General features: G+C 70.5%; 54 protein-coding genes, 1 tRNA gene and 1 other RNA gene (1 of these 56 cut by a window edge). 27 read left to right on the top strand and 29 right to left on the bottom strand.

From position 1 onward, the window contains the following. A partial coding sequence (locus tag AIIKEEIJ_RS30130; RefSeq protein WP_161997222.1) for a class I SAM-dependent methyltransferase occupies positions 1-1,048 on the top strand: 1,048 nt, incomplete at its 5' end. A 38-nt stretch (positions 1,049-1,086) separates the two neighbouring features. On the opposite strand, the gene AIIKEEIJ_RS30135 is transcribed toward AIIKEEIJ_RS30130, so the two are convergent. The 7 genes from AIIKEEIJ_RS30135 to AIIKEEIJ_RS30165 all read right to left on the bottom strand — a co-directional run bounded on the left by AIIKEEIJ_RS30135 (position 1,087) and on the right by AIIKEEIJ_RS30165 (position 10,879). Beyond that, positions 1,087-2,124: a type IV toxin-antitoxin system AbiEi family antitoxin domain-containing protein gene (locus tag AIIKEEIJ_RS30135; protein WP_065923560.1), complete on the bottom strand. Its 1,038-nt coding sequence runs from the start codon at positions 2,122-2,124 to the stop codon at positions 1,087-1,089. A 123-nt stretch (positions 2,125-2,247) separates the two neighbouring features. After that, entirely contained in the window at positions 2,248-4,398 is a 2,151-nt protein-coding gene (locus AIIKEEIJ_RS30140; RefSeq protein WP_161997223.1) for a 3-hydroxyacyl-CoA dehydrogenase NAD-binding domain-containing protein, read from the bottom strand. 28 nt (positions 4,399-4,426) lie between these two features. Further along, positions 4,427-5,641, bottom strand: a complete 1,215-nt coding sequence (locus AIIKEEIJ_RS30145) for an acetyl-CoA C-acetyltransferase (RefSeq protein WP_006947448.1) — start codon at positions 5,639-5,641, stop codon at positions 4,427-4,429. A 148-nt stretch (positions 5,642-5,789) separates the two neighbouring features. Continuing rightward, positions 5,790-6,452 (bottom strand): response regulator transcription factor, encoded by a 663-nt coding sequence (locus AIIKEEIJ_RS30150; protein WP_065923126.1) that lies wholly within the window; start codon positions 6,450-6,452, stop codon positions 5,790-5,792. Next, positions 6,437-8,371, bottom strand: a complete 1,935-nt coding sequence (locus tag AIIKEEIJ_RS30155) for a sensor histidine kinase (protein ID WP_006947446.1) — start codon at positions 8,369-8,371, stop codon at positions 6,437-6,439. The genes AIIKEEIJ_RS30150 and AIIKEEIJ_RS30155 overlap by 16 nt, the downstream gene beginning before the upstream one ends. A 44-nt stretch (positions 8,372-8,415) precedes the next feature. Beyond that, the gene (locus AIIKEEIJ_RS30160) at positions 8,416-9,102 is read right to left on the bottom strand and encodes a hypothetical protein (protein WP_029547129.1); all 687 of its coding nucleotides are present in this window, start codon (positions 9,100-9,102) and stop codon (positions 8,416-8,418) included. 217 nt (positions 9,103-9,319) lie between these two features. Further along, entirely contained in the window at positions 9,320-10,879 is a 1,560-nt protein-coding gene (locus AIIKEEIJ_RS30165; RefSeq protein ID WP_161997224.1) for a hypothetical protein, read from the bottom strand. A gap of 352 nt (positions 10,880-11,231) precedes the next feature. Between AIIKEEIJ_RS30165 and AIIKEEIJ_RS30170 the strand changes: the two genes are divergently transcribed. Beyond that, positions 11,232-12,608, top strand: coding sequence for an MFS transporter (locus AIIKEEIJ_RS30170; RefSeq protein WP_161997225.1), 1,377 nt, complete (start codon positions 11,232-11,234; stop codon positions 12,606-12,608). A 7-nt stretch (positions 12,609-12,615) separates the two neighbouring features. Here the strand turns inward: AIIKEEIJ_RS30170 and AIIKEEIJ_RS30175 are convergent, their stop codons facing one another. Then, positions 12,616-14,289 carry a helix-turn-helix domain-containing protein gene (locus tag AIIKEEIJ_RS30175; protein ID WP_161997226.1) on the bottom strand — a complete coding sequence of 558 codons (1,674 nt, stop codon included), beginning with the start codon at positions 14,287-14,289 and terminating at the stop codon, positions 12,616-12,618. A 254-nt stretch (positions 14,290-14,543) separates the two neighbouring features. On the opposite strand from AIIKEEIJ_RS30175, the gene AIIKEEIJ_RS30180 reads away from it, so the two are divergent. From AIIKEEIJ_RS30180 to AIIKEEIJ_RS30215, 8 genes are all read left to right on the top strand, one after another. Next, positions 14,544-14,993 carry a GlcG/HbpS family heme-binding protein gene (locus AIIKEEIJ_RS30180; RefSeq protein WP_006943161.1) on the top strand — a complete coding sequence of 150 codons (450 nt, stop codon included), beginning with the start codon at positions 14,544-14,546 and terminating at the stop codon, positions 14,991-14,993. Positions 14,994-15,178: 185 nt separating this feature from the next. After that, positions 15,179-15,898 carry a TenA family transcriptional regulator gene (locus tag AIIKEEIJ_RS30185; protein ID WP_006943160.1) on the top strand — a complete coding sequence of 240 codons (720 nt, stop codon included), beginning with the start codon at positions 15,179-15,181 and terminating at the stop codon, positions 15,896-15,898. 83 nt (positions 15,899-15,981) lie between these two features. Continuing rightward, complete coding sequence (locus tag AIIKEEIJ_RS30190; RefSeq protein WP_006943159.1) at positions 15,982-16,365, top strand: Rieske (2Fe-2S) protein; 384 nt, start codon at positions 15,982-15,984, stop codon at positions 16,363-16,365. After that, on the top strand, positions 16,362-17,585 hold the full coding sequence (locus AIIKEEIJ_RS30195; RefSeq protein ID WP_161997227.1) for an FAD-dependent oxidoreductase: 1,224 nt from the start codon (positions 16,362-16,364) through the stop codon (positions 17,583-17,585). The genes AIIKEEIJ_RS30190 and AIIKEEIJ_RS30195 overlap by 4 nt, the downstream gene beginning before the upstream one ends. Before the next feature lies 1 nt (position 17,586). After that, the gene (locus AIIKEEIJ_RS30200) at positions 17,587-19,041 is read left to right on the top strand and encodes an aldehyde dehydrogenase family protein (protein WP_029547124.1); all 1,455 of its coding nucleotides are present in this window, start codon (positions 17,587-17,589) and stop codon (positions 19,039-19,041) included. A gap of 42 nt (positions 19,042-19,083) precedes the next feature. Then, on the top strand, positions 19,084-19,440 hold the full coding sequence (locus tag AIIKEEIJ_RS30205) for a Rieske (2Fe-2S) protein (RefSeq protein WP_006943156.1): 357 nt from the start codon (positions 19,084-19,086) through the stop codon (positions 19,438-19,440). After that, complete coding sequence (locus tag AIIKEEIJ_RS30210; RefSeq protein WP_161997228.1) at positions 19,437-21,035, top strand: gamma-glutamyltransferase family protein; 1,599 nt, start codon at positions 19,437-19,439, stop codon at positions 21,033-21,035. Before AIIKEEIJ_RS30205 ends, AIIKEEIJ_RS30210 begins: the two co-directional genes overlap by 4 nt. Continuing rightward, positions 21,025-21,495, top strand: coding sequence for a RidA family protein (locus AIIKEEIJ_RS30215; RefSeq protein ID WP_082120182.1), 471 nt, complete (start codon positions 21,025-21,027; stop codon positions 21,493-21,495). Before AIIKEEIJ_RS30210 ends, AIIKEEIJ_RS30215 begins: the two co-directional genes overlap by 11 nt. Positions 21,496-21,505: 10 nt before the next feature. Here the strand turns inward: AIIKEEIJ_RS30215 and AIIKEEIJ_RS32755 are convergent, their stop codons facing one another. The 8 genes from AIIKEEIJ_RS32755 to AIIKEEIJ_RS30250 all read right to left on the bottom strand — a co-directional run bounded on the left by AIIKEEIJ_RS32755 (position 21,506) and on the right by AIIKEEIJ_RS30250 (position 30,258). Further along, positions 21,506-21,643 (bottom strand): hypothetical protein, encoded by a 138-nt coding sequence (locus AIIKEEIJ_RS32755; RefSeq protein WP_006943148.1) that lies wholly within the window; start codon positions 21,641-21,643, stop codon positions 21,506-21,508. Positions 21,644-21,732: 89 nt separating this feature from the next. Next, positions 21,733-22,950: a site-2 protease family protein gene (locus AIIKEEIJ_RS30220; RefSeq protein WP_161997229.1), complete on the bottom strand. Its 1,218-nt coding sequence runs from the start codon at positions 22,948-22,950 to the stop codon at positions 21,733-21,735. Then, complete coding sequence (locus AIIKEEIJ_RS30225; RefSeq protein ID WP_006943145.1) at positions 22,947-23,633, bottom strand: cutinase family protein; 687 nt, start codon at positions 23,631-23,633, stop codon at positions 22,947-22,949. The genes AIIKEEIJ_RS30220 and AIIKEEIJ_RS30225 overlap by 4 nt, the downstream gene beginning before the upstream one ends. Positions 23,634-23,750: 117 nt before the next feature. Continuing rightward, complete coding sequence (locus tag AIIKEEIJ_RS30230) at positions 23,751-24,623, bottom strand: polysaccharide deacetylase family protein (protein WP_006943143.1); 873 nt, start codon at positions 24,621-24,623, stop codon at positions 23,751-23,753. Further along, positions 24,620-25,114: a hypothetical protein gene (locus tag AIIKEEIJ_RS30235; protein WP_161997230.1), complete on the bottom strand. Its 495-nt coding sequence runs from the start codon at positions 25,112-25,114 to the stop codon at positions 24,620-24,622. Before AIIKEEIJ_RS30235 ends, AIIKEEIJ_RS30230 begins: the two co-directional genes overlap by 4 nt. Positions 25,115-25,119: 5 nt before the next feature. Beyond that, positions 25,120-27,066, bottom strand: a complete 1,947-nt coding sequence (locus AIIKEEIJ_RS30240; RefSeq protein ID WP_006943139.1) for a primary-amine oxidase — start codon at positions 27,064-27,066, stop codon at positions 25,120-25,122. Beyond that, on the bottom strand, positions 27,063-28,544 hold the full coding sequence (locus AIIKEEIJ_RS30245; protein ID WP_161997231.1) for an APC family permease: 1,482 nt from the start codon (positions 28,542-28,544) through the stop codon (positions 27,063-27,065). Before AIIKEEIJ_RS30245 ends, AIIKEEIJ_RS30240 begins: the two co-directional genes overlap by 4 nt. 208 nt (positions 28,545-28,752) lie before the next feature. Further along, positions 28,753-30,258 carry an aldehyde dehydrogenase family protein gene (locus AIIKEEIJ_RS30250; protein WP_006943134.1) on the bottom strand — a complete coding sequence of 502 codons (1,506 nt, stop codon included), beginning with the start codon at positions 30,256-30,258 and terminating at the stop codon, positions 28,753-28,755. A gap of 446 nt (positions 30,259-30,704) precedes the next feature. Between AIIKEEIJ_RS30250 and AIIKEEIJ_RS30255 the strand changes: the two genes are divergently transcribed. Both AIIKEEIJ_RS30255 and AIIKEEIJ_RS30260 read left to right on the top strand, forming a co-directional pair. Then, a complete protein-coding gene (locus AIIKEEIJ_RS30255) occupies positions 30,705-32,126 on the top strand; it encodes an APC family permease (protein ID WP_044476308.1) in 1,422 nt (473 codons plus the stop codon). Continuing rightward, positions 32,123-32,878 (top strand): IclR family transcriptional regulator, encoded by a 756-nt coding sequence (locus AIIKEEIJ_RS30260; RefSeq protein ID WP_029547119.1) that lies wholly within the window; start codon positions 32,123-32,125, stop codon positions 32,876-32,878. The genes AIIKEEIJ_RS30255 and AIIKEEIJ_RS30260 overlap by 4 nt, the downstream gene beginning before the upstream one ends. A 46-nt stretch (positions 32,879-32,924) precedes the next feature. On the opposite strand, the gene AIIKEEIJ_RS30265 is transcribed toward AIIKEEIJ_RS30260, so the two are convergent. From AIIKEEIJ_RS30265 to AIIKEEIJ_RS30275, 3 genes are all read right to left on the bottom strand, one after another. Beyond that, entirely contained in the window at positions 32,925-33,638 is a 714-nt protein-coding gene (locus AIIKEEIJ_RS30265) for a response regulator transcription factor (RefSeq protein ID WP_029547118.1), read from the bottom strand. Positions 33,639-33,730: 92 nt separating this feature from the next. Then, positions 33,731-35,146, bottom strand: a complete 1,416-nt coding sequence (locus AIIKEEIJ_RS30270; RefSeq protein WP_065923136.1) for an amidase — start codon at positions 35,144-35,146, stop codon at positions 33,731-33,733. A 98-nt stretch (positions 35,147-35,244) separates the two neighbouring features. After that, positions 35,245-37,452, bottom strand: a complete 2,208-nt coding sequence (locus tag AIIKEEIJ_RS30275) for a DNA polymerase III subunit gamma and tau (RefSeq protein ID WP_161997232.1) — start codon at positions 37,450-37,452, stop codon at positions 35,245-35,247. A 73-nt stretch (positions 37,453-37,525) separates the two neighbouring features. On the opposite strand from AIIKEEIJ_RS30275, the gene AIIKEEIJ_RS30280 reads away from it, so the two are divergent. Further along, positions 37,526-38,320: an SDR family NAD(P)-dependent oxidoreductase gene (locus AIIKEEIJ_RS30280; protein ID WP_161997233.1), complete on the top strand. Its 795-nt coding sequence runs from the start codon at positions 37,526-37,528 to the stop codon at positions 38,318-38,320. 14 nt (positions 38,321-38,334) lie between these two features. Here AIIKEEIJ_RS30280 and AIIKEEIJ_RS30285 read toward each other — a convergent pair whose 3' ends face one another. Further along, on the bottom strand, positions 38,335-38,664 hold the full coding sequence (locus AIIKEEIJ_RS30285; RefSeq protein ID WP_161997234.1) for a hypothetical protein: 330 nt from the start codon (positions 38,662-38,664) through the stop codon (positions 38,335-38,337). Between the two features lie 294 nt (positions 38,665-38,958). Here AIIKEEIJ_RS30285 and AIIKEEIJ_RS30290 point away from each other — a divergent pair, with 294 nt between their 5' ends. The 5 genes from AIIKEEIJ_RS30290 (at position 38,959) to AIIKEEIJ_RS30310 (ending at position 42,983) form a co-directional block, all read left to right on the top strand. Beyond that, positions 38,959-40,107, top strand: coding sequence for a beta-mannosidase (locus AIIKEEIJ_RS30290; RefSeq protein ID WP_161997235.1), 1,149 nt, complete (start codon positions 38,959-38,961; stop codon positions 40,105-40,107). 222 nt (positions 40,108-40,329) lie between these two features. Continuing rightward, on the top strand, positions 40,330-40,605 hold the full coding sequence (locus tag AIIKEEIJ_RS30295) for a DUF4193 family protein (RefSeq protein WP_006943118.1): 276 nt from the start codon (positions 40,330-40,332) through the stop codon (positions 40,603-40,605). A gap of 151 nt (positions 40,606-40,756) precedes the next feature. Then, on the top strand, positions 40,757-41,035 hold the full coding sequence (locus tag AIIKEEIJ_RS30300) for a GlsB/YeaQ/YmgE family stress response membrane protein (protein WP_006943117.1): 279 nt from the start codon (positions 40,757-40,759) through the stop codon (positions 41,033-41,035). Between the two features lie 217 nt (positions 41,036-41,252). Beyond that, the gene (locus AIIKEEIJ_RS30305; protein ID WP_006943116.1) at positions 41,253-41,435 is read left to right on the top strand and encodes a hypothetical protein; all 183 of its coding nucleotides are present in this window, start codon (positions 41,253-41,255) and stop codon (positions 41,433-41,435) included. 222 nt (positions 41,436-41,657) lie between these two features. Continuing rightward, positions 41,658-42,983, top strand: coding sequence for an ammonium transporter (locus AIIKEEIJ_RS30310; protein WP_161997236.1), 1,326 nt, complete (start codon positions 41,658-41,660; stop codon positions 42,981-42,983). Positions 42,984-42,989: 6 nt separating this feature from the next. On the opposite strand, the gene AIIKEEIJ_RS30315 is transcribed toward AIIKEEIJ_RS30310, so the two are convergent. Beyond that, positions 42,990-43,565 (bottom strand): HhH-GPD-type base excision DNA repair protein, encoded by a 576-nt coding sequence (locus AIIKEEIJ_RS30315; RefSeq protein WP_161997237.1) that lies wholly within the window; start codon positions 43,563-43,565, stop codon positions 42,990-42,992. A 240-nt stretch (positions 43,566-43,805) separates the two neighbouring features. Between AIIKEEIJ_RS30315 and AIIKEEIJ_RS30320 the strand changes: the two genes are divergently transcribed. After that, complete coding sequence (locus tag AIIKEEIJ_RS30320; protein WP_044476304.1) at positions 43,806-44,984, top strand: carboxymuconolactone decarboxylase family protein; 1,179 nt, start codon at positions 43,806-43,808, stop codon at positions 44,982-44,984. Between the two features lie 24 nt (positions 44,985-45,008). Here AIIKEEIJ_RS30320 and AIIKEEIJ_RS30325 read toward each other — a convergent pair whose 3' ends face one another. The 4 genes from AIIKEEIJ_RS30325 to AIIKEEIJ_RS30340 all read right to left on the bottom strand — a co-directional run bounded on the left by AIIKEEIJ_RS30325 (position 45,009) and on the right by AIIKEEIJ_RS30340 (position 48,552). Next, positions 45,009-45,161 carry a hypothetical protein gene (locus AIIKEEIJ_RS30325; protein WP_161997238.1) on the bottom strand — a complete coding sequence of 51 codons (153 nt, stop codon included), beginning with the start codon at positions 45,159-45,161 and terminating at the stop codon, positions 45,009-45,011. A 60-nt stretch (positions 45,162-45,221) separates the two neighbouring features. Next, positions 45,222-45,911, bottom strand: a complete 690-nt coding sequence (locus AIIKEEIJ_RS30330; RefSeq protein WP_161997239.1) for a ZIP family metal transporter — start codon at positions 45,909-45,911, stop codon at positions 45,222-45,224. Between the two features lie 112 nt (positions 45,912-46,023). Further along, the gene (locus AIIKEEIJ_RS30335; RefSeq protein ID WP_161997240.1) at positions 46,024-47,640 is read right to left on the bottom strand and encodes an MFS transporter; all 1,617 of its coding nucleotides are present in this window, start codon (positions 47,638-47,640) and stop codon (positions 46,024-46,026) included. A gap of 420 nt (positions 47,641-48,060) precedes the next feature. Next, on the bottom strand, positions 48,061-48,552 hold the full coding sequence (locus AIIKEEIJ_RS30340; RefSeq protein ID WP_006943095.1) for a DUF2231 domain-containing protein: 492 nt from the start codon (positions 48,550-48,552) through the stop codon (positions 48,061-48,063). Between the two features lie 81 nt (positions 48,553-48,633). On the opposite strand from AIIKEEIJ_RS30340, the gene AIIKEEIJ_RS30345 reads away from it, so the two are divergent. Then, entirely contained in the window at positions 48,634-49,026 is a 393-nt protein-coding gene (locus tag AIIKEEIJ_RS30345) for a BlaI/MecI/CopY family transcriptional regulator (protein WP_029547104.1), read from the top strand. A 2-nt stretch (positions 49,027-49,028) separates the two neighbouring features. Continuing rightward, positions 49,029-49,907, top strand: coding sequence for a M48 family metalloprotease (locus tag AIIKEEIJ_RS30350; RefSeq protein WP_238406654.1), 879 nt, complete (start codon positions 49,029-49,031; stop codon positions 49,905-49,907). A gap of 45 nt (positions 49,908-49,952) precedes the next feature. Here the strand turns inward: AIIKEEIJ_RS30350 and AIIKEEIJ_RS30355 are convergent, their stop codons facing one another. Next, positions 49,953-50,408: a DUF6098 family protein gene (locus AIIKEEIJ_RS30355; protein WP_161997242.1), complete on the bottom strand. Its 456-nt coding sequence runs from the start codon at positions 50,406-50,408 to the stop codon at positions 49,953-49,955. A gap of 408 nt (positions 50,409-50,816) precedes the next feature. On the opposite strand from AIIKEEIJ_RS30355, the gene AIIKEEIJ_RS30360 reads away from it, so the two are divergent. Then, positions 50,817-50,975: a hypothetical protein gene (locus tag AIIKEEIJ_RS30360; protein ID WP_006943091.1), complete on the top strand. Its 159-nt coding sequence runs from the start codon at positions 50,817-50,819 to the stop codon at positions 50,973-50,975. 191 nt (positions 50,976-51,166) lie between these two features. Here the strand turns inward: AIIKEEIJ_RS30360 and AIIKEEIJ_RS30365 are convergent, their stop codons facing one another. Continuing rightward, positions 51,167-52,456 (bottom strand): aminotransferase class I/II-fold pyridoxal phosphate-dependent enzyme, encoded by a 1,290-nt coding sequence (locus tag AIIKEEIJ_RS30365; RefSeq protein WP_006943089.1) that lies wholly within the window; start codon positions 52,454-52,456, stop codon positions 51,167-51,169. Positions 52,457-52,505: 49 nt separating this feature from the next. Continuing rightward, positions 52,506-52,600, bottom strand: an RNA gene (gene ffs, locus AIIKEEIJ_RS30370) — signal recognition particle sRNA small type. 117 nt (positions 52,601-52,717) lie between these two features. Here ffs and AIIKEEIJ_RS30375 point away from each other — a divergent pair. Both AIIKEEIJ_RS30375 and AIIKEEIJ_RS30380 read left to right on the top strand, forming a co-directional pair. After that, positions 52,718-52,805, top strand: a tRNA-Ser gene (locus tag AIIKEEIJ_RS30375). A gap of 89 nt (positions 52,806-52,894) precedes the next feature. Then, a complete protein-coding gene (locus tag AIIKEEIJ_RS30380; RefSeq protein WP_006943087.1) occupies positions 52,895-53,161 on the top strand; it encodes a DUF1905 domain-containing protein in 267 nt (88 codons plus the stop codon). A gap of 13 nt (positions 53,162-53,174) precedes the next feature. On the opposite strand, the gene AIIKEEIJ_RS30385 is transcribed toward AIIKEEIJ_RS30380, so the two are convergent. Further along, a complete protein-coding gene (locus tag AIIKEEIJ_RS30385; protein WP_006943081.1) occupies positions 53,175-54,167 on the bottom strand; it encodes a GmrSD restriction endonuclease domain-containing protein in 993 nt (330 codons plus the stop codon). Positions 54,168-54,301: 134 nt separating this feature from the next. On the opposite strand from AIIKEEIJ_RS30385, the gene AIIKEEIJ_RS30390 reads away from it, so the two are divergent. The 3 genes in view from AIIKEEIJ_RS30390 to AIIKEEIJ_RS30400 are tightly spaced (at most 60 nt apart) and all read left to right on the top strand, a layout consistent with a single transcriptional unit that may run on beyond the window. Then, entirely contained in the window at positions 54,302-54,952 is a 651-nt protein-coding gene (locus AIIKEEIJ_RS30390; RefSeq protein ID WP_029547091.1) for a YoaK family protein, read from the top strand. 60 nt (positions 54,953-55,012) lie between these two features. Next, positions 55,013-55,825 (top strand): helix-turn-helix domain-containing protein, encoded by an 813-nt coding sequence (locus AIIKEEIJ_RS30395; RefSeq protein WP_185113670.1) that lies wholly within the window; start codon positions 55,013-55,015, stop codon positions 55,823-55,825. Further along, on the top strand, positions 55,822-56,218 hold the 5' portion of the coding sequence (locus AIIKEEIJ_RS30400; RefSeq protein WP_006943075.1) for a TIGR03086 family metal-binding protein. 161 nt of this gene lie beyond the right edge of the window; only the first 397 of its 558 coding nucleotides appear in the window; its start codon is at positions 55,822-55,824; its stop codon lies beyond the right edge, outside the window. Before AIIKEEIJ_RS30395 ends, AIIKEEIJ_RS30400 begins: the two co-directional genes overlap by 4 nt.

A 56,218-nucleotide genomic window follows, 5' to 3' on the forward strand; every position in this document is an offset into this window, starting at 1 on the left:
CGGCAACCCGTACGAGCTCCTGAAGGCCCTGGGCGACCTGCACTTCCAGCGCCCGCCGGCGCTGACGCTCGCCCAGATCGCGCGCTCGCTGGGGTTGGAGACGCTCAAGCCCATCGCGCCGCCCCCGCAGGAGCACCTGCCGCGCTGGCGCCGGTTCGCCGAGGGCCTGCGGCACTCGCGCAGCCGCGACGCCGAGGTGATCCACCACCACTACGACGTCTCCAACGCGTTCTACGAGCGCGTCCTCGGGCCCTCCATGACGTACACGTGCGCCCTGTTCGACTCGGAGACGCAGAGCCTCGAGGACGCGCAGGAGAACAAGTATCGCCTCGTCTTCGAGAAGCTGCGGCTGCAGCCCGGGGACCGGCTTCTCGACATCGGCTGCGGCTGGGGCGGGATGGTCCGGTACGCGGCGCGGCGCGGCGTCAAGGCGCTCGGCGTCACCCTGTCGCGTGAGCAGGCCGAGTGGGCGCAGAAGGCCATCGTCGAGGAGGGACTCACCGACCTCGCCGAGGTCCGCTTCTCCGATTACCGCGACGTGCCCGAGACCGGCTTCGACGCGATCTCGTCGATCGGGCTGACCGAGCACATCGGCGTGCAGAACTACCCGGCGTACTTCCGGCGGCTGCACGAGAAGCTGCGCGAGGGTGGGCTGCTGCTCAACCACTGCATCACCCGCCCGGTCAACCGCGGTCCCGTGAAGGCCGGGGGCTTCATCGACCGGTACGTCTTCCCCGACGGCGAGCTCACCGGCTCGGGCCGCATCATCACCGAGGTCCAGGACGTGGGCTTCGAGGTGCTGCACGAGGAGAATCTGCGCCAGCACTACGCGCTGACCCTGAAGGGCTGGTGCGAGAACCTCGTCGCCGACTGGGACGCCTGCGTCGCCGAGGTCGGCGAGGGCACCGCCCGCGTCTGGGGCCTGTACATGGCCGGCTCCCGCCTCGGCTTCGAACGCAACGTCGTTCAACTGCACCACGTCCTGGCCGTCAAGCTGGGCCCGGACCAGGAGCCGAACGTCCCGCTGCGCCCTTGGTGGGTGGCCTAGGCGGCTCCGCCGCCCGTGCGTGGTTCTGGTAGTGCCCGCTACCAGAACCGCGCACGGCAGCTGCAGGGGTTCGGCTCGTCCCGGACCCAGCCCAGCCGGGTCAGTACCGTCTCGACCTCCCGCGCGACGTCGCACGGTGACGACGCCACCTCCCGATATCCGAAGACCAGTCGCGACCGGCCGGCCAGCTCGGCGGCGTTGTCGCGGCGCCGGTCACGGAAGGCGACTTCGCGCATCGAATGGACCCACCTGCCGTCCAACCGCACCGTGAGCGGGCATCCGGCGCCGTCGTACGTGCAGTCCTCGTACAGGGTCCTGCCGTCCACGACGACCGGACTCTGCCGGCGCGCCACGGGCAGAGCGTGTGCACGCTCGACGTCGATCGCGTAGTGGTACTCGAGCACGGACTGCACCCCGTCTGCGAGCAACGTCACCGCCTCTGCCAGCGAACTCCGATACCGATACGGCGGTCGTTCCTCGAGTCGCAGACGCACATCGGCCAGTCTGATGCCGGCGTTCGTCACGGTGGCGATCAGCGACAGGTACGCCTCCCGCGGCGACGGTTGCGCGGTGGCCAGATCCAGTGCGGTGTCGACCTTGGTCGTGCGCGGCAAGTACCGATCGACGCCGATGTGTGCGTGTGCCCGTGACCGGTGCACGACTACCCCCGGATGGAGAACGGCAGTCGGCTTCGACACCGGCAGCTTCGCTTTCCGTCCTGGTGCCCGCACCGTGGCTCGCTGCGGCAGCGCAGACTTCCCCACGGGAACGGTGAGGTGTACCGGTGCGGTGTCGTCGACCGGAAGCATGCCCCACACCTCGGCCGCGGTCCGGTGACTGAGCATCGCCGCTCCGCCCCCATACAGCAGGGCCGCCTCGAGCACCATGGTCCGCGTCAACGGTCCGCTGCTGACGGCATACACGCCCTGCAGGACACGTTGCCACCGTCCCGTATCGAGCAGATGCCGGACCGCTCCACGGCCCACCCCCAGTGCAGTCAGCTCCGCCTGTGTGACCAAGCCGGCCCGATCGTCGACCAGCTTCTGAATCTCGCTCTTCCCGAAGTCGTCCCCCATGCCGTCGATGATGGCCGACCCGGCGACGGGCAAGGGCTCCCGACCGTGGTCGGGAGCCCTTGCCTGTGGACAACTCGTGTGTGGTTCTGGCAGCGATTGCTACCAAAACCACGCACGGGCGCGTCAGCGCAGGGACGCCGGCGGGGTGAAGCGCTCGCCGTACTTGGCGGCGAGTTCCTCGGCGCGCTTGACGAAGCCCTCCTTACCGCCCGGGTAGCCGGCGATGTACTGCGCGACGCCACCGGTCCAGGCCGGGAAGCCGATGCCGAGGATCGAGCCGATGTTGGCGTCGGCGGTGGTACGCAGCACGCCCTCGTCGAAGCACTTCTGGGTCTCGATGGCCTCGATGAACAGCATCCGCTCGATCAGGTCCTGGATCGGGATGTCGGTGGGCGCGCTGCTGAACTTCTCGCGCAGGCCCGGCCAGATGCGGGTGCGCTTGCCGTCGGCGTACTCGTAGAAGCCGCCGCCACCGGCGCGGCCCGGGCGGCCCTCGTCGACGAGGAAGTCGACGACGGTGGTCGAATCGTCCTGCGGCACCTTCAGACCCGACGCCTCGGCGGCAGCCTCGGTCTCCTTGCGGATCTTCTGCATCAGCGTCAGGTTCAGCTCGTCCGACAGCTGCAGCGGCGGAGCCGGGTAGCCGGCCTGCGAACCGGCCTGCTCGATCGTGGCCGGCTCGATGCCCTCGCCGACCATGCGGATCGCCTCGTTGACGAACGTGCCGATGACGCGGGAGGTGAAGAATCCCCGCGAGTCGTTGACGACGATCGGGGTCTTGCGGATCTGCTGGGCGAGATCGAACGCCTTGGCCAGCGTCGCGTCGGAGGTCTTCTCCCCCGCGATGATCTCGAGCAGCGGCATCTTGTCGACCGGGGAGAAGAAGTGCAGGCCGATGAAGTCCTCCTGGCGCTTCACTCCCTCGGCGAGGCCGGTGATCGGCAGGGTCGAGGTGTTCGACCCGAGCACCGCGTCCGGCGCGACGACGTCCTCGATCTCCTGGAACACCTTGTGCTTGAGGCCGGTGTTCTCGAACACGGCCTCGATGACCAGGTCCGCGCCGGCCAGGTCGGCGGCGTCGGCCGTCGGCGTGATGCGGGCGAGCAGCGCCGCGGACTTCTCCTCCGTGGTCTTGCCGCGGGCGAGCGCCTTGGCCTCGAGGCCCTCCGAGTAGGCCTTGCCCTTCTGCGCCGACTCGATCGAGACGTCCTTGAGGATCACGTCCATACCGGCCTTGGCGCACACGTAGGCGATGCCCGCGCCCATCATGCCGGCGCCGAGCACGGCGACCTTCCGGAAGGTGGTCTTCGGGAACGGCGTGCCGTCGGCCTGCTTGGGGCGCGACGCCCCGGAGTTGATGGCCTGCATGTCGAAGAAGAACGCCTGGATCATGTTCTTCGCGACCTGGCCGGTGACCAGCTCGGTGAAGTAGCGGCCCTCGATCTTCGACGCGTTGTCGAAGTCGACCTGCGAGCCCTCGACGGCGGCGGCCATGATGGCCCGCGGGGCGGGCATCGGGGCGCCCTTGAGCTGCTTGCGCAGGTTCGCGGGGAACGCCGGCAGGTTCGCCGCGAACGACGGCGACGCGGGGGTGCCGCCGGGGATCTTGAAGCCCTTCTTGTCCCAGGGCTGCACGCCGCCTTCGGGATTGGCCTTGATCCACGCCTTCGCGGCGGGGACGAGTTCGTCGATCGAGCCGACGACCTCGTCGATCAGGCCGAGTTCCTTGGCCTTGACCGGGTTGTACTTGTTGCCCTGCAGCAGCACCTGCATCAGCGCGGTCTGGATGCCGAGCATGCGCACGGTGCGGGTGACGCCGCCGCCGCCGGGCAGCAGGCCCAGGCTGGCCTCGGGCAGGCCGATCTGCACACCCTTGACGTCGGCCGCGATGCGGTGGTGGGTGGCCAGGGCGATCTCGAGACCGCCGCCGAGGGCCGCGCCGTTGATCGCGGCGACGACGGGCTTGCCGAGGGTTTCGAGCCGGCGCAGGTCCGCCTTGATGCCCTCGACCTCGTCGAAGATCCGCTGCGAGTCCTCGGGGCCGACCTTGATCATGTTCTTCAGGTCGCCGCCGGCGAAGAAGGTCTTCTTCGCGGAGGTGATCACGACACCGGTGATGTCGTCCTTCTCGGCGACCAGGCGGTCGACGGTGGCCTTCATCGACGCCTTGTAGAGCTCGTTCATGGTGTTCGCGCCCTGGTTCGGGTCGTCGAGGGTCAGCACCACGATGCCGTCGGCGTCGCGCTCCCAGCCGATCATGTTGTTCTCAGTCACTGTGAATTCCCCAGTCCCTTCCGAAGTTTCAGACACGCTCGATGATCGTGGCCACGCCCATGCCGCCACCGATGCAGAGGGTGACGAGGGCGCGGCGGGCACCGCGGCGCTCGAGCTCGTCGACCATCGTTCCCGTGATCATGGCGCCGGTGGCGCCGAGCGGGTGCCCCATCGCGATGGCGCCGCCGTTGACGTTGAGCTTCTCGTCCGGGATCTTCAGGTCCTTCTGGAACTTGAGCACGACCGACGCGAACGCCTCGTTGATCTCGAACAGGTCGATGTCGTCCACGGTCAGGCCGGCGGCGGCGAGGACCTTGTGCGCGGCCGGGGTGGGGCCGGTGAGCATGATCGTCGAGTCCGCACCCGAGGTGGCGGTGGCGACGATGCGGGCGCGCGGGGTCAGGCCCATGTCCTTGCCGGCCTGCTCGGAGCCGACGAGCACCAGCGCGGCGCCGTCGACGATGCCGGAGCTGTTGCCGCCGTGGTGGACGTGGTCGATCTTCTCGACGAAGTGGAACTTCTGCAGCGCGACGGCGTCGAAACCGCCCATCTCGCCGACCATCGCGAACGACGGCTGCAACCCGGCCAGGCCCGCGAGGGTGGTGTCGGGACGCATGTGTTCGTCGTGGTCGAGGACGGTCAGGCCGTTCTGGTCCTTGACCGGCACCACGGACTTGGCGAAGTACCCGCCGGACCACGCCGCCGCGGCCAGCTGCTGCGAACGCAGCGCGTACGCGTCGACGTCCTCGCGGCTGAAGCCTTCCATGGTGGCGATCAGGTCGGCGCTCACACCCTGCGGCACGAAGTAGGTGTCGTAGTTGGTGGCCGGGTCGAGGGCCCACGGGCCGCCGTCCGAGCCCATCGGCACCCGCGACATCGACTCGACGCCACCGGCGACGACGAGCTCGTCCCAGCCGGAGCGGACCTTCTGCGCGGCCATGTTCACGGCCTCGAGGCCGGAGGCGCAGAAGCGGTTGATCTGCACGCCGCCCACGGTGTCGGGCATGCCCGCCGCGGTGACGGCGGTGCGGGCGATGTCGGCACCCTGGTCGCCCACCGGTCCGACGACGCCGAGGATCAGGTCCGAGATGCGGTTCTCGTCCAGGTCCGGGAACCGCACGCGCAGTTCGTCGATCAGGCCGGTGACCAGGGAGATCGGCTTGACCGAATGCAGCGACCCGGTCTTCTTGCCGCGGCCGCGCGGAGTTCGGATGGCTTCGTAGATGAATGCCTCGGAGGTCACAGTGCAGGGTTCCTTCCCGTGCTTTGCGGATGCGAGGGGCGGCGGCTCGTGACAGCCGTCACGCCCGACCTCGTTCACCCTAGGAGCCGGGGCCCCCCGGACTGAAGGACCGAACCGAGCGGAGTCCGTGACCGAACCGAGCGGACGTTCACGCCCCGAGACCGGCCTCGCGGGCCCGCACGATCGCGGTCGACCGGTCGGCCGCGCCGAGCTTGCCGAGCACGTTCGACACGTGGTTGCGCACCGTTTTCGGGCTCAGCACCAGCCGGCGGGCGATGGTCGCGTTGTCGTGCCCGCGCGCCATCAGGTCCAGCACCTCGCGTTCGCGATCGGTGAGTTCCGGGAACACCGCCGGCGCCAGGGTGCGGGAGGCGGCCATCGCCCCGATGGCCTTGGCGGCGACGGCGGCACCGACGATGACCTCGCCGTCCGCGACGGCGCGGATCGCCCGCTCGACACCCGACGGGTCGGCACCCTTGACGAGGTAGCCGCGCGCCCCGGCGCGCACCGAGGCGACGAGCGACTCCTCGTCCTCGTGCATCGTCACCACCAGCACCCGCAGCTCGGGGAACCGCCCGAGCAGCTGCCGGGTCGCCTCGATGCCCGAGCCGTCCCCGAGTTCGAGGTCCATGAGCACGACGTCGACGTCCGCGGTGATCACCTCGAGCGCCTCGGCGACCGAACTGGCCTGGGCCACCACCTCGATGCCGTCGAGGGTGCCCAGCAGCGCGACGAGCCCGAGCCGGAACACCGGATGGTCGTCGACGACGGCGACGGCGATCGCCGCGGGGGCGTTCACGACGGCCCCCACGGGAGGTCCGCCGTGACGACGGTGCCGTGCGGCTGCGCCGCCGTGATCTCGACGGTGCCGCCGACGTCCTCGGCGCGTTCGCGCATGCTGTGCGTCCCCACGCCCCGTCGCGCGTTCCGGTCCAGCCCGCGGCCCGCGTCGCGTACCTCGAGGGTGAGCCGGTCCGCCGCCGCCCGCACGAGCACCCGGCACCCGTCGGCACCGCTGTGCCGCCGCGCATTGGTGACCGCCTCGGCGGCGATGCCGTACGCCGCGGCGACGACCGCCCCGCCCCGGCCCGGTGGCACATCGGCGTCCACGTCGACGCGGAATCCACTGCGCGAGTGGACCGCCGACATCTCCTCCAGCGCGGCGGCAAGACCCAGCTCGTCCAGGACGGGCGGCAGCAGCCCCCGGGAGAGTTCGCGCACGCCCTCGACCTGGTGGTCGAGTTCGCGCAGCAGCGAGTCGATCAGCGGAGCGGCGCCGGCGGAGTCGCTGTCGATGAGGTTGCGGGCGCCCTGCAGCCCGAGCCGGATACCGGCGAGGGACGGACCGAGCCCGTCGTGCAGTTCCCGGCGGATGGTGCGGCGCTCGGCGAGCCGGGCCTCGGTGAGCCGGTCGCGCGCCGCGTCGAGCTCCTCCGAGGACCGCAGCACCACGAGCCCGGCCTCCACCACGGAGGCGAGTTCGCCGAGCGCGCGGAAGCTGCGGGGCCCCAGCGTCTCACCGGGCGGGGCGGTCACCTCGAGCCGGCCGTCGCGCAGGACGACCTGCTCGGTGGGCCCGGTGGGGGTGCCCCATCGGGCGAGCGCCTCGTCGCCGCGGCGCACCGTCACCGACTCGAGGCGCAGCGCCACACCGACTCCGGCGGCGAGGTCCTCGAGCAGCCGCCGCGGCGTCTGCGCCCCCGCGAAGTGCCGGCCGAGCCGGCGCACCGCGCTCGCCGGGTCGTCGCCCTCGCCGTAGACGAGGGTGTGCACGCGCCGGGTCAGCCAGGCCCGCACCGGTTGCACGGCCAGGGCCACCGCGACCGCGGCGATGGCCTGGGCGACGACGGATCCGTCCGTCGGCAGGATCAGGGCGACGGTGGCGGTCACGGCGAGGTAGCCGGTGGCGAGTACCGCGACGAGGCTGCCGGCGACGGCGGCGCGGCCGACCGCGAGGTCGAGCCCCCACAGCCGTTGCCGCAGCACCACCACGAGGATCGCGACCGGGTAGAACGCCTGCGTGGCCAGGTGCAGCAGCGGCGTGAGCATCCACGGCAGGCCGGGCACCGCCAGCGGGATGTAGGACACCGCCATCAGGGCGGTGCCGAGCGCGAGCCAGCCCAGGCCGATGCGATCGGAGACCGGGCCGCACCGCCACCGGTAGGTGATGTCCGCGGCGGCGAGCAGGCCGAGCGTGACGACGGGCAGCACGAGCCAGCCGACGGCGGTGCCGGTGAAGGTGCGGGCCCAGAAGAACCACGCGGTGACCACGGCACCGGCGAGCACGCCGAGGCGGGCGCGCCGGTCGAGCGGCGTGTCGCGGACCAGCCAGGGCACCACCAGGAACAACGCCAGGGTGCCGGGGATCCACGCGGTGCTCTGCAGCGGCGCGAGGACCCCGGCGAACGGCAGCCCGGGCCGCACCTCCGCGAGCTTCGTCCAGGCGTAGCTCAGGGCCGAGAGCCCGACGCCGATCGATGCGAGCGACAGCAGGATCGGCACCGGATGCACCCGGCGCGCCAGCACCACGCCGGCGACGGTGCCGTACACCGCGGCACCCACGGCGTCGACGAGGAAGAACAGCTGATCGGAGTCGAGGTCCGGGCGGGCGGTGGCGAAGACCACGAGGGCCGCGACGGCCAGGCCCCCCGAGAGCACGGCGACGACGGCGGCGGGCACCGGTGCGCCACCGGTGCCCGCCGCCGTCTCGGATGCGTCCGCAACAGCCATGATGCGGTGAGTATGCCCCGCGGCCGGATCCGTCGCGCGGCAGCCTATCGGCGCGCCCTGTCGGAGACGGCGAATCCGATGCCGGCGACGAGCACCCACACGGGACCGACGAAGCCGGCCATGTATTGCAGCGGGGAGATCCCGAGCAGCACGGTCAGGCCGCCGAGCACCACGCTCGCCCAGCCCAGCCACCGCGGCGTCGCGCCGTGGCGCAGCGACGCGGCCGCCACCGCCAGGCCGCTGACCCCCGCGCCGACCCACAGCCACGGGATCGTGCCGACCCAGTGCGCGCCGACGACGGCGAACTCGGCGACCATCTGTCCCGGCTCGCCCAGCCCGAACAACAGCTCGGTGTCCAGGCCGGCGCCGAGCAGTCCGGCGGTCGCCGTGAGCAGCAGACCGAACGCCGCGACCGACGGCAGCAGGCTGTCCTCGGGCAGGGCGATCCGCAGGCGGCGCTGCAGGCCGGCGGCGAAGATCAGCAGCAGCACCGTCGACACCATGAGCGACAGGTGCATCACCAGCAGTGGGGTTCGTTCGCCCGCGAACGCCTCGGCGATCGCGGGCGCGTTGCCGGCCGTGGATTCGTCGTAGGCGGCGCCCATACCCATGCTCGCCTGGATGGCGACGACCCCGGCGAGCCCGGCAACGGCCCCCGACCATGCCCAGGCGCTCGACGACGCGCGCCGTGCGGCCGTGCGTCCGTCCTCCGTCACGCTCACTGTGCTCATCGGTTCGGTGTCCCTCCCGTCGTACCGGCGCGCTCTGCGCCTGACGGAGAGGCTGCTGCGCCCGGCGTCCCGGTCGCCAGGGACACCCGTCCCGTCCCGGTGGGATTCCTCCGGCGGGATGCCGGACCGGTCCTCGCGCGCGTCGGTGCTTGCCGCGCGCGTGAGGACGCGCGCGACAAGCACCGTTCCGCGCGAGAGTGACCGCGCTGCAGGCGAATCAGTAGACCAGGACGGCGAACAGCGTGCTGAGCACGAGCCCCGCCATCACCGGCAGGAAGCACTTGCGGGCCAGGTCGAGGACGGGGACGCGGGCGAATCCGGCCACGGCGACGAGCGACGACCACGCGACGATCACCCCGCCGCCGGACCAGATGTTGCCCATCTGCCCGATCGCGGCGAGGGTCGACGGATCCATGCCGACCGCCGGGCCCAGCGCGCCGGACAGCGAACCGGTCAGCGGCAGACCGCTGAAGCCGGACCCGTCCAGCCCGGCCACCACGCCGATGAGCAGGATGCCGAACGACGTGACGAACGGGTTCTGCGGCAGGTGCGACTGTGCCGCGTTGACGAGATCGAACAGGATTCCCGGACCCGTCTCGCCGTCCGCGTAGCCGAGGATGGCACCGGAGAAGTCGGGGTTGCCGATGAGGAAGAAGCCGGCGATCGGCAGCACGACGCCCATCGCCTTGAAGGCGAACACCAGACCGTCGACGAGGTGCTCGGAGGTGGTCTCGAGGAAGCCGCCCCTGTCGTTGGACGCGGCGGCCGCGAACAGGATGAGCGCCGCGATTCCACCGACGATGGCCGCGGCGTCCCCACCCTGCAGGGGCGGCACCACCTGGGTGAACTTGCCCAGCAGCAGATACACGATGAAGGCGAGGTAGGCGAGCGGAACGAGCATCGCGAACGCCTTCGCGGTGCCCCTGCTCTCGGCGAGTTCGTAGCTGCCGGGGTCGCGCTCGGCGACGATCACGGCCGTCGCCGTGCTCGCGGCACCGTCGGGGCCACCGGCGGGGCCGCCGCCCACGGGCTCGGGCCGCACCGGCTGCCGGCTCGGGGCGGATCCGCCGCCGGCCGGGCCGTCGACGCCGCGGTCGGCCTCGGCCTCCCACTCGACGAGCAGGTCCGGCGACGGCGCCCGCCACGTCCGGCGCTGCGCGACGAACGTGATCGCCAGCGCGGTCACGCCGACGACGAGCGACAGCACGAGCGACTTGTCCGCCACGGCGTCGACGTCGGCACCGGCCGCCGTGGCGGAGATGCCCGGTGCGACCTTGATGATGTAGTCCGACGACAGGGCCATGCCCTGGCCACAGATGGCGATGACCATGCCGACCGACAGCGGCGACAGGCCGGCCCGGATGGCGACGGGGATCAGCACGGCACCGACGAGTGGGACGGCCGGGGTGGGCCAGAAGAACAGGGAGATCACGTACGTCACGACGGCCAGCACGACGAAGCTGCTGGTGCCGGTACGCATGACCCTGCGGAACGGCGCGACCATCAGCCGGTCGGCGCCGAGTTGCCGCAGCGCGCCGAGCATCGCGGTCACCAGCGCGATGATCAGGAAGATGTTGAACAGCTCCTTCGCGGCCACGAGGCTGGCGTTGAAGATCGAGGACAGTCCGGTGACGATGCTGCCGGAGAACACGAAGGCGGTCAGGAACGTTCCGATGACTGCGGGAACCACGATGTTCTTCCGCAGGGCCATGGTGGCCAGGATGACGACGATGCCGGCCACGTAGACCCAGTGGGCGGCTGTGAGTTGTACGTCCAATTCGAGTCCTAAGTCAGGAGCAGAACGAGTGAGGGGCTGTGTTCGTGGAACTTTCCGCGCTCGTTCATGCCTGGTCAACGCAAACCTTGCACAGTGCCCCGAACTGTAGATGTGCAGTGTGTTCCTGTTTTGCGTTTCCGTGTCCTCCGGTAGCGCGATCGTGAACAATTGCTACGAACTTGTGTCTTCCGCCGTTTCCGCCGGGCGAACCCCGATTCCTTGGGCAGGGTGCACACTCCGGGCGCGTCCGCCTGTGCTGTTTACGAATTCGACGCCGATGCGGCGGTACCGGGCGCGGTGAGACAGTGAGGCCACGGCCCCCGCCGTATCGCTCGCGAGCCACAGGAGACAGATGACCACCCGTACTGCCGCGCCGACTCCGGCCCCGGCGCACGCCGATTCCGGAACCCCGCTCGCGCTGTCCGCCCTGCTGGCGGGAACCCTGGTCGGCACGATCAGCAACAACGTCGTGAATGTCCCGTTGGCGGAGATCCTGTCGGATTTCGGCACCTCGCTCGAGAGCGGGGTGCTCGTCGTCGCCGGTTTCCTGTTGACGTTCGCGGCGTCGATGCCGCTGGCCGGCTGGATCGGTGATCGCTTCGGCCGCCGGCGCGTGTACTGCGGCGCGCTCCTGGCGACGGCGGTGTGCTCGGCCGGCGCCGCGACGGCCCCCAACCTGGCGGTGCTCGTCGCGTGGCGCTCGCTGGGCGGTGTCGCCGCCGCCGCGTTCGCGCCCGCCGTGATGGGCCTGATCGCGTGGTTGTTCGGGCCCGAGCGGCGGGCGCGGGCCGTCGGGGCCTGGGCGGCGGTCAACGGTGCCGGTCAGGCCCTCGGACCGTCGATGGGCGGCCTGATCGCCGACCACTGGGGGTGGCGCTGGGTGTTCGTCCCGCTCGTGCCGGTGGCGCTGATCGGCTTCGCGGGGACCCTGCGCTGGATTCCCGCGTTCGAGGGCCGGCGCATGCGCCTCGACGGCCCGGGCGCGGCCGCGTTGACGCTCGGCGCGGCGGTGCTGGTGCTCGGGCTGACGCTGGTCCCGCAGCCCGGCGTGGCGCTGCCCGCCGCCCTCGTGCTGATCGGGGGCGCGGCCGTCGTGCTCGTGTGGTTCGTGCTGCACTGCCTGCGCACGCAGGTGCCGTTCGTCGACGTCCGCCTCGTGGCCGAACCGCGGTTCGCCCGCAGCGCGATCGCGGCGTTCGGTCAGATGTTCTGCCTCGGTGCGACCCTGCTCGCGGTGCCGCTGTACCTGACCGGCGCGGGGGTGTCCACAGCCCTGGCGGGGACGATCCTGTTCGCGCTGCCCGCCGTGATGGTCGTCCTGGCCCCGATCGTGGGCCGCACGGCCGACAGGCTGGGCGCCCGGAGGGTGCTGCGGGCGGGGCTGGCGGTGCTGATCGTCGCCCAGTCGGCCCTGGCCGCCGTCCTGGCGACCGCGGCGACGAACCACTGGGCGGTCGTCGCGGTGCTCGCGGTCACCGGGGTGGGCAGCGCGCTCGTACAGACCCCGGCCGCGGCCGGGTCGACGCGCTCGCCCGCCGGAGCCCAGGGCACCGGGCTGGGGTTGTTCAACCTGATCCGTTTCGGCGGATCGGCGGTCGGCGCCGCGTGGGTGGCCATCGCGGTGGACTCGTGGTCGTACCCCGTGCTGTTCGTCGTGTGCGCCGTCGTCGTCGCAGCGGGGCTGGCCGCGTCCTTCCTCGGCCGCGACCCCGAACTGGCAGGCGTGTGAACGTTGTTCAGCGGTAGTTGATCTCGCGGTCCACGGCGGTGTGGACCTGGTCCAGCAGCTCGAGGCGGATCGCGAGCCACGCCGTGAACTGGTTCTCCGGCAGGCGCACGTCCATCGACAGCGCACGGGAGATGCGATCGAGCTTGGACAGCATCGTGTTCCGGTGCACGCTGAGCTCCCGCGCCGCGGCGTTGACGTTGCCACCCGCGCTCAGGTACGCGACGAGCGTGTCGTGCAGGTCGGTTCCGGCGCGGATCGGGCCGAGCACGTCGCGGACCAGGCGGCGGCTGCGGTCGGTCTCGGCGACGAGTTCGAGCACGCCGTAGCCGCGCAGGTCGCGGTAGGAGACAGCGCCGGACAAGCCCAGCCGCTGCCCGATTCCCAGGGCGACCCGGGCCTGACGGTAGCTCTCCCGGATCTCGTCCGCGCCGACGGCGGGCGCGCCGTGCGCGACCGGCACCGGCCGGCCGCGCCGGTCCTCCAGGTCCAGGGCCATGGCCTCGGCATACTTCTCGATCTCCGCCTCGACGTCGCGCCGGTCGTGCGACCGGAGCGAACGGACGACGACGAGGACGTCCCCGATCACGGTGACGTAGGACCGCACCGCCGGGTGCGGCAGCACGCTCGCCGCGTACCGCGCGAGCCGCAGCAGGCTCCCCGAGCCCTCGACGCCCGCACCCCCGGCGTCCGGGGCGTGCCCGGCCGCGACGAACACCGCGAACGTCGAGGTCAGATCGATGTCGTGATACCCGGCCCGCGCCTGCATGTCGTGCTGGCTGGTGAAGCTGCCGTGCACGAGCGCCTGCACGAAGTCCCCGCGGGCGCGTTCCTCCGCTTCGTCGACACTGCGCTGCCGCAACATCTCCGAGCCGATGATCGCCGTCGCCTGTTCGGTGACGACCGCGTGCTGAGCCAGTTCGTGCGGGCCCGGGCCGGGACCGGCGGCGAGCACCGCGACCCAGCCCTCGAACCGCTTGCCCAGGCGGATGGGGCTGGCGGTGCACGTCCAGCGTCCCGAATCGTCGGACAGCTCCACCACCCGGGTGTCGTGGCCGTGCCCGGATCCACTCGTGGTCTCCGCGCCCTGCCGTTCGGCCAGCGCCCGCGGAAGCCGGTCGGAGACGAGGTCCGTGGTCGCGGAGTCCAGGCCGTGGACCGCGACGACGTGCCCGCGCGCGTCGAGCGCGACGGCGGGATGGTGCGCGAGGGCCGAGACCTCACGGAGGAGCAGGGTCATGCCCGCGCCCCGGTGCAGCAGCCCTGCCAGGGTGGTGTGGACGTGTGACGAGTAGCGCATCACGTGCACCTCCTGCGTCAGGGCACGCTCGGCCAGGAGGCGGTTGAGCGCCGCGAAGCCGATCGGGAAGCTCAGCTCGAGGACGACGAGTCCCGCGGGCTGCGGCGACTCCGCGGTCGTCGCGGGCAGCGAGCCGTCCACGACGAGGGCGGCGGCGCCGCGCGCGGCCAACGCCGCGACGGCGTGTACGTTGCCGGCGAGCGCCTCCGGACGGGCGTACACGGCGACGGCATCGAGGTCGTCGAATCGGCCCATGACCTCGCTGAACGGCAGTGCCCAGGTGAGGGCGCGGTCGAGGGCGGTGTGCCCGGACGCGATCCGCGCCCCGGTCATCAGCGACTCGTCGAGCAGACCCCGGACGGTCAGGCGCGGGCTCGGTTCCATGTCGACCTGCTTTCTGCGAGCGGGGCGCCGGCGCGAGGGACGACGTGCACCTTTTTCATCAAGTACCAGAGTCGAAGGTCCGCAGGCGATGTGCAACTTGTACACGAATTGTGTCGGGTACGGGTGATTCTGACCGTCCCTCCGTGGCCGCATCCCTGTTAGAAATAGCCCACTGGCGAAAACGCATCCACCGGCCGGACCCTCGCTTCCCGCTCCGCCAGGCCGGTACTCCCGCAGACCGAAAGTGGAGACCCATGCATCGAATTCATCGCATCACCCTCGACGACGCGCTCCCCCTCCTCGCTGCCGGCCGCGCGAAGGCGGAGGAGATCGGCGTCAAGCAGACCCTGTGCGTCTGCGACGAGAGCGCCAACGTCATCGCCCTGCACCGCCTCCCCGGTGCGCGGCTGACGGGTGTCGAGATCGCGATGGCCAAGGCGTTCACCGCGGCGGGCCACGAACGCGCCACGCACCTGTTCAACGAACCGCCCAACGGGCCGGCCCTGCCCGGCAACGAGGCCTTCGGCATCAGCCACATGCTGCCGGGAAAGTTCGCGATCTTCGTCGGCGGCTTCCCGCTGGTGTTCGACGGCCAGATCGTCGGCGCCGTCGGCATCAGCGGCGGAAACGGCGAGCAGGACAAGGCCGTCGGCGCGGCGATGCTCGCGGAGTTCGAGGCGATCACCGCGTCGGTGGCGCACTGACTGTGCACTTCGACCCCCGCCGGCGCCGCATTCCGGTCAGTGTGGCCGTGGCCGCACCCCGACGCCGGCACTAGTTTCGAAACCGACCGGAACAGGCTTTCACTCAGCCGATTTCGATCGTTCTCCGCAACGTCGCGGATCAACCCCAGCCCGACCGCACGACACAGCGTGAAAGGGAAACCACCATGACCGAACTGCTCGGACGCGACGAGTTCCGCGCCGCACTCGAGAACGCGATCAAGGGCCGCGAGGCCAAGGACGCCTCGTTCAGCAAGGCCTGGGCCGAGGGCAAGCTCGAGAAGCACCACTTCGCCCGGTGGGCCGAGAACCACTACCACTACGTGGGCCCGTTCGCGGACTACCTCGCGAACATCTACTCCAACACGCCCGACACGTTCACCGACGCCAAGGACTTCACCCTGCAGAACATGTACGAGGAGGAGCTGGCCGACATCCGGCACACCGACCTGCTCATCAAGTTCGCCGAGGCGTGCGGCACCACCCGCGAGCGCGTCGAGGATCCGAACAACATGAACGCCGTCACCCGCGGCCTGCAGGCGTGGTGCTACGCGGTCTCGCAGCGCGAGCACTTCGTGGTCGCCACCGCGGCCTTGGTCGTCGGTCTCGAGTCGCAGGTGCCGAGCATCTACAAGAAGCAGATCGTGCCGCTGCGCGAGGTGTACGGGTTCACCGAGGACGAGATCGAGTTCTTCGACCTGCACATCACCTCGGATGTCGTCCACGGCGAACGCGGGTACCAGATCGTGCTGGACTGCGCCGACACCCCGCAGTTGCAGCAGCGCTGCCTGCAGCTCGTGCGCTGGGGCGCGGAGATGCGTTTCTCGTACACCAAGGGCCTGTACGACACGTACGTCGCTCCCGACCTCGAGCTGGCTCCGGCCTGACCGACGTGACCGGACCGCGGGAGGGTCCACCGCTCGGCCCTCCCGCGCCGGTCCCGGCGGCCATCCCCGATCGAAGGAGAATCATGTCCACCGACGCCGCCTCGGCCCCGCCCGGGTCGACCCGCGACAGGGTCGCCGTCGCCACCGTCAAGGAGCTGACCCGCCGGCGCAAGCTGCGCGTCGAGGTCGACGGCGTCGGCATCGCGTTGTTCCACGCGAACGATCGGGTGTACGCGTTCGCCGACCTGTGCATCCACCAGGACCGCTCGCTCGCCAAGGGCACCCTGTTGCACGGGCGGGTCATCTGCCCCGGCCACCAGTGGCGGTTCGACCTCGAAACCGGCTACGAGGAGGACCAAGATCTCTGCCAGCCGACCTATCCCGTGACCGTCGAGGGCGACACCGTCTATCTCGATCCGGCCCCGCGCCGTGTCGTTCCCGGCTCGCAAGAGGAGAGTTCGTCATGACCGTACGCACCGTTGTCACCGTCGGCGCCGGCCAGGTCGCCGCGGTCGCCGCACGCACGTTGCGCCGCCGCGGATTCGACGGCCGCATCGTCCTGCTCGGCGACGAACCGCACGCGCCCTACCAGCGGCCGCCACTGTCGAAGGAGTTCCTCGCCGGCCGGGAACCCGTCGCCTCCCTTTCCCTGCTCACACCGAAGTGGCTGGCCGACAACGATATCGACATCCGGACCGGTGTCACGGTACGGCGCGTCGACACCGCTTCGCGCAGCGTGGAATTCGACGGTGGGTCCGTCGCCGCCGACGCGGTGATCCTCGCGACCGGGGGACGCCCGCGCACGATCCCCACCTCCGGGACGCGCCCCGATCTCGTGCACTACCTGCGGACGCTCGACGACGCCGTCGCCCTCGCCCCGCGGCTGACCCCCGGTGCGCGCCTGGTCGTCGTCGGCGGCGGATTCGTCGGCCTCGAGATCGCCGCAACGGCACGCGGTCTCGGTGTCGACGTGGTCGTCCTCGAATACGCCGACGCCCTGCTGGGTTCCGTCCTGGGCGCCACGGTCGGCGGGTTCTGCGCCGACCTGCACCGCCGCAACGGCGTCGATCTGCGCACCGGCGTCGGCGTGGACTCCGTCGCGACCTCCGAGGCCGGGGTGCGGGTCCGCACCACGACCGGCGACACGATCGAGGCCGACGTGGTCGTGGTCGGCATCGGCATCACGCCGAACGTCGACGTGGCCGCCGCGAGCGGACTCCACACCGACAACGGCATCGTCGTCGACGCCGTGGGCCGCACCGCCGTACCGGGAATCCACGCCGCCGGCGACGTCGCGAACCGCTTCTCCGACCGCGCCGGCCGCCGAGTCCGGGTGGAGCACTTCGACAATGCCAACCGGCAGGCCGCGGTCGTCGCGGACACGATCGTCGGTCGCACCTCGCTCGCCGACGACGCCCACTGGTTCTGGTCGGACCAGTACGACACGAACATCCAGTTCACCGGAACATCCTCCGGGACGACGGAACTCGTCGTGCGCGGCGACGCCCGCTCGGGGGAGTTCACCGTCTTCTATCTCGCCGGCGACGTGCTCACCGCGGCGTTCGCCATGGACCGCGGCGAGGACATCATGGCCGCCCGCGAACTCGTCGGCCGGACGGTCGGCGCGCACCAGCTCGCCGACGCGGACGTGGACCTGTGGGAACTGGGCGAACAGGTGGTGAGCTGAGGTGGCCGTGACAGGGCTGAACTTCATCGACGGTGCGTGGGTGCCGGCCGTCTCCGGCGCCACCTTCGAACGACGCAACCCCGCCGATTCCACCGACCTGATCGGAACGTTCCCCGATTCCGACGCCACCGACGTGCGCATCGCCGTCGACGCACTCGACAAGGCGGCCCCCGAATGGGCCGCCACCCCACCGGAGCGCCGGGCCGCCGTCCTGGAGGCCGCCGCCCGGCACCTCGAGGAGCGACGGGAATCGCTCGTCGGGGAACTGGTCCGCGAGGAGGGCAAGACGCGCGCCGAGGCCACCGTCGAGGTGAGCCGCACCCCCATGAACCTGCGCTTCTACGCGGGCGAGGCGCTGCGCGCGACCGGCGCGACGTACCCGGCCGCCGGCCGCACCATGATCTACACCGTCCGCGAACCCATCGGCATCGTCGGGGCCATCACCCCCTGGAACTTTCCGCTGAACATCCCGTCCCGCAAGCTCGGGCCGGCGCTCGCCGCGGGAGATCCGGTGCTGTTCAAGCCGTCCGAGATCACCCCGCTCATGGGGCAGCGGCTGGTCGAGGCGCTGCTCGCCGGCGGACTGCCCCCGGCGGCGATCGCGCTGGTGCAGGGCGGCGGGCGGGCCGGGGCCGCGGTGGTCGCCGACGAACGCGTCGCGGCCGTCACCTTCACCGGATCGACGGAGGTGGGCCGGGCCATCCATCGTGGCGTCGGCCCGGACCGGCGGGTACAGCTCGAGATGGGCGGCAAGAACCCCGTCGTCGTCCTCGCCGACGCCGACCTCGACGCCGCGGCCGCGTTGATCGTCAAGGGCGCTTTCGGGCTCTCCGGACAGGCCTGCACCGGCACCAGCCGGGTCGTCGCGATCGACGACATCCACGACGCCCTGCTCGAGCGGGTCGTCGCCCGCGCCGAGGCCCTCACCGTCGGACCGGGCCTGCGGGCGGGGGCGTCGATGGGTCCGCTCGCCAGCCGCGGCCAGCTGGACAAGTTCCTCGAGTACGTCGCCGTCGGGCAGGACGAAGGGGCCCGTCTGGTGTGCGGCGGAACCCGCTGCGACGACAACGGTTTCGGAGACGGGTTCTTCGTGCGCCCGACGGTGTTCGCCGACACCGCGCCGGGCATGCGCATCCTGACCGAGGAGATCTTCGGTCCGGTGCTGGCGTTCCAGCGGGCGTCGTCGTTCGACGAGGCCGTCACGCTGGCCAACGACACGGCGTTCGGCCTGAGCGCGGCGATCGTCACGCGCGATCTCGACCGGGCCGGGCAGTTCGTCGCCCGTTCCCGCACCGGCCTGGTCAAGGTGAACCAGCCGACGAACGGCATGGCGATGAACGCTCCGTTCGGTGGGTACAAGGCGTCGAGCACCCAGACGTTCAAGGAACAGGCCGGGCCGACGCTGATGCAGTTCTACCAATCCGAGAAGACCGTCTACATCGACCCCGTCGCCTGACCGCCCGCGGTCGGAGCAGATCCCAATGCCTGGAGGATGACCATGGAGTTCAAGAGAGTGGCCCGTTCCGGGCAGGTGCCGGAGGGCATCGTCCGCCGCTTCTACGCCGGCGACTACGAGTTCGCGATCTCGCGGCTGGACGGGAAGGCCTACGCGACATCCAACTACTGCTCACACCTGGACTGCCTGCTCTCGTCCGGCAAGCTCGTGCAGGATGGAATCGGATGCTCTTGCCACGGAAGCGCTTTCGATCTCGCAACCGGTGAACCCATCTGCCCTCCCGCCACGGAGCCGATCAGGACCTATCCCGTCGAGGAGCGCGGCGGCGAGATCTTCGTCGGCATCGATCCCGCCGAGCCGCCGGAGGGCCCGCGCCGGCGCCGGCTCCGGCAGGCATGACAGCGCGGCGGGTCCGTCCGGCGACATTGTCGACCGGCGGCATGGTGTCCTCGAGCCACCCGCTGGCCGGCCAGGCCGGGGCGCGGGTGCTCGCCGACGGCGGCAACGCGGTCGACGCCGCGCTGGCGATGGCCGCGACCACGTGGCTGACCCTGCCCGGCCAGTGTGGCCTCGGCGGGGACGCATTCGCCGTGGTGCGGGAACCGGACGGCACAGTCTGGACGGTCGGGGGGAGCGGTTACGGCCCCGACGGCGGCACACCGGACTTCTACCGGGACCGCGGGCTGGCCGCGATCCCGCTGGACGGCGCCCTCGCGGTGGCCGTGCCGGGCGCTCCGGCCGCGCTCGCGGCGCTGCACCGGCGCGGCGCCACCCGCAGCCTTGCCGAGCTGTGGGAACCGGCCGCGCGCCTCGCCGAGCACGGGTTGCCCTGCTCGGCCAAGACCCGCGACGACGTGCGGTCGGCGCTGGACGCCGTCCGCAGCGATCCCGGGCTGGCCTCCGTGTACGTCGACGGCGGTCTCGTACCGCTCGTCGGTGACCGGCTGCCGCAACCCGACCTGGCGCGCACCATCCGTGAACTCGCGCACGACCCGGCGTCGTTCTACACCGGGTCGCTCGCCGAGCGGTGCGTCGCCGCGCTGCGCGACGCGGGCGCCCCGTTCTCGGGAGACGAATGGGTCGCAACCGGGACGGTGACGCCGGAGCAGGCGCTGTCCGGCCGGTACGCCGGCGCGGTGATCCATCAGACCCCACTGCCGACCCCCGGGTGGATGGTGTTGCACCAGGCGGCGCTGTGCGACGGCGTCGTCGGGTCCTCCCCGCTCCTGAGCGCGGCGGCGATCGACCGCATGGCCCGGGCCGCGCGGACGGCGTTCGAGGACCGGCTGCGCTGGTGCGGCGCCGACAACGACGGTGCCGCGCGCATCCTCGATCCCGGCCACATCCGCGCCGGCCGCGACCGGCTGTCGGCGACCGCGCCCGCCGGAGCGTTCACGGTGGCCGGCGGAGACACCACCTCGCTGGTGACGGTCGACCGGGACGGACGCGCGGTGAGCTTCATCCATTCGCTCGCGTTCACCTTCGGGGCCAAGTTCACCGTGCCCGGCACGGGGATCGTCCTGAACAACCGGCTGGGGCGGGGCGCGTATCTGATCGACGGGCATCCGAACGAGGTGCGGCCCCGCCGCAAGCCGCTGCACACCCTCAATGCCTGGATCGTCACGGACGAGGCGGGAGCGCTGCTCCACGTCGGCAACACCCCCGGCGGGGACGGGCAGGTGCAATGGAACATGCAGCTGCTCTCGCACCTCCTCGACCACGGGCTCGATCCGCAGGAGGCGGTGTCGGCGCCCCGGTTCACGGTGTTCCCCGGCTCCGACGCGAACGTGCTCGGCGACCCCGCCGAGCTGCGCATCGAGGCCGACGTCCCGCCCGAGGTCCGCACCGCCCTGTCCGAGATGGGGCACGACGTGCGCACCCTCGAACCGCTCGGCGCCGAGGGCAGCGCCCAGATCATCTCTCTCGATCCCCGCGGCGTGCTCAGCGGCGGCAGCGATCCCCGTCAGGAAGGAGTGGCTCTCGGTGTCGAATGAACAGGCGATCGGCCGGGCAGCGCTCGGCGCGCAGCCGCCGCGGCCGCGCGGCCGCTACGTACCCGCGGTGCTGTCCGGCTCGACCGTCCACACGGCGGGGATGACCCCGCGCCGTGACGGCCGGCTGACCGTCACCGGCCGCGTCGGCGGCGAAGTGGACCCGGCCGTCGCCCGGGAGGCGGCGGGCCTCGCGGCCGGCAACGCCCTGGCCGCGGTCCGTTCGGTGCTGCCGCCGGGTGCGATGTTCCGGTGCGTCGAGATGGTGGTGTACATCGCGTGTGCCGACGGCTTCACCGAGCTCTCGGCGGTCGCCGACGGCGCATCGGAGGTCGTCGAACGCGCGCTGGGCCCGGCGTCACTGCCCGCCCGCAGCGCGATCGGGGTCTATCTGCTTCCCGGCAACGCGCCGGTCGAGGTGGCCCTCACCGCGCACGTCGGGGACGGACCCGGCGCGCACTGACGACCGCGGATCAGACCAGGGCCGGCCCGATCACGGCCAGCGCGACGAGCGCGATCAGCGCGGACAGGCCCGCTATGGTCGCGCCTCCGACCGGCGACTCGACGTCTCCGAACAACGGTTCGTCCTCGTCCCAACACCACCGCGGCATCACTCCATGGAAGCGGTTCGCCCCCGCATGCGCAACGGGGCGAGACCGATTCGGTCGAATTGCGGGAAGTTCCACGAAGTTTGCCGGGATCAGGCCGGACGAACCGGGGCGACGATGTCCGCCGCGAGGGTGAGCAGCATGAAGGCCCCGCCGACGACGACGAACGCGTACGTCACCGGCAGCAGCTTCACGAAGTCGACCGGCGCTCCGCCGGGCCGGCCCAGCCGGGCGCGCACCCGGTTCCGCAGACCCTCGTAGATCGCCACGGCCATGTGCCCGCCGTCGAGAGGGAGCAGCGGCAGCAGATTGAACAGGCCGACGAAGAGGTTCAGGCTCACCAGCAGCAGCACGAACGACTCCCAGGCGCCCCGCTCGACGGCCCGGCCCCCGAGCGATCCGGCCCCCACCACGCTGATCGGGGTGTCCGCGTCGCGTTCGCCGCCGGTCACCGACCGCCACAGCGACGCCGCCTTCGTCGGCATGTCCACCACCGTGCGCGCCGTGAGCGCGGCGAGGTCGCCGGTGAATGCGAGGGCGGCGGGCACCGCGGTCACCACGTCGTACCGCACGGGACCGGCGGGCGGGCGCGCGGATACTCCGATCGCACCGACGGCCGTCGAGCGCTCGTCCCCCGTCCGAGGGTCGACCACCCATCGCTGCACCTGCTCGGTCGCGACGGGTAGCACCAGCCGGCGGCCGTGCCGTTCGATCGTCAGTTCGACGACTCCTGCGCTGTCCCAGATCTTTCCGACCAGGTCACCGAACCGGGTGACGCCCTCGCCGTCGACGGCGAGGATCGCGTCGCCGGGGAGTATCCCCGCGGCCCCGGCCGGTCCCGGGCCGTCGCACGCGGCGAGGCCGTATCCCGGGCCGGGCCGCTGCGACGACGGGACGCATCCGACGGACTCGACGACCACCTTCGGATGCAGCTCCGGCAGCCCCCACCCGACGGCGAGCACGAAGACGAGGACCCCGGCGAGCAGGAAGTTCATGCCGATGCCGCCGGACATCACGACCAGCCGCTTCCAGGTCTTCTGCCGATACAGGGCGCGACCGTACTCGTCGGGGGTCAGTTCGTCGAGCGCGGTCGTGCCGGCGATCTCGCAGAACCCGCCCACCGGGATCAGTCCCAGCCCGTAGTCGGTCTCACCGCGCCGGACGGAGAAGAGCATCGGGCCACGCCCGAGGGAGAAGCGACGCACCTTCATCCCGAGACGCCGCGCCGCCCACAGGTGGCCCGCCTCGTGCAGGGCGACGGACACCGCGACCCCCAGCGCGAAGAGCACGACGCCCAGCGCGAACGTCACGGGTGATACGTCGCGTGCTCGCGGATGTACCCGGTGACGTTGCCCTCCGGGTCGCAGATCATGTCGCCCTCGAGGCACTCGGTGGTGACCGGGATGTGCCGCAACTCGCCCGCCGGCTGGGGCAGCGTGATGCCGGGGACGAGCGGGCCGGCGTACTGCGCGGGCCGGCCCTGCGCCGGGTCGGCGATCAGGTGCACCCGCACCCGGTCCTGCAGGTCGGTGCCGTCGTCGTGCACGGGCGCCGCCGCGTCGATCTCCATCGCGACCCTGCGCACGACGATCGCCCCCTGCGAGTAGCCGTACAGCTCGTAGCGCGTGCGCGGCCCGCAGGCGGCCTCGGTCCGGCCGATCTCCGCCCAGAGATTCTGCACGCCGATCTGCACCGACTGGTCCATGAACGTGTCCCAGCCGAACACCCCGGCGACCATGCCCGCCGGATACCGCACGTGCCGCACCGCGAAGTCGGGGCTGTTGCGGTACTGATCCGTGTAGGAGTTGAGCGGGCTCTCGGGATCGATCGAATCCGGCGTTTCGGGGCCCTTCGTGCCGTCGACGGCGAGCACCACGGTCGGCGCACAGTACGAGGCCGGGGACGGGTCGGCATGGGCGATCGAGACGGCACCGAGCATCGAGCCGATGGTCAGCGCGCCGACGATCGCGACCCGGACAGCGGAAAGGATCATCGAAACCGTCCTTCAGCCATGGGATCCACCCCAACGATTCCCGACCGCGTTCATAAGTAAGCACAGTGATCGTGAAGTCCGCAAATCGAACACGCGGATGCGGTGCAACTCGGGGGCCTAGCGGACGACATCGGCCAGATCCACGAAACCGTAACCCCGCGTCCGCAGACCGTCGATGATCGCCGGCAGCGCATCGGCGTCCAGGGTCGTGCCGTCGTCGGGGTTCGCGCCCACGTGCATCAGAACGATCTGGCCGGGCGCGGCCGCGGCGAGGACCCGCTCGGTCACCGCCGCGGCGTCGAGACCACCGCTCGTGCCTTTCCAGCCGAGCGAATCCACGGTCCAGCGCACGGGCACGTAGCCGGCACCGTTGACGACGCGGATGTCGGCGTCGGTGCGAGCACCGAAGGGAAACCGGAACAACGGCACGGCCGGGCGACCCGTCAGTGCCGTGATGGCGTTCTCGGCCGCCGCGAGGTCGGCCCTGATCTGCTCGTCGGTCAGATCCGGATAGGAGGGGTGGGTGTTGCTGTGGTTTCCCACCGCGTGCCCGGCGGCGGCGACGGCGCGGACCCGGTCCGGATACGTCCGCGCGAAATCACCGGTGACGAAGAACGTCGCCGGGACGGCGTAGCGGGCGAGCGTGGCGAGAATGCGGGAGACCGCGGTGTCGGAGGCTCCACCGTCGAAGGTCAACGCCACCACCTTCTCCTCGGTGGGAATCCGTTCGAGGTCGATGCCGCGCAGGGCGGCAGGTACACCGGCCGGAGGCACCGGCGTCGGCTCCGGACCGGACGGCGGAACGGGGACGGTCGCGGAGGGCCCCGGAGCCGGGGACGGGGGCCCGGGCGGCGTGGTCGCCGGTTCCGACGTCGGACTGCTCGTCGCGGTGGCTTCGGGCGGCTCGTCGGGCGGGCCGGAACCACAGGCCGTCACGACCAGGATCGACGCCGCGACGACGAGCGATCCGCGCCGGAACCGGATGTTCATGTGGACAGTGTGCCGCTCCACCTCGGCCGCGCCGCTGCGGTCGCCGGGTCCATCCCCCGCCGGGTGCGGTGGAACACGACACTCACGGCAAGGAGGACCTCCGCGGCCGCGACCGCCAGCGCGGCCGCCATGAGAGGGGGAATCGAGGCGCCCGCCGCTGCACCGGCGACCGGAGGCACAGCGTGCCCGTGGTGGCCGCCCGCGGCCCGGTCCGGGCTCATGGTGGTCAGGTGCACCATGATCATCGCGACGTTCATGACGGTGACCAGGATCCAGTCCCGCTGGTCTCCGCGCATCCACAGGTGACGGGCGCAGTAGAGGCATCCGGCGACCATGACGAGGGTCAGGGCCGCCGACCCGGGCGACGGGGTGTGCTCCGCGAGCGAGCCGGCGTGCAGGACGGCCGCCGACACGGCGAGGGCGGCGGCCGCCCGGCCGCACCACGTGGTGGTGGTGGTGCGGCGGGCGGCTTCCGGAACCGTGGTGGACATGCCCGTCAGTCCGTGCAGCAGTGCTTCGACGTGCCGGCCGGAACGTCGAGGGCCGGGTTCCGGTCGAAGAACCCGACCGGCTTCAGCGTGAACCCGGCGTAGTCGACGGGCATCACGGGCCAGTCCTCCGGGCGCGGGAAGTGGGTGAGCCCGAAGGTGTGCCACAGCACCAGGTCCTCGCCCTCGATGTTCCGGTTGCCGGCGACGAATGTCGGCAGTCCCGCCTGTCCCGGATGCTGGTTGACGAAGTCACCGGCCGGATAACGCTGCGCCGGGTCGTACCGCGTGACCCACAGGTGCTTGGTGGCGAACGCGGCGCGGGCGGCGATGGAACTCGACGGATCCGCCAGCAGCACGGGCTGACCTTCCGGGTGCAGTGCGTATCCGACGTTCCGCCCGAGCCGGTTCTGCTTGGTCGGGTTGGTGATGTGCCAGACCCTGGCCTTGGTGTTGTCGGCCAGCCTCTGCCCGTCGGCCTCCGTGGTGAGGGTGGTCTTGCGGCAGCGGAACGCGTTACCCCACGGGTTGTCCGGTCCCATCGGTTCGGGCACGGCGTCGACCTCCTCGACCGTGTTGACGTTGCCGTCGACCGCCATGTCCAGGCGGGCGGAGAAGAGGTGCTGGTGGAACGGCGCACCGAGCCCGGGCGCCATCTCGGTGGCGAACCCGTCCTCGCCGCGGTAGGCGGAGGTGAAGACGATGCCGGTGGCCTTGGCTTCGAGTTCGATGGTGCCGTCCAGGTAGAGGTACCAGTAGAAGCCGTAGTCGTAGTTGCCGATGGTGAGGAAGAAGGAGATCACGAGCCGGCGCGACCGACGGGTCTCGGTCATGCCGTTGAACATGTCCGTGTGCTTCCAGAGGACGCCGTAGTCCTCCTCGTGGAGGCAGATCGCGTTCTTCATCACCCGCGGGTCGCCCTTCTCGTCGGCGATGGTGACGTCGAAGTACCGGATCTCGCCGAGGCAGTCGCACCCGAGTTCCAGCGAGTTGGTGTAGCGGCCGAACAGGTATTCGCCCTGGTCGAAGTAGTTCTGCCAGTACCGCACCGGCGACGGGTCGGCGTAGGGCACGACCATCTCGGCGATGGATGCGCGGTAGATCACCGGCCGCTGCACGCCGTCGTCGGAGAACGACAACTGGTGCAGGGTCAGGCCCTCGCGTACGTCGAACCCGAACCGGAACGTCCAGTCCGCCCAGGTGATCCGATTGCCCTCGACCGAGAAGCTCGGCCCCTCGGGTTGGGTGATCTCGATCGGCTTGAGGTCGGTGCGGGCCGGCCTCGCGTGCGGAGCGGCGTCCCATTCGCCGCGTTCGGCCGGCACGGGAAGGGTGATCTCGTCGACGACCTTCACCACGCGCTGCTCGGTGAGGTCGACGTAGGCGACCACCCCGTCGATCGGATGTGCCCAGGGCAGGTCGGCCTCGTCCTCCTGGTGGAACGCGAGCACGCGGACGATCCGGTGCCCCACCTCGTCCTCGTGCCCGAACACCCCGGCCGACAGCGGAACCGCGCGCACCTTCTCCGGATCGATGCCGCGCGCAGCCATCGCCGCAATCCAGTCGAAGCTGGACAGGAGGAACGATTCGATGTCCTCGAACTCCTCGTCGAGGATCGGGACATGCCCTTCGGTGGCGGCGTCGACGGCGACGGTGCTGAGGATCCTGCGTTCGGTGACGGACACGACGTGATCGGAGCCCGCCCCGGTCGCACGGTCGAGGAGAAGGACGCGGGCACGGCGCTCGATGTGCTCCCCCGGCCTGAACGCCAGGACCGTCGACTTGTGCGGTTCCTCGAGCCCGACGTAGACGAACCGGACGTGCTCGGTTACCAGCCCCGCCGCCGATACCGTTTCCTTGACGGCGGTGATCTCGTCGGCGGTCAGAGGGGTGAGGGGGTGGTCCGGTGCGGGCGTCGATGCCGCTTCGGTGAACTTCGTGGTGGCAGTGCTCATCGGGCGATCTCCTTGTCGATCTCGGTTTCGGTCGTGGCGGCGGGCGCGACGCCGCCGGAATGGTGGTGATGTCGTGCAGCGTCGGGGCGGAGAACGGCCACGGCCGTTCCGCCCGCGAACGCCCCGGCGAGAAGCACGCCGACGACGGCGGCGAGGGTGCCGGATCCGCCCACGAGCAGCGGCAGGTTCGCGATCGTCATCGCGAGCAGAGCGCTCAGCCCCGCGAGACCCAGCACCGGCGCGATCAGCGTGGGCCACGGCCGGGTGTCGGCCCGGGATCGCCGGAAGAAGACGAGGACGGCGATCGACGTCAGCGCCATCAGGGCGAGCACGCCGACGGACGCGACGCCGGCGAACCAGGCGAAGACCTCGGTGACGGGATCGAGTCCGCCGACGGCCGAGGCCACGACGAGAACCAGGGCCGAGACCGTCTGCACGATCGAGGCCACGTAGGGCGAGGCATGGCGTACGTGCGAGCGGCCGCATCGCGCCGGCAGTGCCGCGCTGTTGCCGAGCGAGAAGATGTAGCGCGAGAGCACGTTGTGGAAGGACAGCAGGGCCGCGAAGAGACTGGTGACGAGGAGCACCTGCACGACATCCCCCGCCGCCGCTCCCACGTAGCGGGTCGCGGTCTCGACGATCATGCCCTCGGGGTTCTCGGTGGCCAGGACGACGGCGCCCTCGTCGCCCCACGCGCTGACCAGCGCCCAGCTCGACAGCGCATAGAAGCCACCGATGACCACCAGGGCGAGATAGGTGGCCCGCGGAATGGTCCGGGCCGGATCGCGCACCTCGTCACGGAAGACCGCGGTCGCCTCGAAGCCGATGTAGCCGGCGACAGCGAAGATCAGGGCGATTCCCGGTGCGCCCGAGAAGAACTCGGAGGGGCGTAGCGCGGCGGTGGAAAGACCCTCCGCTCCGCCACGGGCGATCACCGCTGCATCGATCACCAGCACGATGCCGACCTCGCAGAGCAGCAGGACCCCGAGGACCTTTCCGGACAGGTCGATGTGGCGGTAGCCGAGAATCGCGACCGCCGCCAGAACGATCAGAGCCCAGAGATACCAGGGCAACTCGGGACCGCCGTGCGAGGTCACGAAGTCGCCGAGGGCCGCGCCGAGGTATCCGTAGACGGCACCCTGCACCGCCGTGTAGGACAGCAGCGCCAGGAAGGCGGAACCCAGTCCGACGTGCCGGCCGAGTCCGTGGGTGACGAAGGTGTAGAACGCCCCCGCCCCGGGCACGTGCTTCGCCATCGCGGTGAAGCCGACGGCGAAGAAGAGCAGGACCACCGTGCAGACGATGTACGAAGCGGGGTACGCGGCCCCGTTTCCGGCGGAGATACCGAGTGGGACCGTGCCGGCGATCACGGTCAGCGGGGCCGCGGCCGCGACCACCATGAAGACGACGGCGCCGGGGCCGAGGCTGCCGGACAACCGGTGGGTGGGGGGTTCGTGTGCGCGAGCGTTGAGGGTCATCGGTGCTTCGACTTTCGGGAGAGGGAGTGCGCCGGCGATGTCGGTGCCGACCGCCGGAAGAAGCGTGCGCCCGGACGTTGTCGGTGCGGTCACCGCGGCGTCACGGTTCGTCGACGGCAAACGAGAAGGGCGGGGGGCCGGGTTCTCGTTCGGCCCGGCAGGGGTACGGACGGCGGTGCCCACACAGTGCCGGGCACCGCCCGACCGGTCACAGTGCGATGTTGACCGACTTGGTCTGGGTGTACTCCGCCAGGGCCCCCTCACCGAGTTCCCGCCCCCAGCCCGACTGCTTGTATCCCCCGAAGGGCAGTGCGGTGTCGAACGCGTTGTGGCAGTTGATCCAGACCGTGCCCGCCTTGATCTCGGCGGCGACCTCGTGGGCCCGGGAGACGTCCCGCGTCCAGACGCTCGCCGCGAGCCCGTAGGGGGTGTCGTTGGCGGCGGCACGAACTCCCTCCTCCCGGTTGAAGGGCACCGCGACGGCGACCGGGCCGAAGATCTCCTCCCGGTACACACCGAAGTCGCTGCGCACGTCGACGAGGAGCGTCGGCTCGACGTAGAAGCCACTGTCGCCGTGGCGCTTTCCTCCGGTCAGGGCACGAGCCCCGTCCTCGAGGCCGGCGCGGAGGTAACCGGTCACCTTGCCGAGTTGCTCCTCGGAGATCAGCGGGCCGATATCGCTGGCGGGATCGAGTCCTGGACCGATCTTCTGCGACCGGGCGAATTCCGCTACGCCCTGGGTGAATTCGTCGAAGATGCGATCCTCCACCAGCAACCGCGTCCCGGCGGTGCACGCCTGACCGTGGTTGAACAGGAATCCGCCGGCGACACCGGGGATCGCGGCCTCGAGGTCGGCGTCCGCGAAGACGACCTGGGGGCTCTTGCCGCCGAGTTCGAGCGAGACCTTCTTCAGGTTCCCGGCGGCGGCGCCCACGATCTTCTTGCCGACCTCGGTCGAGCCGGTGAAGGCGACCTTGTCGACGTCGTGATGGGCCGACAGGGCCGCACCCGCGTCCCCGAAGCCCGTGACCACGTTGACGACGCCGTCGGGCACCCCGGCCTCGGCGGCGACCTCGGCGAGCAGCAGGGCGGTGAGCGGGGTCTGCTCCGCAGGCTTGAGCACCAGCGTGTTCGCGCACGCCAGCGCAGGGGCGAGCTTGAAGGCGGCCATCACCAGCGGAAAGTTCCACGGCACGATCTGGGCGCACACCCCCACCGGCTCGCGGCTGGTGAACGCGTGGAAACGTGCGCCCGGAGCCCACGGAACCGACACCGGGACGGTGCGGCCCTCGATCTTGGTCGCCCAACCGGCGTAGTAGAAGAAGATCTCGGCCGCCCAGGTGACGTCGACCGCCTTCGCGACGACCACCGACTTGCCGTTGTCCAGGGACTCGAGCTGGGCGAACTGGTCCGCCCGGGCCAGGATGCCCTCGCCGATCCGCCACAGGATGCGCTGGCGCTCGGCCGGGGTCAGGCGCCGCCACGGCCCCTCCTCGAACGCCCGGCGGGCAGCGGCGACGGCCCGGTCGACGTCCTCGGCGCCGCCGTGCGGCACCGTGGTCAGCACCTGCCCGGTGGCGGGGTCGACCGTGTCGAACCGCCGGCCCGAGGCCGACTCGACCCACCGGCCGCCGATCAGCATCTGCTTCGGCGACGAGAGGAAGTCGACCACCTCCGGAAGCAGGCCGGTGGCGGATTGCGCAACTGCAGTCATGATGTCTCCGACTCGTGAGAGATAGCGAAAAAGACTCGGGTACAGTCGTTTCGACGCAGAACCGCCGGTTTCCGTCGCTGTGACCCGAACCCACGATAACCACACGATGTGGCGGGAGTCACCCCCGATTCCGGATGGAAATTACGCGGTGTCCGATTCTCATTCGACTGCGGCCCAGACCGTTTCCCGATTCTCGTTCGACTTCTCGACCGCAGCCCAGGTGACGGCCGCACGAGCACCGCCGGCCCCGCCCGATCGGGCGCCGGACGGCCCCTCGTTCTCATTCGAGTGACCGAAAATTGATGTGCGATCGGTGCAGCGCACTGCGTGCCTGCGCTACCGTGCACCCCACGGGATCGTCCGGCGGCAGACGCTCGACGTCCCCTGGCGAGTGTGGAAGCAGGTGCAAGGTGTCCGGTACACCACAGATCCGAAGTAGTTCGCCGGTGGCCGGCCTCGAGCGCGGACGCCTCACGTTCTTCGAGGTGCTCGCACAGTCCGTCTCGGCCGTCGCCCCGTCCGCGGTGATGGTCACCCTGCCGGCTCTCGTCATCCCCGAAGCCGGGCGGGCGGCGATCCCGGTGTTCGTCGCGGCGGCCGTCCTGATGGCTGCCGTCGGATACTGCATCGGGCAGTTCGCCACCCGCATGGTCGCGGTCAGCGGCTTGTACAGCTACACGGTGAAGGGTCTCGGCCCCCGCCTCGGCTTCGCCGGGGGATGGTCGCTGCTGATCGGCTACGCGGCCGCCGCCATGGCCAGCACGGTGGGGGCAGCGAGCTATCTGGCGTCGCTGCTCGAACGGATCGGGTTGCCGGCCGGAGCGGCGACGAGTGCAGTGCTCGTCGGTGTCGTCGGCGCCGTCGCGCTGCTGCTGATGGTCCGCGGCGTCCAGCTCTCCGCCCGCATCATGCTGGGCGTCGAGGCGTTCGCCATCGTCGCCGCATCGGTCGTCCTGGTGATCGCGTTCGCCGTGTCCGTCCGGGACGGCGACCCGCCCTCGGCGCCGACCGGAACCGGTTCGGAATCCGCGATCGGCTTCGCGCTCCTGCTGGCGATCACCTCGTTCGTCGGCTTCGAGAGCGCCGGAACGGTGGCACGTGAAGCCCACAGCCCGCTGATCAGCGTGCCCCGCGCGATCAGGTGGACGCCGGTCGTGCTCGCGGCGCTCTACGTGTTCGCCGCGACGATGCAGCTGCCGGAGTCCGCCAGGGAAGGAGTCGGTTCGCTCCGGATCGTGCTCACCCTCCCGGACACCGCCGGGAGCGGCTCGGCGGTGCTGTCGGTCCTGATGGAACTCGGAATCACCGCGTCGTGGTTCGCGTGCGTCATGGGCTCCACCACCGCGCTGTCGCGCACCCTGTTCGCGATGGGCCGCGAGGGCGTCGCCCCGGCGGTCGTCGGCCGTGCCCACGCCCGGTTCCACACGCCGCACGTCGCCCTGGCCGTCGCGATGCCTGTCGTCGTTGTCGTGCCCGTCGTCTTTCTGGCGGCCACCGGCTCGAACCGCGACGTCCTGATCGGGCTGCTGGCCCTCTCGGCGCACGGGTACGTCCTCGCCTACATCCTCCTCTGCGTCGCTACGCCCGCGTTCCTGCGCCGGATCGGTGAGCTGACCCGTCTGCCGCTGGTCATCGGCGCGCTCACCGCCACGTGCCTGGTGGCGCTGATCGTGTGGGCGGCTGCGTCGGGGATCTACGTGGCGGGCGCAATGACCGCCGTGTACGCGGTCCTGATGCTCCTCGGAGGCGCGCTGCTCGCGGTCCGGGTGCGGCGCGCCCCGGACGTCGCGGACCGGATAGGCGTCTACGACGAGACCGTCGCCGCCGATCTGCTCGGCCGGCACCGCCCCTGGCAGGTGCGGCGGTGAGCCCCGTGGACGGAACCCTGTCGGGGCGGCAGCCGAAAGCGGTGATCAGCGCCCTGCGTGTCCTCGAGGAAGTCGCCCGGGCCGGGGCCGGGGTCACCGCCAAGGACATCGCCGCACACCTCTCCCTGCCGCCGGCGACCACCTATCGGCTCCTGAACCTGCTCGCCGGAGAAGGCTACGTCGTCCGGCTACCCGATCTGTCCGGCTTCGCACTCGGGCGCAAGATCGGCATACTGGTCGACGCGGCCGTCGTCCCCACCGTCTGCACAGCCGCACGTAACCTTCTCACCGAACTTCGGCTGACCGTCCGCTTCGGCGTCCACCTGTTCTACTACACCGACACGGCGCTCCGCCTTGCCGACGCCGACCCCGAATATCCACCCCGCGCCGACGAGGCCCTCCTCAATCGGCACCTCCAGGCGAGCGCCGTCGGCAAGCTGCTGCTCGCCGAGAAGATCGACCTCGACACCGTCCTCCCCCGGTGGGAACCCCATGCCCTCACCGGCCGCACGATCGTCGTGCGCAGCGACCTGCTCCGTCACCTCGGGGAGATCCGCGACCGGGGCTTCGCCACCCAGCTCGGCGAACTGCGCGACGACTCCGCGTGCCTCGCCGTTCCCGTCCGCTCCGCCACCGGCACCCTCGTCGCGGGCCTGGTCCTGTCCGGCAGCATCGACCACCAGCACCTGCTGCTGCGCCACCTCGACTCACTCCGAGAGCACGCGCAGCAACTCGTGCCCCTGCTGACCTGAACGGGACGTCCATATCGGGATCCCGCCGCCGGCCCGGAGCGGGCTGCTACGTGGGCTGCGCCCACGGATCCCGATTCGACACCAGACCGAGCCGGACCGCGCGCACCACCGCACCGACCCGGTTGGGGGCCTTCAATTTGCGCAGCAGATGCTCCACATGAGTGTTGACCGTGCTGCGCGACAGCTGCATTCGCTGCGCGATCTCGCGGTTGGACAGGCCGGCGATCACCAGTTCGAGAACTTCGTGTTCTCGTGGGGTGAGGGCCACCTCTTCCTGCTGCGTGAGCGTGTCCACCGACCAGGCGGCGTACTCCCGGGCATCGCTCAGCGTCGTCTTGACCCCGTGGGGAACCGAATCGCGCGCCACACTGACGTGCAGAGCCCCCACCGCCACGCCGGTGGGGGACGTCAGAACGACGGAGGTGCCTTCGGAGAATCCGGCAGGGACGAACACTTCGCGCACCGAGTAGGTCTGACGATACGACGGGATGTCCCGCCAGGTCAGTATCGCGGAGGGCTCGGCCCGAACCGCCTGCATGCCCGGATCCTTGTCGACGAAATCGGTGACGAGGTAGTCCAGGGTCCGGTCGTCGTAGCCACGGCTGGCCACCACCGCGTGCCGACCGCCCGCCACGCGTGTCACGGCAGCCGCCGCGCAGTCGAGCTGATCGGTCATGTACCGGGTGAGTCCGGCCATGCGGTCGACGGCGTTCTCTCCCAGCAACACCGAGACCAGTCCACTGAACACGGGTACGACCATTGCTCGACGATAGTCGAACCCCGTGTCCAGCGGAGCCGAATCCTGTTACCGGGCAGATATTTTCCCTCTCGTGTGCCCGTTTCCCCGCCCGGTCACAGTTCCGGGATGCGGTCCGCCCAGGGGCGAGCGCGTTCGAAGTTCGCCGCTGCGCGCAGTACCGCAGCGTCGGCGTGGAGCCGTCCCGCGATCTGCAGTCCGACCGGACGTCCGTCCGACGTGAATCCGGCAGGGACGGTGACGGCCGGGGTCGTCAGCATGTTGTACGGATAGGTCATCAGCCAGCCGAGCAGCTGGGTGCGCAGAGCCGCGCCCGCCAGCCGGCCGGGAGCGAACTGTCCCAGCGGATGGGCCGCTTCACACAGCGTGGGCGAGACCAGCAGGTCGTAGTCCTGCATGAACGACGAGAACGTATCCCACATCCGGCCACGGAACAGGTCCGCCCGCCCGACATCGACACCTGTGAGACGCTCTCCTTCACGCATCAATTCGACGAGATTGTCGTCGACCTGGCCCTGCCACTCGTCCCAGTCGATCATGTCGTGTTCGGCCGCGAAACCGGGAACCCAGATGCCGTGCCACATCGCTTCTTCCGGGTCTCCCCAGCCGGGCGTCGCCTCCTCGACCCGGGCACCGAGGTCCTCGAACGCCCGAACGGCCTGCGCGCAGATCGCCGCCACCTCCGGATCGACCTCTGCGAAGCCGAGATCCGGTGACCAGGCGATACGCCACCCGGCGATGTCCTTCTTCGTCTCGGCGACGTAGTCGGTGTCCGAGGCCGGCAGACTGAGCGGATCGGATTCGTCGGGTCCGGCGACGACACCGAGCATGAGGGCATTGTCTTCGACCGTGCGGGTGATCGGACCGTGGTAGGCCCAATGGTAGAAGCGACCACCCAGAATGGTCTGCGGCACCCGCCCGGTCGAGGGCTTGAGCCCGACCACGCCACAGAGCGACGCAGGAATGCGCACCGACCCCGCCCCGTCGCTGCCTTCGGCCAGCGGGCCGAGACCGGCCGCGACGGCGGCGGCGGCTCCGCCGCTGGAACCTCCCGCGCTGTATCCGCGCTTCCACGGATTGTGGGTAGGACCGAACAGGTGGTTGTCCGTGCCGCCGTAATACCCGCTCTCCGGTGTGTTGGTCTTGCCCAGGTAGAGACCGCCTGCGGCCTTCAGCCGCCGAACGATCACCGCGTCGTGCTCGGCGATGTTGTCCTTCATCGGCACCATGCCGAACGTCAGGGGCCGGCCCGCCACGGCCGTCAGATCCTTGATCGTGAACGGCACTCCGTGCAGAGGTCCGACGGACTCGCCGCCGACCAGTTTCGCATCCAGTGCGCGCGCGTCCGCCAGGACCTGTTCGCGATCGAAGTCGACGATCGCGTTGATCGCCGGGTTGACATTGTCCACGCGCCGCACGAAGTGCGCCGCGACTTCGCTCGCGCTGATCTGTCCTCGGCGAACGTCGGTCGCGAGTTCGGCTGCACTGAGCCAGGAAAGGGTATCGGTCATGGTTGTCTCCGTGAATCGCGGGGTTCCGGTTGAGGTGGCTCGACCATAGGAACCCGGCGATCACGCCGACAATCGGTCAACTTACCGATCTTTCGTGCTCACTCGCTGATCTTCTTCGCGCCCAGGATGTCCTGCAGCAACTCGATCGCCACGTCCTCCGGTTCGCGCCGCGTCGACGGGTCGCCCGGGGTGGCGGCCTCGGCGAACATCTCTTCCTCGTCCTCGGGGGTGACGTCGGCGGGGCTGATCCGCGGCGGCTCGTAGTCCGGCTCGGGACCGGGGTCGTCCGGGTAGTCCGGCGCCTCGGGCGGCGGGATGTCGTCGACCTCGGGACGCGACGGAACCGGGGGCGCGCCGGGGGACGTCACGCGCGGTTGCGGGGCGGGCTGGGCCTGCCGGGCCTGGCTGGGCCGGGAGAACCGAGGCTGACCGGAAGGGCGCGACCCCGCCTGCGCCGGGGCCGGTTTCGCGGCGGTGGGGGGTGTCGCAGCGCCCTGCACGCAGGTCACCTCGAAGTCCACCCCGAACACCGCCCGCAGGGCGTCGGCGATCACCGCGGCGTTGCGCGGTTCGACGAGCCTCTTGACCAGGGGGGCCGAATCGTGACCGAGCACGATGCGGCCCGCTTCGACGCTGCGGACCGTGGCGCCGGACAGCATGACCTCGACGGTGCGGCTGCGCTCGCGGACCTTGGTACGGACTTCGGACCATACCGCGCGGACGGCGGCGGCGTCGGGCCCGGCGGCGGGGGCGGGCGCCGGCTCCGGCTGGGGTTCCGGCGCGGGTCGCGGTGCGGGCGGCTCGTGTTCCTGCACGACGGGGCGCGGTGCAGGCTCCGGTTCCTGCACGACGGGGCGCGGTGCAGGCTCCGGTTCGCGGGCCGGTGGGGCGGGCGTCGGCGGTGGGGCGGGCGTCGGCGGTGGGGCGGGCGTCGGCGGTGGCACGGGCGCCGGCGCCGCGGCGGCCGGTCGTAACTCCGCCGGTGGAACGGGGGCCGGCTCGGCCGCAGGCTCGGGGACGGGCGCGACCGAGGACGGTGCGGCTCGTCGCTGCGAGGGTCGCTGGAAACGGGCGGCCGGCTCTTCGGGGGCGATCGGCGGCGTGGGCGCGGCCGGCGCCGGAGCGACGGCCCGCGGGGCGGCGCCCTGCGGGGCCGCGATCCCACTTTCGAGACGCTCGAGGCGTTGCAGCACAGCCGATTCCGAACCCGAGGCGGCGGGCAGCAGCATCCGCGCGCACATCACCTCGAGGAGCAGGCGCGGGGCCGTGGCACCGCGCATCTCTCCCAGACCGGAGTGCACGATCTCCGCGTACCGGGTCAGGGTGGCGGGACCGATCCGGTCGGCTTCCTCCCGCATCCGCTCCAGCACGTCGCCCGGGGCGTCGACGAGACCGCGATCGGCGGCGTCGGGCACCGATCGCATCAGGATGAGATCCCGGAGCCGCTCGAGCAGGTCGACCGCGAACCGTCGCGGGTCGTGGCCGGCATCCATCACCTTCTCGACGGTCCCGAACAGACCCGCACCGTCGCCGGCGGCGAGGGCGTCCACGGCCTCGTCGATGAGGGCGACGTCGGTGACGCCGAGCAGCGAGAGTGCACGGCTGTAGGTCACGCCCTCCTCGCCGGCGCCGGCGAGGAGCTGGTCCATCACCGACAGCGAGTCGCGCGGCGAACCGCCGCCCGCACGGATCACCAGCGGGTAGACGGCGTCCTCGACCGCCACGTTCTCCTGCGTGCAGATCTTCTCGAGCAGCCCGCGCATGACGGGGGGCGGCAGCAACCGGAACGGGTAGTGGTGGGTGCGCGAGCGGATCGTCGGCAGCACCTTCTCCGGTTCGGTGGTGGCGAACACGAAGATCAGGTGCTCCGGCGGCTCCTCGACGATCTTGAGCAGAGCGTTGAAGCCCTGCGTGGTGACCATGTGGGCCTCGTCGACGATGAAGATGCGGTACCGCGACTCGGCCGGCGCGTAGAAGGCGCGGTCGCGTAGTTCGCGGGTGTCGTCGACGCCGCCGTGGCTGGCGGCGTCGAGCTCGATGACGTCGAGGTTGCCGCCACCGCCGGGGCCGAGCGCCACGCAGGACCGGCACGTCCCGCACGGGGCCGACGTGGGGCCCTCCGCGCAGTTCAGGGAGCGGGCCAGGATCCGGGCCGAGGAGGTCTTGCCACAGCCGCGCGGGCCCGAGAACAGATACGCGTGATTGATGCGACCTGCGTCGAGGGCGATGCTCAGGGGCTCGGTGACGTGCTCCTGACCCACCACCTCGGCAAAGGTCGCCGGTCGGTACTTACGGTAGAGGGCCACGCGCCGAGACTACCGGCGCCGACCGACACCCCGGCCGCGTGGTTGCGGCGGAGCGATGCGGGTATCCGGGGCCATGACCGAAACACGACCGTTGGCCCTGGTGACCGGAGCGTCGAGCGGCATCGGCCTGGAACTCGCCCGACTGTTCGGCCGGGACGGATACGACCTCATCCTTGTGGCCCGCTCCGATGCCCTCGACGACGCCACCCGCGCTCTCGCCGCCACCGGCGCCGCCGTGATTCCGGTGCGCGCCGACCTCCGGACGGTGACGGGCGTGGAGGAGGTGTGCACCGCCGTGACGGCGACCGGCCGGCCGCTGGCCGCCGCTGCGCTCAACGCCGGCACCGGGCAGGGTGGCCTGTTCGTGGACACCGGCCTCGACGACCAGCTCGAGGTGGTGGACGTCAACGTGCGCTCGACCGTGCATCTGGCCAAGTACGTCCTCGACGGCATGGCCGGGCGCGGCACCGGGCGCGTGCTGATCACGTCGTCGGTGGTCTCGGAGATGCCCGGCCCGTACCAGGTCGTCTACAACGCCTCCAAGTCGTTCCTGCAGTCGTTCTCCGAGGGGCTGCACGAGGAGCTGCGCGGGACCGGGGTCACCGTCACCGCGCTGATGCCCGGAGCGACCGACACCCCGTTCTTCCGCAAGGCCGGGATGGCGGACGCGCCGATCGCCCGCGGCCCCAAGGACGACCCTGCGAAGGTCGCCCGCAAGGGCTACGAGGCGATGCTGAAGGGCAAACGGAAGGTGGTGGCCAGCTCCCCCATGTCCAAGGCGATGGCGGCGGCGTCGACGGTGACACCGGATTCGGTGAAGGCCTTCCTCCACCGCTTCATGGCCGCGCCGGCGTCCGCGCCTCGCTGACCGAGGCAGGTGCCTCAGAGGTTGGGCAGCGCCCAGCTGAGGAACACCACGCCCGCGAGGATGCCGAAGATGCCGGTGAGCATGCCGACGAGAGCGTCGAGGGACTTCTCCTCGTCGGTGAACACGGCGGGCCGGCGGGTGGCGGCGATGCCGGTCCCGATGGCCGCCGCACCGAGCAGAATCCCGAAGCCGAACGTCCAGAAGGTCACGATCGACAGGGCGCCGAGCATCAGCGCCAGATCGGCCCCCTTCTCCTCGACCGCCTCACGCAGCGTCGACAGCGCGGGGAGTTCGAGGCGGGAACGGTGCGGTCCGGAGCGGAAGGGAGTCTGCAGGACGGACATGGTCTTTCGGATCCTCGTCGGCGATGGCGGAACGGTGCGCAGCATCCGGTGGCGGGGTCGTACGGAACCTTCTGCAGGACAAGAATTCCGGGATGGGTGAACGGTCCGGCGACCACCGCTCGATGCGACCGGGAACAGATACGGGACACGGCATCTACTCCTGGATCAACCTCACTCGTCGGCCCGGCTGCTACGCAGCACAGATTAGCACTCACCGAACCCGAGTGCTAACGGCGCGGTGTCGCGCGGTTCGCATGCGCAGCCGATCCGGCTCCACGCCAGTACAGTTCCTCCATGGGATCGGGGAGCACGGCAAAGGCGTGGGCGGTGGGTCTCTCGATCGTCGCCGCGGCGACGATCGGCACGGCCGGCACCGCCGCCGCCGATCCGGATCCGGGCGCGCGGGTCACCACCGACGGCACGGCGCTGCGGCTCGACGGGCAGCCTTGGTGGCCGACCGGCTTCAACGCCTACCAGCTGGGCACGAACTGGGCGGTGAACTGGGGCTGCGGCGCCATGGTCGATCTGGATGCGTACTTCGGCGCGCTGCCACCGCATTCGCTCACCCGCTTCAACGCCTTCCAGGCCCTGGCCGTCGACCGGTTCACCGGCGAACTCGACTTCGGCCCGCTCGACGCCGTGTTCGCCGCGGCGGAGGCCCACGGTCAACTCGTGATCCCGGTCCTTGCCGCCCAGGACGGCGCGTGCGAGGACGAGGCGTTCAAGGACCGGCAGTGGTATGTCGACGGATGGACGGAGCCGGTCGATCACGAGCGTGCCGTGCTGAGTTTCCGGGACTGGGTGACGACGGCGGTGACGCGGTGGAAGGACTCCCCGGTGCTGGCTGCATGGGAACTCGTCGGCGAACCCGAGACCAGCATGTGCACCGACGCGGCGTGCTCGTGGTGGCTGCGGCAGTGCCCGCCGGACGCGGCCGCCGTCCTGCGCGGGTTCTTCGACACGGCGGGGGCGCAGGTCCGCGCGATCGATCCCCGCACCCTGATCACCGCGGGGCTCACCGGCGGCGGGCAGTGCGGCACGCAGGGCGACGAGTACGCGCTGGTCGGGTCGTCCCCCTTCGTGGACGTCGTCCAGTACCACGACTACGGCGCCGACGGGATCCCGTTGCCCGGCGACCAGTGGAACGGCCTGGCGCGCCGCATCGCCCAGGCCCAGCAGATCGACAAGCCGCTGCTGGTGGCCGAGATCGGCGAGCCGGCGGGCTGGTGCGGGGCCACGGCCGACCGCGCCGAGCACATCGCGACGAAAATCGAGGGACAGAAGACGGCCGGCACCGCCGGGGCGCTCCTCTGGGCCTTCGTCCCCGATCCCCGGCCGGACTCCTGCACCTACGACATCGGCCCAGACGACGAATTGTGGGATGTGATCGAGGAATTCGGAACCTCGGGCGCATCCGTCGGGCCCATCCCGAACACCGGATAGCCGGGGCCCGCGCGCGGCGAGACCACCCGTCCGGTCGGACGGCCGGCCTGGATCGCCCACCGGTTCCGGCACAGTGGTTTGGTATCTCCCCGGTCCGGGTACAGGAGGGCGATCACGGCCCGGCGTCGCCCTCACCGGCACCCGCCGGAAGGTGACACGAAGAAGACATCGCACCGCGCGGCTGGTGCCGTCGCCGGGCGGCGACCAGGACTGAGGAGGGTCATGACACTCGACTACGACACCCGTAAAGAGCTCGACACGGACGAGCTGACCGCCCCGACGCTTCCGGCGGTGAGCGAGACCGTGGAGCCGGACGACGGCGACATCGCCGAGTTCTTCGAACTCCCCGGCGCCGACCTGTCCGGCGAGGAGCTCACCGCCCCGGTCGTCCCCCGGCGGAACGACGAGTTCGTCTGCGACAGCTGTTTCCTGGTCCACCACCACAGCAGGCTCGCGCCGTCCGACGACGGCACGACACGCTGCCGGGACTGCAGCTGACGGACCTCGGCGGAAGGCGCAGAACGAGAACAATTTTCCGCCGAGGTGTAGTCCCTCGCCCTACGGGGTAACCGAAGTCGTGACCACGCCGGCGACGGCGGGTGAAGACCGGAGGGGATCGACGAGATTCCCGAACGAAGGGAAGTGGAGCGTGCTCGGACTCGGAATCATCGGGTGGATCATCATCGGCGGCCTCGCCGGCTGGATCGGTAGCAAGATCATGAAGACCGACGAGCAACAGGGCATCCTGCTGAACATCGTCGTAGGTGTCATCGGCGGTCTGCTCGGCGGCTTCCTGCTCAAGCTCTTCGGTGTCGATGTGGCGGGCGGCGGCCTGATCTTCAGCTTCCTCACCTGCCTCCTCGGTGCGGTGATCCTGCTGTTCCTGGTCAAGGCTGTCACCGGCCGCCGCACGGTCCACCACCGGTAATCTCGCCGACCAGTCACCACACGCGCAGCGGCCTCCCGTCGCCCCGTTCCGGGGCACGGGAGGCCGCTGCGCTGCACGGGCCGAATCCGCGCCGGGCGTGTCGGCCGTCATCCGCTGCGAAAACGGGACCTTTCCGGCATGCTGGCCGGGTGGATGGCGCGTGCGGTGAGCGTGGCGGTCATCCGGGGAACGCCGCCGAGCGACGAGAGGGACACCGATGGACGACACCGCAGCAACGAGGGCACGCTCCGCCACGGCGAGCCGCACCCCGCAGGAGACCCCCGAGCTGTCCTCGGAGGATCTCGCCGCCGTCGTGGAGGCGCTGACCGGCCGTCCTGCAGACATCCCGGAGTCCGAGCCGGCCCCGAAACGACGCCGATCGCCCCGCAAGAAGACCTGAGCCCCCGGCCGCCGACCTCGTCGGTCCCGTAGCGGGCGAACCTCGCGAACACCGCTCCGCGGCACCGCCCGTGCGCGGCTACCGGGACACCCTCGCGGCCACTTGTCGGAAATGACCGTTTCCGTAACTCGCTCGCAACACCCGCGCCGCGTGGCAGAAACCGGACCGGCACATCGTGGATACCCGGCGCACCGAGAACCGTGCGCGTGAGGAGAATCTGCCGTGTCACCCACGATCGACGCCGGGGCCACCGCGTGGCTGCTGGCGAGCACCGCCCTCGTCCTGCTGATGACCCCGGGTCTCGCCCTGTTCTACGGCGGGATGGTCCGCTCCACCGGCGTCCTCAACATGATCATGATGAGCTTCGTGTCGATCCCGCTCGTCACGGTCACGTGGCTCGTCGCGGGCTACACGCTCAGCTTCGACGACGATCTCGGCGGCGGAGTGCTCGGCGGATTCGCACACCTGGGGATGAGCGGTATCGGGCCCGACACCGTCCACGGCCAGGTACCGGAACTCCTGTTCGCCACCTTCCAATTGACCTTCGCGATCATCACCGCCGCCCTCGTCAGCGGGGCGATCGCCGACCGGGCCAAGTTCTCCGCCTGGATGCTGTTCGTGCCTGTCTGGGCACTGCTCGTGTACGTCCCTGTCGCCCACTGGGCCTGGGGACCCGACGGCTGGATCGCACGGCTCGGCGTGCTCGACTACGCGGGTGGACTCGTCGTCGAAACCGTCTCCGGAGCGTCCGGTCTGGCCCTGGCACTGGTGCTCGGACCAAGGCTGGGATTCCGTTCCGAATCCATGCGGCCGCACAACCTCCCGATCGTCCTGCTCGGCGTGGGCCTGCTGTGGTTCGGCTGGTTCGGATTCAACGCCGGCTCCGCCCTGGCCGCCGACGGCAAGGCCGCCGCGGTCTTCCTCAACACGCTCGTCGCCGGGTGCACCGGCATGCTCGGGTGGCTGTTCGTCGAACAGCGCCGCGACGGGCACCCCACCACGTTCGGCGCCGCCTCGGGCGTGGTCGCCGGCCTGGTGGCGATCACCCCCGCGTGCGGCACCGTCGATGTTCTCGGTGCGCTCGTCGTCGGCGCGGTGGCCGGCATCGTCTGTTCGTACGCCGTGGGCTGGAAGTTCCGCCTGGGCTACGACGATTCGCTCGACGTCGTCGGCGTGCACCTGATGGGCGGCATCGTCGGCACCGTTCTCGTCGGCGTGCTCGCGACCGCCGTGATGACCGACGGTCCGGAAGGATTGCTGTACGGCGGCGGCTTCGCGCAGCTCGGCAAGCAGGTCCTCGCGGTACTGGTGGTGGGGCTCTACGCCTTCGGCGTGACCTTCGGCCTCGGCAAGCTGATCGACCGCACCTTCGGCTTCCGGGTCAGTAAGGAGGACGAGGCGTCCGGTATCGACCTGGCCCTGCACGCCGAATCCGCCTACGAACACGGCGTGCCCGGGCACGGGGCGATGGGCGGGGTCAATCCGCTGCACTCGGTCTTCCCGTCCCAGGCACGGGAAGACGCCGTGCCCGGCGACGACGAGCGCTAGCAGCGCTCACTTCTTCTTCGCGGCCGCCTTCGACGCCTTCTTGAACTCCCGGACCTCCTGCAGGGTCTGCGCGTCGACGACGTCGGCGATGGACCGCCGCGACCCGTCCTCGCCGTACTCCCCCGCAGCCTCCCGCCAGCCCTCCGGCCGCACCCCGATCTGCTTGCCCAGCAGAGCCAGGAAGATCCGGGCCTTCTGGTCGCCGTAGCCGGGCAGGGCCTTCAGGCGCTTCAGCACCTCCTTGCCGTCGGGGTCGCCGCTCGTCCACAGTGTTGCCGCGTCGCCGTCGTAGCGGTCCGTGACCTCGGCGCACAGCGCCTGGATCCGCTTGGCCATCGATCCGGGAAACCGGTGCACGGCCGGCGGCCGGGCGCAGATCGCGGCGAACTCGTCCGGATCGGCGTCGGCAATGCGGTGCACGTCCAGACCACCGAGGCGGTCGGCGAGCTTCTTCGGTCCCGCGAACGCGGTCTCCATCGGAACCTGCTGATCGAGGAGCATCCCGATGAGCAGGGCGAGCGGATCGGCGGCGAGCAACGCATCGGCGTCGGCATCGCCCACGAGGTTCAACGTCGGTGCCATGGCCACGATCATGGCATCCGCGGCGGGCATGGGCCGAGGAGGCACTCCGCTCCGGTCGGTCATGTGAGTCAGGCCGCAGCCCGGGGCGGAGGGCGTGTTCGGCGGCGTAACGCCGGGCCGACGAACTCCTCGACCTTCGCCGGCGTGCGCGGACCTGGTACCGCGGTCGGTGTCGGCGGTACGATTCGCCTCGTGACGTCCTCGCCCGGGACAATCGCTCAGGCGCTGCACGGATCGTCCGTGGACATGGTGACCCTGCAACGCCGATACGGTGCGCAGTTTGCAATGGTCCGGAAGGTTCTCGGCGTAGCGCCGAATGCCGCCGCGTATTTGGAGATCTGGCCGATCGGGATGCGCACGTACAACGTGCTCGTACCCAACTTCCTCAACCTGCCCTTCCTGCTGTTCGGTTTCGGACCCCCCAAGGCGACGGTCGGCCTCGCCATGTACACGGCCAGCCGCGCAGCGGGGTGCGCATACTGTGCATCACACTGCTGCGCGTTCGCGCTCCGGCGTGGGGCCGACGAGGGTGATCTTGTGCGGATCGTGGGCCGGGGGCCGGCGTCGGGTGGCTACAGCAGTGCCGAGCGGTCCGCGCTCGACGTCGCGGAGGGACTCGGACGCGTTCCCGGGTCGCTGACCCCGGCGCAGCGGGATGCGCTGCGCGATTCCTTTTCTCCGGCGGACGCGGAGTGGTTGGTGCTCGCAGTCGCGGTGATGGGCTTCTTGAACAAATTCAATGACACTGTGGGCATTCCGCTCGAAGAGAGCATGCTGGCCCTCGCCGACGAGGTGATCGGTCCGACGGGCTGGACGGCCGGAAAACACCTGCCGATACCGGCAGCCACCGTAACGCCGACCAAGCCGCAACCGGACAGGTTTGTGGACCTGCTCGGCTTGTTGCCGGTCTTGCCGTCGGTGATCCGCGCCGACAAGCACTGGACGTCCGGTGTGCCACACAGTTGGCCGGCAGTCGGGATTCATCTCCGCCAGCGGACGGGCCACGACTTCCCGATCCTGGCGCACCTGTCACACGGCCGGGCGATTCGCGCACTCGCCGCCGTCCTCGGTGCCAACACCGACCCGAAGCAGAGCCGGCTCGGGTTGCGCGCGAAGCACCTGGCCGGTCTCGTGTACGCGAACGCAGTCGAGGACGAGGCGCTCGCGAAATCGGCGCGCAATCTGGCCGAATATGCCGGCGCAACCACTTCACAGCTCGCCGGGAGCCGCGCCGGGCTCGACGTGCACACCGACACGGCCCTCGCCTACGCCGAGGCCGCATCGAGCAGCCCCGCGCAGATCACCCCGGAGGTCGTCGCCGCTGCCACGAAGGAACTTGCGCCGCCGGAGATTATCGAACTGACGGTGTGGATTTCCGTGATGCAGCTCCTGCACCGGCTGCACGCCTTCTACGAGTGAGTTCTTCCACTTCCGCGCCGCGGCTCAACGCCTGCTCTCGTGTTCGGCGTCGAGGTAGTCGAGCATCGGGGTCGGGGCGGGCAGCGTGCGGCGGCAGCCGGTGAGCCCGGCGACCGACGGCCCGCCCGCCGCGAGGTGCGTGCCGTCGCGCAACGGCCACCGCCGACGTCGTGCCACACGTTCCTCTACCTTGCTCGCCGGCGGTGAAACGGACGGGTTCGGATGCCGGCGACGACGTCACCCGCCCAGAGCGGACGCGACGAGGAATCCGAGGGCGGTGGATATTCCCACCCACCAGCCACCTTCCCGGTATGCCTCCGGCATCAGGGAATCGGCGAGGACCGCGATCGTCGCGCCACCGGCGAAGGCCTGGATGAGCGAGATCCCCGCGGGGGGCAGCGAGTCGGCATACGCCGTCGCGACGACCACCACGACCACCAGCAGCGCCGCCGTGATGCCCCAGATGAGCACGGCCTTCCGCCGGTCGAAGTTCGAGCGCATCGACGCGGCACCGGCGACCGCCTCGGGCACGTTGCCGACGGCGATGGCGACCAGCAGTACCAACCCGCCGGCACCGGCACCGCCGAGTGTCACCCCGAGGGCGGCGTTCTCCGGGATCCCGTCGAGCAACGCCCCGAGCATCAGCGCCCACCCCAATGCAGCGGCGCCGAGCCGGCGCTCGATCAACCGGTCGGCGACGACGTACACCACGGCACCGAGCAGCAGCGCGCCGCCTGCGGACCACAGGCCCTGGTCCGCGAAGGCGGGCGCGAACAATTCGGTGGACACCGCGGAGACCATGGCTCCGGCACCGAACGCCATCAGGGCCGCAAGCAGCGGACGGGGCAGGTCGTACCGGAGCCCCATCAGGGCACCGGCGAACAGCGGCACCGCGGTACCCAGGCCGTACGAGAAAGCTGTCAGCACCGTGCCACTCTACGGCAGAACGTGGCGCCCGCCCGGCCGGCGCCGGGTGGGCGCGTCCGACACGAAAACCGTTGAACACCAACGGTTACGTACCATTTCGCCGGAAACCCGACTACGGCGCGTATTCTGCCCCATCAGGCCCTTCGCCGGGGCTCTTCGGTGTGGGTTCCGGTATGCGCATCATGCGGAACGAGTTGAACACCCCGATGAGACCGGCGAGGAGGGGAATGAGCAGTGCCACCTGTAGGGCGAGCGGTCGTGCGTCGGTGTTGATACGGATGATCTCGTCTTGAAACTCCGGGGGTTCGCCGGCGAGCAGCTGTTCGAGCTGGGTGTTGCTCATGACTTCGGCGTCGTCCTCGAGGACCTGCGCCACCTGCTGTTGCTCTGCCTGCGGGAGCACGGTGCTCGATTCCGCCATTGCGGTGAAGGTGAGGGACAGCGTTGCCAGCATGATGGCGCCGGCGAACGCCAGCCCGAACGACAACCCGAACGATCCTGCCGCAGAATTGACGCCGGCGGCTTCGCTGATCCGCTCCTCCTCGATCGGGGCGAGTGTGTAGTTGTTGAGTTGAGAGACCAACAACCCCAATCCCGATCCGGCAATCACCAGGGGGATCACGAGGCCCCAGCCGAACTCCGCCCGCGGCACGATCGGGATCAGCGCCACGATCCCGAGCGTGAGGAGAACGAATCCCCACCGGATGATGCCGCTCGGGCGGCGATCACTCGCCTTCTTCCCCGCGAGCAACGCCACTGCGAACATGCTGAGCGACAGCGGTGCGAGGGACAGGCCCGCCTGCAGCGCGTTGTACTCGAACACCATCTGCAGGTAGATCGGCAGCGCGATCATCGTGCCGCCGAGCGCAATCTGCTGGAGCATCTGCCCGGAGATCCCCAGCTTGAAGATCTTGGAGCGGAACAAATCCGGGTCCAGCAGCGCCGGCTCGCCTCGACGTTTGCGCCGCACGAGCCAGTAGGCCAGCACAGCCAGCGCAATCGCACCGACCACCAGGAGCGCACCAACGGCTTCGCCGCCCTCCTGCCACACCAGGATTCCCAGCACGATCCCGCCCATGCCCAGAACGGAAAGTACCGCACCAATCAGGTCAACGCCCCGAGGTCCGGTGTACGGCACATCGTGGACGAGCCTGACACCGGACAGCACGACCCCGATGACGACGACCTCGAGCACAAATCCGACGCGCCACGACAGGTAGGTGGTGATGAAGCCTCCCAGCAGCGGTCCGACGGCAGCGGCAATCGCAGCCGCCGCCCCGACCAGCGCGTAGACCTTCTTCTGCGCCTCCCCCTCGAAATTGCCGTGGATGAGAGACTGCATGGCGGGCAACAGGAGTGACGCGCCGATCCCACCGAGTACGGCCCAGAAGACGACGATCACGGTCAGGCTCTGCGCGAACGCCATCGCCGACGCACCGACTGCGTAACCGAGCAGGCCGAGCACGTACGCACGCTTGCGTCCGATGAGATCACCGACCTTGCCACCGATCAGGATGAATGCCGCAGAAACCAACGCCTCGAGCGCGATCGCAGCCTGCACGCCGCTGACCGTCGTGCCGAGGTCGCGAACCACCGATGAGATCGAGACGTTCATCAGCGATGTGTCGACGACGAGCACGAACATCGCCATCGCCAGCAGTAGGGCGAGCAGGCGCTGCGGGCCCGCTGCCTTCTCGGAGGGATCGCTGGCCGTTGGTCTCTCGATCACCGGACACCCATCGTCCCGGCAGTGGTGACGTTCCCCCGGCCGTCCGTTTCGGCACGGGAGTGTGTCGACCGGCCGCTCGCTCGCCCGCGGATACCCGCGGCATCAGCCCGGGTGGGCGATCGGCGGCGGGCAGCCTCTGACATCACGGCCACCTCCTGGGTGTACGCCCGCCCATCTTCAGCCCCTCGGCCCGGCACGGGAGGGGATGGCCGGGAGCACGACGTCAATCCCGTGACACGAGTGTCTCACGTGCGAGGCGACCTATCCAGAGCGCACGAGCCGGCCACGCGACGGCGGTCTCCAGGGAAACACGCCCCATGGGCTCGCGCGGTTCCATCGGATCGATTTCCGCCGAGGCGCGTTCGGTGTCGTAAGCGGGCCGCGGCCGGTGCGGGGCGCACGCGGGTGGCGCCGGACAGGTCACGGCGACTCCCCCGCGGCGACGCCCACCCGGTCCTGCCAGGTGGCCTGCGCGCCGGAGTCGCCCACCCTATACACCTGAACCGTCGCGCCGACCCCGACGAGGACCGCGACGAGGGCGGTGACCACGGTCAGGAGCCGCACTCGTGCGGCCGGCATCGACCCACGCGAATCCAGCACGTGCAGGGCCCCGACCAGCATCGCCGCGGCGAACAGCCCAGCGGCGACGAACGGCATGGTGTCACCGAGCTCGGTATGGGTGTGCAGCAGTGCGGTGCGGTCGACCTGATGCTCCAGCGACTCACCGGCCTCGGCGGTCAGCGGGGTCAGGACGAGCAGTGCGGTGGCCAGCGCCGCAGTGGGCCACACGAGCCGCACCCGGGCGGCGGGCCAGAGGGCCGAAAGGACGACTCCGACCGCCACGAGCGGCACCAACACTACGATGGCGTGCACGAACAGTATGTGCGCCGGGAGTCCGTTGATCTGGGACATGCTGCTCCTCGGGAGAGGGATGACCGGACATCTACTACTTTCTCGATAGTAGTAAGCCGTCCTGAGAGGAGCCTGAAACCGATGGCGCGGCGCCTACGCGGCACCCTGGAGCAGGAGATCGTCGACGTCCTTGCCGGCGCGGAAGAGCCGCTCACCGTGGCAAGGGTGAACGAGTTGCTGCCAGGAGCACTCGCCCACACCACCGTGATGACGACGCTGGCCCGCATGCACGGCAAGGGAATTCTGGACCGGACGCCGTCCGGTCGTGGTTACGCGTATCGGCTCGCGGCACCGATCGAGACGCTCCCGGCTGCGCAGGCCGCCCGGGACATGCATCGGCTTCTCGACAAGTACGGCCGCCGCGCGGACGTGCTGGCCCGGTTCGTCGCGGAATTGACACCCGACGACGAGCGGATGCTGCTGAGGCTGCTCGGGCGCGAGGACGGCGAGCCGGACGAAGGGAGAGAGCCGTGATAATGCCTGTTGTCCTCGCTCCACTCGCGGTGGGAGCAGCGCTCGGTATCGGAGCCGAGCGCATCGCGGTACAGGCCCGGCCGGCGACAACGGTCCGGCTCCTACCTGTTCTCTCCGCTCTGTGCGCCCTGACATTGCTCTCGTCGGCGACTGCCGTGGCCCTCACGCTCATCCACCACCGGCCCGGCACGACATCCGTCGCAGTCGCGGCGATCCTCCTCACCGCCGCTCTGTGTGCCACAGCCGGGGGCCTGCGGCACCTCTGGCACGTCCGGCAGAACCTTTGCGCAGCAACTCGATTCTGCCGAAGCCTCCCCCGGACGGAGGGCTACCTCCTCGCCCGGAGCCCGGTCGCCGACGCCTACTCCGTCCCCGGGCGAGGGGGCGGGATCGTCGTGACGACCGCCATGAAGTCGGCTCTCACCGAGGACGAACTGACCGTATTGCTCGCACACGAGCACGCCCACCTGCGGCACCATCATTCCCGGTGGATACAGATCGCCGAGACGGCGGCCGCACTCCACCCGCTGCTGCGGCCGGTTCCCGACGTCGTTCGCCGGGCCGCGGAGCGGTGGGCCGACGAGGAAGCCGCCGCCGGTGGCCGTCGCGCGGCCGCCCAGGCCGTCGCCGCCGCAGCCGTCGCGAGAAGCCGCTCCCTCGAGGCTCATTCGTCGACCACGCTCTCGGTGGCGGGCGGTGACGTCGTCGAACGCGTGCACGCGCTGGTCGATCCGCCTCGGCTTCCGTGGGCTCGCACGGTCGCCGCGACGCTGATCGTGGCGATCGCGCTGGTGTCGTTCTCGGCTCTGCGGACAACGGATATCGTCCAGGACGTGCTTCTTCCGGAACACGAGACGCCCCACCTCGTCCTGCAGCGGTGAAGCCGGGCGGACGACGCCGGCCGCCCGCCTCACCGCCTTGTGGACTCACCGCTCTGGGGATTCCGCCTGCACGTCGAACCGCTCGTGATACCGCTGCTCCGCCTCCCGTAGCACCCTGGGACTGAGCCGCGCGTGCGGCTGGATGTCGATCACCAACGGTTCCTGGTCGGGTCCGCGGCCGACCATCGTCCCCTTGAGCAGCCAGAGGAAGCATCCGTCGGGCGCATCTCGCGTGGCGTACCGGTGGACCCGCCGTGCCACCCAGTCCTCGACGGGCCGACGCCACCACGGCTCCGGCGCGACCGGCACGACAGACCAACCAGGCAGGGTGACATTGCCTTCGACATCCCGCGTGGGGCCGTCCGCGGCGTCCGCGGCCGGTCCCGGTGAACAGCGCAGATAGATGAGCGGATCCCCCGCGACGAGAGCGGCGAGCTGATCGAGGCTCGCGATGACCTGCATGTCGTCGGGATCCGGATACATCTCCTCACGTGGCGCCATCGAGGTCCTCGGTTCGTCAGGCGACCGCAGGATTCGTCGGCGAGGAGCCGGCGACCTGCGCGAGAAATTCGTGCCGGCACTTCGCGCGTTCCGAGTCCTGCGACCTAGCGATGGTGGCTCCCTCCGTCGACGGTCCTTCACGGACGCCGTCCGGATACCCGGTACCCGGCGCGCTACTCCCGGTCCGCGGTCGACAGGGGCTCCCCCGACCAGTGCGCCTGGGGTGGGATCCGGTGACGCGAACGCCGACTCGAGCGCCTCGGCGATCCTTCGGTCCCCGATCTCCGGTTGGGATGGTCTCTGTGATCGAGCAGCGGTGGGATCCGCGCCACCGGCGGAACCCTTGAAGGGTGCGGGCGGGCACAGAACGCCGGCCGGACGCACCATGTGCGCGCGTATCGTTCGCCTATGGCACTGCACGGTGACGAATCCGAGTACACCCGCGTTCTCGAGGACGTTCAGGCCCTCGTCGCACACGCGATCGGTGCCGGGAACTCGGCCGACAGCGTCCGGGAGTTCTGGCACGAGCAGATCGACCGCTACGTCGAGGACGCGGCGACCGGCTGAATGTCACACGCGTTCGATGTGACCGAAGCGATGTGACATTCGGCCCAGGACGACCGGGCCGTGACGGCGAGAATTGCCCGCGGCCCGACCGAGCCGAGTTGTCCACCGCTTGTCCACAGAGTTGTCCACAGGTGGGGGAAACACCCGTAGGCCCCGGTCGCCGCGTGACGACCGGGGCCTACGGGGAGGAGCTACTTGCCCAGGGCCTTCTCGGTCGCCGCGAGCAGCACGCACGTCGCGACGCCGTCCATGGCGGTGGCGAGTTCGTTCAGCGACGGGAAGCTCGGGGCGAGCCGGATGTTCTTGTCCTCGGGGTCGTTCTTGTACGGGAACGCCGACCCGGCCGCGGTCAGCGCGATCCCCGCGTTCTTCGCGAGGGAGATGACCCGCTTGGCGGTGCCCTCCACCACGTCGAGGCTGATGAAGTAGCCGCCCTTCGGCTCGGTCCAGGACGCCACCTTCGACGGCCCGAGCCGGTCCTCGAGGATCTTCAGCACGAGCGCGAACTTCGGTGCGAGGAGCTCGCGATGCTTGGCCATGTGGGCCCGCACCCCGTCGGCATCACCGAAGAAGCGCAGATGACGCAGCTGGTTGACCTTGTCCGGGCCGATGGTCTTGATACCCAGGAACTTCTCGTACCACGCCAGGTTCTCGGCCGAGCTGCCGAAGAAGCTGACGCCGGCGCCGGCAAAGGTGATCTTGGATGTCGAGGCGAGGACGAACACGCGGTTCGGGTGCCCGGCCTCGGCCGCCATGCCCAGGATGTCCAGGGCGGGGGCGGCCTCCTCGACCAGGGGATGCACGGCGTACGCGTTGTCCCAGAAGATCCGGAAGTCCGGCGCGGCGGTCGGCATCGACGCCAGTTCGCGGGCGGCGCGCTCGGAGTACACGGCGCCGGTCGGGTTCGAGTAGGTGGGCACCGCCCACATGCCCTTGATCTGCGGGTCCGAGCCGACGAGCGCGGCGATCTTCGCCAGGTCCGGCCCGTCGTCGTGCATGGGCACCGGGATCATCTCGATCCCGTACGACTCGGTGATCGCGAAGTGCCGGTCGTAGCCGGGCGCGGGGCACAGGAACCTGACGACGGGTTCCTGGGACCACGGGCGCGGTGAATCCACCGTGCCGTGCAGCAACGACGCCACGACCAGGTCGTGCATGATCTCGAGGCTGGCGTTGTTGCCGGCGATCAGGTTCTCGGTGGGGATGCCCAGGAGCTCCCCGAAGATGGCGCGCAGCTCGGGCAGTCCGCGCAGGCCGCCGTAGTTACGGCAGTCTGTGCCGGACGCGTCGCGGTAGTCGTCGACCCCGGGCAGCGACAGCAACTCCGCGGAGAGGTCCAGCTGCTCGGGGGACGGCTTGCCGCGAGTCAGGTCCAGCGTCAGCTTCTCGGCTTCGAGTCGCGCGTAGTTGTGGGACTGGCGCTCGTGCTCTGCGACGAGTTCCTCATGGCTCATCAACCCAATCTGGGTTTGGGTAGGCATGCGGAAGGACCTTTCACCGCGCCCAACGGCACGGGCATCGGCATCGGAAGCTAGGGGACCCCGCGCACCCGGCAGAGCCCGTTGACCCTTGCTGCCTTCCGGCCCTGGGGGAGTTCACAGGATGCGCGCCGCGCGGGATCCATCGGCCAGTGTAGACAAACATCGCTCCGAACCGTGAATCGGCACCGCCACACCCCGCCGAAACCCGCGGCGACCTCCCCGTTTGGCAACCACCAGGTCATATTCGGTATGCTTCCCCACGGAGGATTCGCCTAGTGGCCTATGGCGCTCGCCTGGAACGCGGGTTGGGTTAACGCCCTCAGGGGTTCAAATCCCCTATCCTCCGCCACGGGGAAGCCCCTGTGATCCGCAGCTTCGCGGATCACAGGGGCTTTTTCGCTTCCCTGTCGTGTCGGCCCCACCCTCTAGCCTCGCGGCATGCGCTTCTCCGGCATCGTCGAGGTCTTTCCCGGCCCGGGCGGCTGGCACTACGTCGACGTGCCGGCCCGGATCGTCGAGGCCGTGACGAGCGTCGCCGTACGCGGACTGATCCCGGTACGCGCCCGCATGGGCGGCACCGAGTGGGACACGTCCCTGCAGCCGCGGGGCGACGGCCGGCATTTCCTCGCGTTGAAGAGGTCGGTGCGCGCCGCCGAGTCGGTCGAGGTGGGCGACACGGTGACGATCACGGTCGCGGAGTGCTGACGCGCCGGGCGGCTCACTCGCAGGCGACACCGTCCCGGTCACCGTCCATCTCCTCGCTGTACCCGGGCTGACCGGCGTACAGCGGCGCGGCGCCGGCGGCCCGCGCCTCGGCGCAGTTGCGGTAGGTCGCGGCGGCGGCCGGCGGCGATGCCACCGACGGGGCCGGTTCCGGCGCCACGGTCGCGGCAGGCGCGGCGGGCACGGGGGCCGGGGCGGCGGCGCCGCACTCGGTGAGGACGCGGACCATCGCGTCGTGCTCGGCCTGGGTCACCCACAGCTGATAGAGGGCCTTGACCTCGATCTGCCGCGCGACGTACGTGCACCGGTAGGACCGGTTCGGCGGCAGCCAGGTCGCGGCGTCGCCGTCGCCCTTCTGCTGGTTGGCGTCGCCGTCGACGGCCTGCAGGTTGCGGGGATCGTTGGCGAAGTTCGCGCGGGTCTGCTGGTCGAGCTGCTGGGCACCCTTCTGCCACGCGTCGGACAGCGCGACGACATGGTCGATCTGCACGTCGGCGGAGGTGTCCTGGCCACGGCGGAACTCGATGGTCGTGCCGGTGTAGGCGTCGTGGAGGGTGCCGAAGAGGACCACGCAGTCCCGGGTGGCGGTCTTGTAGGTGATGTCGACGAGGTCGCGCCGCAGGATGTCGTTGCGGGTGTCGCAGCCGTTGCGGCCGCCGTCGACGTCGACGTCGTCGCTCCACGCCGGGCCGAAGAGTTCGCGGTCGTAACCGGTCTTGGGCGCTCGCCCCTTGACCGGCAGTGTCGCGAGCGTGGCCAGCGCCGACGAGGCGGATGCGTCCGCGGGAACGTGGGTCGGCGCCGGTGCGGGGGCCGGGGGCGGGGTGGTCGTCACCGTCGGGGTCGCGGCGACGGTGGGCGCGTGCGCCGGGGTGGCGGTGTCCGTTGCTGCGGCGCATCCGGTCAGCAGCAGGGCCGCCGCGGCGAGTCCGGCGCTCCATCCCCGCCTGCGGTGGTTCGGGGACTGGCGGGACGGTGAGGCGAACACGCTGGGTACTCCTGGGGGCGGGATGCGGTACGGCGGCACCCTCCGCGGGGGAACGAAAGGGCGTCTCCCGGAGGTCGTACCGGACATCCCTTTCGTTACCAGAGGTAACAGCACAAGGTGATTACGATTTGTCCGTGGTCGGATACGGCAGACAACTCACGGCCCTCGCCATCGCGCTGTCCGGCCTCGCCGGATTCGTCGACGCGCTCGGCTTCATCACCCTCGGGGGCGTGTTCGTGTCGTTCATGAGCGGCAACTCCACGCGCATGAGCGTCGGCCTGGCCGACGGCGCCTGGGGCCAGGCGGCCCTCACCGCCGGCATCATCGGGCTCTTCCTCGTCGGTGTCGTCCTCGGCGGGGTGGTGGCGCAACTGTCCGACCGCAGCCGGCGCGCCCGCAAGACCGCCGTCCTCGCCGCGGTATCCGCGCTGCTGCTACTCGGTGCGCTCGCCCACACGGCGGGGTGGACGCCCGTCGCGGTGGTGGCGATGACCCTCGCCATGGGCGCGGAGAACTCGGTGTTCCAGCGCGACGGCGAGGTGAGCGTGGCCCTGACGTACATGACCGGGGCGCTCGTCAAGATCGGGCAGCGGCTCGCGGCCGCGCTGTTCGGCGGGCCCCGCTGGAGCTGGCTGCCGTACCTGGGCCTGTGGCTGGGCCTGGTGACCGGCGCCGTCGGCGGTGCCCTCGCGCATCGGGCGTTCGGACTGCACGCCCTGTGGGTCGCCACCGCGGTCGCCGTCGCACTCACCGTCGCGGTGCGGCACCTGCCGTACCGGCCGTGACGGAAGCCGGTTCCCCACGCAGGCAGCGATTGTCGGAGCCTGCGCCTACGCTCGTGGGCCATGAGGTGGTATGTGCCGAGCACTCCCAGCGCGGACCTCGCCGAGCACCTGGTGTGCGTGTGGTCGGCGGTCTCCGACGGGCAGAGTCACCTCCTCGTTCCGGACGGATGCGTCGACGTCCTGTGGATCGCCGGCGTCGGCATCCGCGTGTGCGGTCCGGAAACCTCCGCGTGGTCGTTCACCCTGCCGCCCGGCGTCGTCTCCGCCGGCGTGCGGTTCCGCCCCGGTCTCGCCTCGTTCGCCCTGCGCGCGTCGGCCGCGCAACTCCGCGATACCCGCGTCGGGTTGGACGACTTGATCGGCTCGGCCGGGGCCAGACCACTCGCCGACCGGCTCGACAACGCCCGGACCGCCCCCGAACGGCTCGAGGTGTTCCAATCCGCGGTGCGGCGCTGGCTCGCGCACGGCCTTGCCCCCGACCCGCTGATCGGGCACCTCCGGCAGGCACTGTCCGGGCACTCGTGGAGCGTCGGCACGCTCGCCGACACCGCCGCACTCACCGAGCGTCAGCTGCAGCGCCGCTGCAACGAGGCGTTCGGGTACGGCCCCGCCACGTTGCGATCGATCCTTCGCCTGCAACGGTTCATGGCCCTCGCCGACGCCGGTCCCGGGCGCGGACTGGCCGAACTCGCCGCGGTCGCCGGCTACAGCGACCAGTCGCACCTGAACCGTGAGGCCCGCAGGATCTCCACCCTGACGCCCACCGCCCTGCTCGCCGGCGAGGCACCACGGTGGCACGGCCCGGGCTCGGCACTCGATGTCCGAAGTATCCAATCCCTCGGCGACCTCGGGGCGGAAGAATCCGCGGCATGACCGAGACCCTCGCCCCCGCCCGTCACTACCGCGAACTCGCGGCGAAGTTCACCACACGCGTCGAGGCCGTGCCGGCCGACCGGTGGGACGCGCCGTCGCCCTGCGAGGGCTGGACCGCCCGCGACGTGCTGCGGCACGTCGTCGACACGCAGCGGCAGATCGTCACCGTCGTCGGCCTGGAACTGCCCGCCTGCCCCTCGCCGGACACCGACCCGGTCGGCGCGTGGGCCGCCACCCGCGACGGCATGCAGGCGATCCTCGACGATCCGCAGCGCGCCGGCCTCGAGTACGACGGCCACTTCGGCCGCACCACCCTCGCCGCGACCGTCGCGCGGTTCTACAACTTCGACCTCGTCGTGCACGGCTGGGACATCGCCCGTGCCGCCGGCCTGG

The organism is Rhodococcus sp. YH1, assembly GCF_009939605.1.
In the GTDB taxonomy this organism is placed as follows: Bacteria; Actinomycetota; Actinomycetes; order Mycobacteriales; family Mycobacteriaceae; genus Rhodococcus; species Rhodococcus aetherivorans.

Coding starts and splice junctions, on each gene's coding strand:
- AIIKEEIJ_RS30365 (WP_006943089.1), bottom strand. CDS start 52,456: ATGCCTACCCAAACCCAGATTGGGTTGATGAGCCATGAGGAACTCGTC.
- AIIKEEIJ_RS30345 (WP_029547104.1), top strand. CDS start 48,634: ATGGCGCGGCGCCTACGCGGCACCCTGGAGCAGGAGATCGTCGACGTC.
- AIIKEEIJ_RS30205 (WP_006943156.1), top strand. CDS start 19,084: ATGGAGTTCAAGAGAGTGGCCCGTTCCGGGCAGGTGCCGGAGGGCATC.
- AIIKEEIJ_RS30180 (WP_006943161.1), top strand. CDS start 14,544: ATGCATCGAATTCATCGCATCACCCTCGACGACGCGCTCCCCCTCCTC.
- AIIKEEIJ_RS30315 (WP_161997237.1), bottom strand. CDS start 43,565: ATGGCACCGACGTTGAACCTCGTGGGCGATGCCGACGCCGATGCGTTG.
- AIIKEEIJ_RS30155 (WP_006947446.1), bottom strand. CDS start 8,371: ATGGCTGTTGCGGACGCATCCGAGACGGCGGCGGGCACCGGTGGCGCA.
- AIIKEEIJ_RS30160 (WP_029547129.1), bottom strand. CDS start 9,102: ATGAGCACAGTGAGCGTGACGGAGGACGGACGCACGGCCGCACGGCGC.
- AIIKEEIJ_RS30175 (WP_161997226.1), bottom strand. CDS start 14,289: ATGGAACCGAGCCCGCGCCTGACCGTCCGGGGTCTGCTCGACGAGTCG.
- AIIKEEIJ_RS30190 (WP_006943159.1), top strand. CDS start 15,982: ATGTCCACCGACGCCGCCTCGGCCCCGCCCGGGTCGACCCGCGACAGG.
- AIIKEEIJ_RS30280 (WP_161997233.1), top strand. CDS start 37,526: ATGACCGAAACACGACCGTTGGCCCTGGTGACCGGAGCGTCGAGCGGC.
- AIIKEEIJ_RS30245 (WP_161997231.1), bottom strand. CDS start 28,544: ATGACCCTCAACGCTCGCGCACACGAACCCCCCACCCACCGGTTGTCC.
- AIIKEEIJ_RS32755 (WP_006943148.1), bottom strand. CDS start 21,643: ATGCCGCGGTGGTGTTGGGACGAGGACGAACCGTTGTTCGGAGACGTC.
- AIIKEEIJ_RS30195 (WP_161997227.1), top strand. CDS start 16,362: ATGACCGTACGCACCGTTGTCACCGTCGGCGCCGGCCAGGTCGCCGCG.
- AIIKEEIJ_RS30290 (WP_161997235.1), top strand. CDS start 38,959: ATGGGATCGGGGAGCACGGCAAAGGCGTGGGCGGTGGGTCTCTCGATC.
- AIIKEEIJ_RS30395 (WP_185113670.1), top strand. CDS start 55,013: ATGAGGTGGTATGTGCCGAGCACTCCCAGCGCGGACCTCGCCGAGCAC.
- AIIKEEIJ_RS30185 (WP_006943160.1), top strand. CDS start 15,179: ATGACCGAACTGCTCGGACGCGACGAGTTCCGCGCCGCACTCGAGAAC.
- AIIKEEIJ_RS30235 (WP_161997230.1), bottom strand. CDS start 25,114: ATGTCCACCACGGTTCCGGAAGCCGCCCGCCGCACCACCACCACCACG.
- AIIKEEIJ_RS30305 (WP_006943116.1), top strand. CDS start 41,253: ATGGACGACACCGCAGCAACGAGGGCACGCTCCGCCACGGCGAGCCGC.
- AIIKEEIJ_RS30230 (WP_006943143.1), bottom strand. CDS start 24,623: ATGAACATCCGGTTCCGGCGCGGATCGCTCGTCGTCGCGGCGTCGATC.
- AIIKEEIJ_RS30285 (WP_161997234.1), bottom strand. CDS start 38,664: ATGTCCGTCCTGCAGACTCCCTTCCGCTCCGGACCGCACCGTTCCCGC.
- AIIKEEIJ_RS30360 (WP_006943091.1), top strand. CDS start 50,817: ATGGCACTGCACGGTGACGAATCCGAGTACACCCGCGTTCTCGAGGAC.
- AIIKEEIJ_RS30135 (WP_065923560.1), bottom strand. CDS start 2,124: ATGGGGGACGACTTCGGGAAGAGCGAGATTCAGAAGCTGGTCGACGAT.
- AIIKEEIJ_RS30340 (WP_006943095.1), bottom strand. CDS start 48,552: ATGTCCCAGATCAACGGACTCCCGGCGCACATACTGTTCGTGCACGCC.
- AIIKEEIJ_RS30355 (WP_161997242.1), bottom strand. CDS start 50,408: ATGGCGCCACGTGAGGAGATGTATCCGGATCCCGACGACATGCAGGTC.
- AIIKEEIJ_RS30295 (WP_006943118.1), top strand. CDS start 40,330: ATGACACTCGACTACGACACCCGTAAAGAGCTCGACACGGACGAGCTG.
- AIIKEEIJ_RS30380 (WP_006943087.1), top strand. CDS start 52,895: ATGCGCTTCTCCGGCATCGTCGAGGTCTTTCCCGGCCCGGGCGGCTGG.
- AIIKEEIJ_RS30225 (WP_006943145.1), bottom strand. CDS start 23,633: ATGATCCTTTCCGCTGTCCGGGTCGCGATCGTCGGCGCGCTGACCATC.
- AIIKEEIJ_RS30240 (WP_006943139.1), bottom strand. CDS start 27,066: ATGAGCACTGCCACCACGAAGTTCACCGAAGCGGCATCGACGCCCGCA.
- AIIKEEIJ_RS30210 (WP_161997228.1), top strand. CDS start 19,437: ATGACAGCGCGGCGGGTCCGTCCGGCGACATTGTCGACCGGCGGCATG.
- AIIKEEIJ_RS30170 (WP_161997225.1), top strand. CDS start 11,232: ATGACCACCCGTACTGCCGCGCCGACTCCGGCCCCGGCGCACGCCGAT.
- AIIKEEIJ_RS30250 (WP_006943134.1), bottom strand. CDS start 30,258: ATGACTGCAGTTGCGCAATCCGCCACCGGCCTGCTTCCGGAGGTGGTC.
- AIIKEEIJ_RS30270 (WP_065923136.1), bottom strand. CDS start 35,146: ATGACCGATACCCTTTCCTGGCTCAGTGCAGCCGAACTCGCGACCGAC.
- AIIKEEIJ_RS30350 (WP_238406654.1), top strand. CDS start 49,029: ATGCCTGTTGTCCTCGCTCCACTCGCGGTGGGAGCAGCGCTCGGTATC.
- AIIKEEIJ_RS30265 (WP_029547118.1), bottom strand. CDS start 33,638: ATGGTCGTACCCGTGTTCAGTGGACTGGTCTCGGTGTTGCTGGGAGAG.